This is a genomic window from Bacteroidales bacterium (assembly GCA_031276035.1).
Taxonomy (GTDB): Bacteria; Bacteroidota; Bacteroidia; order Bacteroidales; family BM520; genus RGIG7150.
The window spans coordinates 57,672-115,342 of sequence record JAISNV010000035.1 but is presented as its reverse complement, the minus strand read 5'-3'; the positions used below and the strand labels follow the sequence as shown (position 1 = coordinate 115,342).

At 34.3% G+C, this 57,671-nt stretch carries 47 protein-coding genes, 1 tRNA gene, 1 other RNA gene and 1 pseudogene (2 of these 50 cut by a window edge); 41 read left to right on the top strand and 9 right to left on the bottom strand.

Going from position 1 to position 57,671, the window contains the following annotated elements; all coding sequences use genetic code 11:
* Together holA and LBP67_09855 are read right to left on the bottom strand one after the other, a co-directional pair.
* Positions 1 to 876: the 5' portion of a DNA polymerase III subunit delta gene (gene holA, locus LBP67_09860; protein ID MDR2085283.1), read on the bottom strand. The gene continues 123 nt to the left of window position 1, outside the view; 876 of the gene's 999 nt are visible here — the first part of the coding sequence; it begins with the start codon at positions 874 to 876; its stop codon lies off the left edge, out of view.
* 6 nt (positions 877 to 882) lie between these two features.
* On the bottom strand, positions 883 to 1,683 hold the full coding sequence (locus LBP67_09855) for an AMP nucleosidase (GenBank protein MDR2085282.1): 801 nt from the start codon (positions 1,681 to 1,683) through the stop codon (positions 883 to 885).
* Positions 1,684 to 1,964: 281 nt separating this feature from the next.
* Between LBP67_09855 and LBP67_09850 the strand changes: the two genes are divergently transcribed.
* The 7 genes from LBP67_09850 to LBP67_09820 all read left to right on the top strand — a co-directional run bounded on the left by LBP67_09850 (position 1,965) and on the right by LBP67_09820 (position 9,461).
* Entirely contained in the window at positions 1,965 to 2,573 is a 609-nt protein-coding gene (locus tag LBP67_09850) for a TetR/AcrR family transcriptional regulator (GenBank protein MDR2085281.1), read from the top strand.
* A gap of 10 nt (positions 2,574 to 2,583) precedes the next feature.
* Complete coding sequence (locus LBP67_09845) at positions 2,584 to 3,528, top strand: ketoacyl-ACP synthase III (GenBank protein ID MDR2085280.1); 945 nt, start codon at positions 2,584 to 2,586, stop codon at positions 3,526 to 3,528.
* 310 nt (positions 3,529 to 3,838) lie between these two features.
* Positions 3,839 to 4,933 (top strand): ATP-dependent 6-phosphofructokinase, encoded by a 1,095-nt coding sequence (locus LBP67_09840; protein ID MDR2085279.1) that lies wholly within the window; start codon positions 3,839 to 3,841, stop codon positions 4,931 to 4,933.
* 175 nt (positions 4,934 to 5,108) lie between these two features.
* Positions 5,109 to 6,674: a peptide MFS transporter gene (locus LBP67_09835; GenBank protein ID MDR2085278.1), complete on the top strand. Its 1,566-nt coding sequence runs from the start codon at positions 5,109 to 5,111 to the stop codon at positions 6,672 to 6,674.
* A gap of 69 nt (positions 6,675 to 6,743) precedes the next feature.
* Positions 6,744 to 7,682 (top strand): TIGR01212 family radical SAM protein, encoded by a 939-nt coding sequence (locus LBP67_09830; GenBank protein MDR2085277.1) that lies wholly within the window; start codon positions 6,744 to 6,746, stop codon positions 7,680 to 7,682.
* Entirely contained in the window at positions 7,679 to 8,383 is a 705-nt protein-coding gene (locus LBP67_09825; protein ID MDR2085276.1) for a YjjG family noncanonical pyrimidine nucleotidase, read from the top strand. The genes LBP67_09830 and LBP67_09825 overlap by 4 nt, the downstream gene beginning before the upstream one ends.
* 82 nt (positions 8,384 to 8,465) lie before the next feature.
* Positions 8,466 to 9,461, top strand: a complete 996-nt coding sequence (locus LBP67_09820) for a polyprenyl synthetase family protein (GenBank protein MDR2085275.1) — start codon at positions 8,466 to 8,468, stop codon at positions 9,459 to 9,461.
* Positions 9,462 to 9,645: 184 nt separating this feature from the next.
* Here LBP67_09820 and LBP67_09815 read toward each other — a convergent pair whose 3' ends face one another.
* From LBP67_09815 to LBP67_09805, 3 genes are read right to left on the bottom strand one after another with little or no spacing between them, the layout of a single operon-like run.
* The gene (locus LBP67_09815; protein MDR2085274.1) at positions 9,646 to 11,565 is read right to left on the bottom strand and encodes an ATP-binding cassette domain-containing protein; all 1,920 of its coding nucleotides are present in this window, start codon (positions 11,563 to 11,565) and stop codon (positions 9,646 to 9,648) included.
* Positions 11,566 to 12,861, bottom strand: a complete 1,296-nt coding sequence (locus LBP67_09810; protein ID MDR2085273.1) for an adenylosuccinate synthase — start codon at positions 12,859 to 12,861, stop codon at positions 11,566 to 11,568.
* A 5-nt stretch (positions 12,862 to 12,866) separates the two neighbouring features.
* Positions 12,867 to 13,310, bottom strand: coding sequence for a transcriptional repressor (locus LBP67_09805; protein ID MDR2085272.1), 444 nt, complete (start codon positions 13,308 to 13,310; stop codon positions 12,867 to 12,869).
* A 290-nt stretch (positions 13,311 to 13,600) separates the two neighbouring features.
* Here LBP67_09805 and LBP67_09800 point away from each other — a divergent pair, with 290 nt between their 5' ends.
* The 7 genes and pseudogenes from LBP67_09800 (at position 13,601) to LBP67_09770 (ending at position 23,321) form a co-directional block, all read left to right on the top strand.
* Positions 13,601 to 16,834 (top strand): FAD-dependent oxidoreductase, encoded by a 3,234-nt coding sequence (locus LBP67_09800; GenBank protein ID MDR2085271.1) that lies wholly within the window; start codon positions 13,601 to 13,603, stop codon positions 16,832 to 16,834.
* A 110-nt stretch (positions 16,835 to 16,944) separates the two neighbouring features.
* Complete coding sequence (locus LBP67_09795; GenBank protein MDR2085270.1) at positions 16,945 to 17,832, top strand: DUF3667 domain-containing protein; 888 nt, start codon at positions 16,945 to 16,947, stop codon at positions 17,830 to 17,832.
* Between the two features lie 110 nt (positions 17,833 to 17,942).
* Positions 17,943 to 19,022, top strand: a complete 1,080-nt coding sequence (gene prfA, locus LBP67_09790; GenBank protein ID MDR2085269.1) for a peptide chain release factor 1 — start codon at positions 17,943 to 17,945, stop codon at positions 19,020 to 19,022.
* A gap of 16 nt (positions 19,023 to 19,038) precedes the next feature.
* Positions 19,039 to 19,854, top strand: a complete 816-nt coding sequence (pyrF, locus tag LBP67_09785; protein ID MDR2085268.1) for an orotidine-5'-phosphate decarboxylase — start codon at positions 19,039 to 19,041, stop codon at positions 19,852 to 19,854.
* 85 nt (positions 19,855 to 19,939) lie between these two features.
* Positions 19,940 to 21,178: pseudogene (locus LBP67_09780) on the top strand (NADP-dependent malic enzyme).
* Between the two features lie 45 nt (positions 21,179 to 21,223).
* Positions 21,224 to 22,501 (top strand): L-serine ammonia-lyase, iron-sulfur-dependent, subunit alpha, encoded by a 1,278-nt coding sequence (locus tag LBP67_09775; GenBank protein MDR2085267.1) that lies wholly within the window; start codon positions 21,224 to 21,226, stop codon positions 22,499 to 22,501.
* Between the two features lie 97 nt (positions 22,502 to 22,598).
* Complete coding sequence (locus LBP67_09770) at positions 22,599 to 23,321, top strand: FkbM family methyltransferase (GenBank protein MDR2085266.1); 723 nt, start codon at positions 22,599 to 22,601, stop codon at positions 23,319 to 23,321.
* 229 nt (positions 23,322 to 23,550) lie between these two features.
* Here the strand turns inward: LBP67_09770 and miaB are convergent, their stop codons facing one another.
* On the bottom strand, positions 23,551 to 24,876 hold the full coding sequence (gene miaB, locus LBP67_09765) for a tRNA (N6-isopentenyl adenosine(37)-C2)-methylthiotransferase MiaB (GenBank protein MDR2085265.1): 1,326 nt from the start codon (positions 24,874 to 24,876) through the stop codon (positions 23,551 to 23,553).
* Between the two features lie 82 nt (positions 24,877 to 24,958).
* On the opposite strand from miaB, the gene topA reads away from it, so the two are divergent.
* The 19 genes from topA (at position 24,959) to LBP67_09670 (ending at position 45,768) form a co-directional block, all read left to right on the top strand.
* Positions 24,959 to 27,265: a type I DNA topoisomerase gene (gene topA / locus LBP67_09760; GenBank protein ID MDR2085264.1), complete on the top strand. Its 2,307-nt coding sequence runs from the start codon at positions 24,959 to 24,961 to the stop codon at positions 27,263 to 27,265.
* Positions 27,262 to 28,431, top strand: a complete 1,170-nt coding sequence (locus LBP67_09755) for a formimidoylglutamase (GenBank protein MDR2085263.1) — start codon at positions 27,262 to 27,264, stop codon at positions 28,429 to 28,431. The genes topA and LBP67_09755 overlap by 4 nt, the downstream gene beginning before the upstream one ends.
* 236 nt (positions 28,432 to 28,667) lie before the next feature.
* The gene (locus tag LBP67_09750) at positions 28,668 to 29,312 is read left to right on the top strand and encodes a 3-oxoacid CoA-transferase subunit A (protein MDR2085262.1); all 645 of its coding nucleotides are present in this window, start codon (positions 28,668 to 28,670) and stop codon (positions 29,310 to 29,312) included.
* Positions 29,313 to 29,476: 164 nt separating this feature from the next.
* The gene (locus tag LBP67_09745; GenBank protein ID MDR2085261.1) at positions 29,477 to 29,872 is read left to right on the top strand and encodes a 3-aminobutyryl-CoA ammonia lyase; all 396 of its coding nucleotides are present in this window, start codon (positions 29,477 to 29,479) and stop codon (positions 29,870 to 29,872) included.
* 7 nt (positions 29,873 to 29,879) lie between these two features.
* Positions 29,880 to 30,707 (top strand): 3-keto-5-aminohexanoate cleavage protein, encoded by an 828-nt coding sequence (locus LBP67_09740; GenBank protein MDR2085260.1) that lies wholly within the window; start codon positions 29,880 to 29,882, stop codon positions 30,705 to 30,707.
* Positions 30,708 to 30,863: 156 nt separating this feature from the next.
* On the top strand, positions 30,864 to 31,907 hold the full coding sequence (locus LBP67_09735) for an L-erythro-3,5-diaminohexanoate dehydrogenase (protein MDR2085259.1): 1,044 nt from the start codon (positions 30,864 to 30,866) through the stop codon (positions 31,905 to 31,907).
* A gap of 376 nt (positions 31,908 to 32,283) precedes the next feature.
* Positions 32,284 to 34,713, top strand: a complete 2,430-nt coding sequence (gene lon, locus LBP67_09730; protein ID MDR2085258.1) for an endopeptidase La — start codon at positions 32,284 to 32,286, stop codon at positions 34,711 to 34,713.
* Positions 34,714 to 34,724: 11 nt separating this feature from the next.
* Complete coding sequence (locus tag LBP67_09725) at positions 34,725 to 36,347, top strand: ABC transporter substrate-binding protein (protein ID MDR2085257.1); 1,623 nt, start codon at positions 34,725 to 34,727, stop codon at positions 36,345 to 36,347.
* Positions 36,348 to 36,543: 196 nt separating this feature from the next.
* A complete protein-coding gene (ychF, locus tag LBP67_09720; GenBank protein MDR2085256.1) occupies positions 36,544 to 37,647 on the top strand; it encodes a redox-regulated ATPase YchF in 1,104 nt (367 codons plus the stop codon).
* 14 nt (positions 37,648 to 37,661) lie between these two features.
* Positions 37,662 to 38,264 carry a TetR/AcrR family transcriptional regulator gene (locus LBP67_09715; GenBank protein ID MDR2085255.1) on the top strand — a complete coding sequence of 201 codons (603 nt, stop codon included), beginning with the start codon at positions 37,662 to 37,664 and terminating at the stop codon, positions 38,262 to 38,264.
* Positions 38,265 to 38,270: 6 nt separating this feature from the next.
* Positions 38,271 to 39,749, top strand: a complete 1,479-nt coding sequence (locus tag LBP67_09710) for a hypothetical protein (GenBank protein MDR2085254.1) — start codon at positions 38,271 to 38,273, stop codon at positions 39,747 to 39,749.
* 222 nt (positions 39,750 to 39,971) lie between these two features.
* Positions 39,972 to 40,044, top strand: a tRNA-Lys gene (locus tag LBP67_09705).
* A gap of 3 nt (positions 40,045 to 40,047) precedes the next feature.
* An RNA gene (ffs, locus tag LBP67_09700) (signal recognition particle sRNA small type) lies at positions 40,048 to 40,141 on the top strand.
* A gap of 25 nt (positions 40,142 to 40,166) precedes the next feature.
* Positions 40,167 to 40,781 carry a threonylcarbamoyl-AMP synthase gene (locus tag LBP67_09695; GenBank protein MDR2085253.1) on the top strand — a complete coding sequence of 205 codons (615 nt, stop codon included), beginning with the start codon at positions 40,167 to 40,169 and terminating at the stop codon, positions 40,779 to 40,781.
* Between the two features lie 269 nt (positions 40,782 to 41,050).
* Positions 41,051 to 41,572 carry a DUF4199 domain-containing protein gene (locus tag LBP67_09690; protein ID MDR2085252.1) on the top strand — a complete coding sequence of 174 codons (522 nt, stop codon included), beginning with the start codon at positions 41,051 to 41,053 and terminating at the stop codon, positions 41,570 to 41,572.
* 1 nt (position 41,573) lies between these two features.
* Entirely contained in the window at positions 41,574 to 42,518 is a 945-nt protein-coding gene (locus tag LBP67_09685) for a glycosyltransferase family 2 protein (protein MDR2085251.1), read from the top strand.
* A gap of 2 nt (positions 42,519 to 42,520) precedes the next feature.
* Positions 42,521 to 43,111, top strand: a complete 591-nt coding sequence (locus tag LBP67_09680; GenBank protein ID MDR2085250.1) for an SIS domain-containing protein — start codon at positions 42,521 to 42,523, stop codon at positions 43,109 to 43,111.
* The gene (locus LBP67_09675) at positions 43,098 to 44,327 is read left to right on the top strand and encodes an HAD-IIIA family hydrolase (GenBank protein MDR2085249.1); all 1,230 of its coding nucleotides are present in this window, start codon (positions 43,098 to 43,100) and stop codon (positions 44,325 to 44,327) included. The genes LBP67_09680 and LBP67_09675 overlap by 14 nt, the downstream gene beginning before the upstream one ends.
* A 10-nt stretch (positions 44,328 to 44,337) precedes the next feature.
* Entirely contained in the window at positions 44,338 to 45,768 is a 1,431-nt protein-coding gene (locus LBP67_09670) for a sodium:solute symporter (GenBank protein MDR2085248.1), read from the top strand.
* 125 nt (positions 45,769 to 45,893) lie between these two features.
* Here the strand turns inward: LBP67_09670 and LBP67_09665 are convergent, their stop codons facing one another.
* The 3 genes from LBP67_09665 to LBP67_09655 form a co-directional block, all read right to left on the bottom strand.
* Positions 45,894 to 46,847: a transketolase family protein gene (locus LBP67_09665; GenBank protein ID MDR2085247.1), complete on the bottom strand. Its 954-nt coding sequence runs from the start codon at positions 46,845 to 46,847 to the stop codon at positions 45,894 to 45,896.
* A gap of 159 nt (positions 46,848 to 47,006) precedes the next feature.
* Complete coding sequence (locus LBP67_09660; protein MDR2085246.1) at positions 47,007 to 47,855, bottom strand: transketolase; 849 nt, start codon at positions 47,853 to 47,855, stop codon at positions 47,007 to 47,009.
* Between the two features lie 23 nt (positions 47,856 to 47,878).
* A complete protein-coding gene (locus LBP67_09655; GenBank protein MDR2085245.1) occupies positions 47,879 to 48,556 on the bottom strand; it encodes a protein-L-isoaspartate(D-aspartate) O-methyltransferase in 678 nt (225 codons plus the stop codon).
* Between the two features lie 71 nt (positions 48,557 to 48,627).
* On the opposite strand from LBP67_09655, the gene LBP67_09650 reads away from it, so the two are divergent.
* The 8 genes from LBP67_09650 to LBP67_09615 form a co-directional block, all read left to right on the top strand.
* Entirely contained in the window at positions 48,628 to 49,617 is a 990-nt protein-coding gene (locus tag LBP67_09650) for a Gfo/Idh/MocA family oxidoreductase (protein ID MDR2085244.1), read from the top strand.
* Positions 49,618 to 49,648: 31 nt separating this feature from the next.
* Positions 49,649 to 50,539: a hypothetical protein gene (locus tag LBP67_09645; GenBank protein MDR2085243.1), complete on the top strand. Its 891-nt coding sequence runs from the start codon at positions 49,649 to 49,651 to the stop codon at positions 50,537 to 50,539.
* A gap of 3 nt (positions 50,540 to 50,542) precedes the next feature.
* A complete protein-coding gene (locus LBP67_09640) occupies positions 50,543 to 51,964 on the top strand; it encodes a sugar transferase (GenBank protein ID MDR2085242.1) in 1,422 nt (473 codons plus the stop codon).
* Positions 51,965 to 52,236: 272 nt separating this feature from the next.
* The gene (htpG, locus tag LBP67_09635; GenBank protein MDR2085241.1) at positions 52,237 to 54,138 is read left to right on the top strand and encodes a molecular chaperone HtpG; all 1,902 of its coding nucleotides are present in this window, start codon (positions 52,237 to 52,239) and stop codon (positions 54,136 to 54,138) included.
* Between the two features lie 36 nt (positions 54,139 to 54,174).
* Positions 54,175 to 54,780: a LemA family protein gene (locus LBP67_09630; GenBank protein ID MDR2085240.1), complete on the top strand. Its 606-nt coding sequence runs from the start codon at positions 54,175 to 54,177 to the stop codon at positions 54,778 to 54,780.
* 10 nt (positions 54,781 to 54,790) lie between these two features.
* Positions 54,791 to 55,228 (top strand): TPM domain-containing protein, encoded by a 438-nt coding sequence (locus tag LBP67_09625; GenBank protein MDR2085239.1) that lies wholly within the window; start codon positions 54,791 to 54,793, stop codon positions 55,226 to 55,228.
* A gap of 12 nt (positions 55,229 to 55,240) precedes the next feature.
* Positions 55,241 to 56,035: a TPM domain-containing protein gene (locus LBP67_09620; protein ID MDR2085238.1), complete on the top strand. Its 795-nt coding sequence runs from the start codon at positions 55,241 to 55,243 to the stop codon at positions 56,033 to 56,035.
* Positions 56,036 to 56,303: 268 nt separating this feature from the next.
* Positions 56,304 to 57,671, top strand: the 5' portion of a protein-coding gene (locus tag LBP67_09615) for a hypothetical protein (protein MDR2085237.1). Its footprint extends 57 nt past the window's final position; the window shows 1,368 of its 1,425 coding nt (coding positions 1-1,368); the start codon lies at positions 56,304 to 56,306; its stop codon lies beyond the right edge, outside the window.

Sequence of the window (57,671 nt, the reverse complement as noted above, 5' to 3'; positions counted from 1 at the left end):
TGGAGGATAAACAGATGCTGCTAAAGCGTAATCCTTTACAAAAAACGGATTTACGCCCAAAACCGAAGCCATATTTTGTTTGCTTTTATCATTGACGAAATGGTACTTCATAAGTTTTGTAAAAAACTGATAAAGATTTACAACCAATCCGGGCAACGACATAGCTTTTTCATTTTCCGCAAAATACATAACAATCTGATAAGCTTTATTGATGTTTCTACCACCAACTGCATTCTGCAATTCAAATATATTATACTCTTTACTAACTCCTACATGTTTTTCAACATGATCTTCGTTAATAGTTGACGATTTAGGAATTACGATTGAAAGTTTTTCTAATTCATTGACAATTTTTTGAAGGTCGGAGCCAATATGTTGGGCAATCATTACGGCAGCTTTCGGGGATATTTTATAACCCATCTTTGCACATTGCTGCTCAATCCAAGACGGAACCTCATTATCATAAATCTTCGGAGCCTCAAAAAGAACGGCCTTATTCTTAAGTGTCTTGTAAAAGGAAGTTCTACCGTCAAGTTTTTTGTATTTATAACATAAAACCAGTATTGTTGACGACAAAGGATTACTAACATAACTTTCCAAAGCTTCAATTTTCGAAATATCCTGGGCTTCTTTTACAATAAGAACCTGATAAGTAGCCATCATCGGGTATTGCTTCGCTTGAGCCGCTACATCCTTTGCCGTAACATCCTTGCCGTATAATATAGAAAGATTAAAATCACGTTCATCTTCCGACAAAACATCGTTTTCAAATATTGATGTTAAGGAATCTATATAATAAGTTTGTTCTCCGGTCAGAAAATACACCGGATTATAAATTCTATTTTTAAGATTAAATAATAATTCTTCGTATTTCATAAATTATTAATGGAAGGAATTATCCGGTTCGTTATCTTCGAAGCGAAGATGCTTTACAATTATACCATGACTAATTAGCTGCCGCAATGCATCCGTACCTATATCCACATGTTGTTCGACAAAAGTTTCGGTAACATGTTTATCGCTTTCTTCAGTTTTAACACCTTCGGAAATCATCGGTTTATCTGAAACTAAAAGTAACGCTCCCGTAGGTATAGAATTTTTAAATCCGACCGAAAAAAGAGTTGCGGTTTCCATATCAACTGCAATAACTTTTATTTTCAGCAGATATTCTTTAAACTCCTCATCATGCTCCCAAACACGACGGTTAGTAGTATAAACAGTGCCAGTCCAATAATCCCTACCTGCATCAATTATTGCGGATGAAATAGCTTTTTGTAAATTGAAAGCCGGCAAACTGGGAACTTCGGGAGGAAAATAATCATCGGAAGTACCTTCGCCGCGGATTGCAGCAATAGGTAAAATTAAATCGCCGAGTTTATTCTTAATTTTTGTTCCGCCTGTTTTTCCAAGGAATAATACTGCTTTGGGAATTTTTGCCGAAAGTAAATCCATAATCGTAGCGGCGTTAGGACTACCCATACCGAAATTTATAATAGTTATATTATCGGCGGTTGCATTAGGCATAGCTTTATCTAATCCGACAATAGGAACATTATTCTTTTGAGCGAATATTTCAACATATTTCTGAAAATTCGTCAACAAGATATATTCTCCAATATCTTCAAGCTTGCAACCTGTATATCGAGGAAGCCAATTTTTTACTATTTCTTCTCGTGTTTTCATTATATATGAAATGCAAATATAGTAATTTTTATTTTGTAACGCATGTAAAATAAATAAGAATTGCACATATTAGACAATTATTTATTTATCTGACTTTTAATATCTTGACACAACATCGGAATAAATTCAATTTTGAAATATTAAATTATTTACACTATAATTATAAAAGTTAAGAATACATACATCAAAAAGTATAAGAAAACTCCATTTTTTTTCATACTTTATTAAAAAAAATGTACTTTTGCACGTTTTTTAATAAAATGTGCAAAAACAATGAGAGTATGAAATCAACAAAACAAGACCTGATTGACGCCGCAAGAAATTTATTCAGCATTCACGGCTATACCAACACTACTATGAATGACATAGCAAATGAATCTAAAAAAGGCAGACGAACATTGTACACTTATTTTAAAAATAAAAAAGAAATAATCAATGCCATAATTGATGAAGAGTTAAGTTATGTGGTTTCCTCACTGGAATCTATCGCGGCAATGAATATTGACCCATTAGAAAAATTAACCAAATTTGTTGTAACGCGAATGGAATCCGTTCGTGAAATAGTTATAAGAAACGGATCTTTACACGCAGAATTTTTTAAAAACACGGTTAATGTAGAATTATTCAGAAGGAAATTTGAAAAGAAAGAAATTAACTTATTGGAAAGAATCTTTTCCGAAGGCGTTGAGAAAAAGGTTTTTAATATATCTTCCGATTCTTACCAAGCTGCCGTATTGACACATTTTATAATGCAAGGTTTAGATGTTCCGTATATCAGAGGAATATTAGATGAATCTAATCTTGAAAAGAAGGAAGCATTAAAAAAGAAAATGTTTCTTATAATCAAGGGTTTAATTAATGATGATTTATATAATGAAAATAAAATTTAACAGATAATTTATGTATATTAATGCTACGGGTTATTATATACCTACAAAAAGAATTTATAATGATTATTTTTTAAATGTTAATGGCTTAACCAACGAATGGATACTTCAGCGTACCGGAATTGAAACCCGCTCAAAAGTCGATGAAGGTGAAGATGGAGTTACAATGGGAATCAAAGCCGTCGAGAATGCTTTAAAAACAATTCCTTACAATATAGAAGATATAGATTTAATTATCAGCGCCGGTTACACACCCATTGATACCGTAGGCTCGCTTGCCCATAAAGTTCAGAGAGAGTTCAAAATAAAAAATGCAAAAGCTTTAATGATCTCATCGGCATGTTCTTCTTTAGTAAATGCTTTGGAAATAGTTGAAACTTATTTTTTATCTAATAAAGCATCCAAAGCATTGATAATATGTTCCGAACATAATACATACTATAGTAACGAAGAAGATCCGCAAAGCGGTCATTTATGGGGAGATGCTGCTGTTGCACTTTTACTTTCTAAGTCAAGATATAAAGACGGCGAACCGGAGGTTTTAAACATAACAACGCAAGGATTAGGACATATAGGCAAAGGTCCTGATGGGGTTTATCTGCAACCGAAAGATAAAGGGATAGTTATGCAAGACGGGAGAGATGTTTTTCTCAATGCTACTAAATATATGATTAACTCTTTAAATAAAGTTATTGAGGGACAGGGAATAACTATTAACGATTTATCATACATAATAGCACATCAGGCAAATAAGCGAATAATAAACAGCATGCTGCATTTATTGGAAATTCCGGAAGAAAGAAGTTTGATAAATATCGACAAATACGGGAATACCGGTTCAGCAAGTGCATTTCTTGTAATGCTGGAAAATATAGATAAATTTAAGTCCGGCGATTACATAGGAATAACAGTTTTCGGAGGCGGATACTCAGCCGGAGCCGTGTTGTTAAGGTTTTGAAATTAGAACTCAAAGTTCGAATTCCCGTTCCATCTCAAACAAATCAAGAAATTGCATGATAAATGCGATGATTTTTAGTGATTGATTTTTGGTTCTAACTCGAAATACTATAATTGTTATTTCACTTTTTTTATACAATAATTATCACTCCTAAACCTTAATTCACAATTAAAAGAACTATCTTTGCACCGTAAAAACAGTTTCATCAAATCATTACGCAAACGTGTTATCATAGTAAATAAAACGGGCCTCATGATTAAATATGATCCTATTAATTAATCAACTATCAATAAATTAAACTTATTTTCACATGAAAAGAGTAATGATTGTTACAGGTGGCGGCGATTGTCCCGGTTTGAACGCGGTAATAAGAGCAGTTGTTAACCGTGCTTCTCAAGAAAAGGATTGGGAAGTGGTAGGCTCTATAGAAGCCTTTAACGGAATTTTACGTGAACCTACAGAAATAGTAGTTTTAGATGAAAATGCAGTTAGAGGAATTCATTATCAAGGCGGAACTATTCTTCAAACAACAAACAAGGGAGGTCCTTTCAGTTGGCCGGTAAAAGAGAAAGACGGCACATGGACTACTGTTGACCGTTCCGACGAAATGATTCGTAAAATAGGTTATCTCGGAATTGATGCTGTGATTAATGTAGGTGGCGACGGCTCACAAAGGATATCCCAGGCTCTCTTTGAAAAAGGTTTGAACATTGTCGGAGTTCCAAAAACTATAGATAATGATTTATCGGCAACGGATTCTACATTCGGATTTCAAACTGCTGTAGAAATTGCTACAGATGCAGTTGATAAATTAGTAACAACGGCTGCCAGCCACAATCGTGTACAAATTCTTGAAGTAATGGGCAGAGATGCCGGATGGATAGCATTAAACTCTGCTGTTGCAGGCGGCGCCGAAGTATGTTTATTACCCGAATTTCCATATAACATCAATAAAGTAATGGATAAAATAGGTTCGCGCTTCAACAGAGGTCGCGGATTTATAAATATTGTCATTGCAGAAGGAGCAAGAAACATCAATGGTAATTATGTAGCAAGGGAAAGCAATGAACCGGGTTACAACAACAGAATTCTCGGCGGTGTCGGGTTTCAACTTGAAAATGAATTAAAAGAGGCCGGATGCGAACACAGTATCAGAACAACTGTATTGGGACATCTGCAACGTGGTGGTGTTCCGGTTGCATATGACAGGGTTTTGGCTTCGCAATTCGGAGTTAAAGCTTTTGAATTAGTTATGGAAAGAAAATTCGGCACGATGGTTTCTTACAGACATCCGAGAATTACTTATGTTACATTAAAGGAAGCAATTCAAAAACCCAACCTTGTTACATGGGATACTGCTTTAATGAAAACAGCTCTCGGACTTGGAATCTGCCTTGGGGTTTAAACCATTTCGCTTTTCGGTATATATCAATACTTTAACAAAATAAAATATACACATACTAACATTTTGTTAAAAAAATTCCGTTTGAAAAGTTAAAAAAATTATATAATCTTAACTTTTTAATTATCTTCGCATGCAATTAATTTTGAATCAAATTTATTAATTAAAATTTATATTTATGTTTAAAAATCACCCTAAAGGTTTACTAGGAGCTGCCCTTTCTAACATGGGCGAGCGTTTTGGTTTCTACATCATGATGGCGATCCTTACATTGTTTATCTCGGCTAAGTTTGGTCTTAACGAAAAAACCACCGGATATATTTATTCTGCATTTTATGCATCAATTTATATCTTAGCTTTGGCCGGCGGTTTAATCGCAGACAAAACAAAAAATTACAAAGGAACCATTATGGTCGGTTTAATTCTAATGGCTGTCGGTTATCTAATTATAGCATTTCCAACACCGACCCCAGTACCTAATATGGCATTATATTTACTTTTAACCTGTTTCGGGCTTTTAGTAATTGCTTTCGGAAACGGATTGTTCAAAGGTAACTTACAAGCTCTTGTAGGACAAATGTATGATAATCCAAAATATTCCGACAAAAGAGATGCCGGGTTTCAAATTTTCTACATGTTTATCAACATAGGCGGATTCTTTGCTCCTTTCATTGCTATTGGTGTCAGAAACTGGTGGTTAAAAGTTAATAATTTCGACTATAACGGATCTCTTCCGGAGCTATGTCATCAATACCTCAACGAAGGAAGTGCAATGAACAGCAGTTCTATGGCCCGTTTATCAGAATATGCTAATGATGCCGTTTTAAGCGGCGGACCCGTTACCGACTTTACAGCTTTCTGTAATCAATATCTTGACGTATTCAGCAGAGGTTTTCAATATGCATTCATGGCAGCAATCGTGGCAATGGGTATCTCATTCATAATTTATATTGTCAACAAGAAAAAATTCCCTGATCCTGCAACAAAACTTGCTGCTTCTAAAGATGCAAATGCACCAAAATTATCAAAAGAAGAAATTAAAATGAGTGCACAAGAAATTAAACAACGTATTTATGCTTTATTTGCTGTATTCGGCGTTGTTATTTTCTTCTGGCTTTCATTCCACCAAAATGGTTATTCCTTAACATATTTCGCAAGAGATTATGTAAACTTGGATGCAATAAATATAAATTTAGGATTTACAAGTATCAAGGGAGCTGAGATTTTCCAATCAGTGAATCCGTTCTTTGTAGTACTACTCACACCTGTAATCATGTGGTTGTTCGGAACCTTAAAGAAAAAAGGCAAAGAACCTTCAACACCAATGAAAATTGCTATCGGTATGGGTATTGCAGCTGTTGCGTATTTATTTATCATGTTAGTTTCCCTTGCTTTACCGGCAAAAGACGCTTTAGCAGGAATGACATCAGCCGAATTACAAGCAATGAAAGTAACTCCTTGGGTTATGGTCGGTTTGTATTTCATACTTACAGTTGCAGAGTTATTTATTTCGCCGCTCGGATTATCATTCGTATCAAAAGTTGCTCCTCCGCACCTTCAAGGTTTAATGCAAGGTTGCTGGTTAGCTGCAACTGCAGTAGGTAATGCTTTATTATTCATTGGCGGCATTCTATACACAAGTGTACCTTTGTGGGCTTGCTGGCTTGTATTTGTAGTAGCTTGCGGACTCTCAATGATTGTAATGCTTAGTATGGTAAAATGGCTCGAAAGAGTAGCAAGATAATTCTTTTTTATTTCATAATGTGTTAGTTTTTGTGGGCTGCTTCTTTAGGGAGCAGCCTTTTTTTAATTTATGTTGAAGAGATATAACTCATACCCCGATTATTTCAAATCCGTTTTTGGAGAAAGAGTTCAAAAACTTTCTATAAACGCCGGATTTACTTGTCCGAACCGCGACGGAACCTGCGGTATCGGCGGATGTACTTTTTGTAATGCCCTTGCATTCAATCCGTCATACTGCGATACAAAAAAAACTGTTACGGAACAAATGACGGAAGGACAAATTTTTCACCTCACAAGGTATCGCAGGGCAACTAAGTATCTCGCATATTTTCAAACATTTTCAAACACACATGCGAATATTGACGCTCTTGAAAAACTTTTCAAAGAAGCCCTTGATTTTCCAAATACTATCGGAATTGTAATTGGTACACGTCCTGATTGTATTGATAAAGAAAAACTCGACCTTATAGAATCTATTGCTAAGAAATATTATGTAAAGTTGGAGTTCGGAATTGAATCAACTTATGATTCGACTTTGGAAAGGATTAACCGCGGACATAACTTTAAAACTACTGTTGATGCTATAAATGCAACTTCGGAACGAGAAAACATACATATAGGCGGGCATCTTATTTTCGGCTTACCGGAAGAAAGTATGGAAATGATTTTAAATCAGGCTTCAATCATTTCCGAACTTCCGATAGAAACAATCAAATTTCATCAATTACAAATAATGAAAGAAACATTGATGGCTGTTGATTATTTAAAGAATCCGGATAATTATTATTTTTACGAATTGGATGAATATTTAGATTTGATTGTAAAATTTATTGAGCATCTAAATCCGGAAACAGTTATAGAACGTATTGCCAGTGAAGTTCCTCCGAGATTTTTACTTCTCCCGCCCAAATGGGATATCCGTTACGATGAAGTATTACGCCGTTTTGAAAATAAATTAGTAACTTACAACACTTATCAAGGCAGATTATATAATTCAAACAAAAAATGAAATATACTACTTTATTTTTCGATTTAGACAACACTCTCTGGGATTTCGATAAAAATTATTTTACGGCTTTATCCGACATTTATAAATTATATAAATTAGACCAATATTGTAATCTTGAAGAATTTTTATCGGTTTATCAGATCCACAATCATAAAGCCTGGGATTTATACAAAAAAAATTTAATCTCCTCCGAGGAAGTTAAAATCAATAGATTTATAAATACATTTGAAGAGCTCGGAATTATTATAAATGAAAATGATATTAAATCAATCGGCAATGATTATTTAGATATTCTGTCACAGAAAACAAACATTTTCCCGAATGTAAAAGAAAGTTTAGATCAACTTAGAAAGTATTTTAAACTTCATATTATATCTAACGGGTTCATCGACGTACAAATCAACAAACTCAAAAACTGCGGATTAATTCATTACTTCGATCAAATCATAACATCCGAAGCAGTCGGTTACAAAAAACCGGATGCCCGCATTTTTGAATACGCTTTAAAAATAACTAATACTCCTAAACATGAGGCGATATATATCGGTGATGAATTCGAAACAGATATTATCGGCACGAATAACGCTGATATAGACAGCGTTTGGTTCAATCCGAAAAATTCAGAATCTACCGACGAGAGAGTTAAAGCAACATTTGAAGTGAAGAGTTTTAATGAACTATTGGAAATATTTACTTTTTAAGTCCATCAAATAATTATCCTCACCAAACCCCAAAATTCTCCATTAAAAAAAGCTATCTTTGCACATCAAAACCAATATCAAAATGTTAAGCCATAATCAAATTTTCGACATCTTTAATAAGGAACTTGATAAATTGTACGACAAGTCATCCGATGTTGCAATACAACTGCAATCATCAAATCTATACGAACCTGTGAAATATGCTTTGCAGCAAGGCGGGAAAAGAATTAGACCGATAATGCTTTTGCTTTCCTGCGAAGCCTGCGGCGGAAATATTATTGACGCGATTTATCCGGCAATCGGATTGGAAATATTTCATAATTTCACACTTGTTCACGACGATATAATGGATAATGCGTCGGTGAGAAGAGGCAAACCCACTGTTTGCAATAAATGGAATAATAATATTGCTATTCTATCCGGCGATACTTTATTTGCTCTCGCTATTAAATTTGTTACAATGACTCGCGATGAGCTTATAAAACCTATTTTGGAACAATTTTGCAAAACTTCTATTGAAGTCTGTGAAGGACAACAGTTTGATATGGATTTTGAAACAATGCCGAATATATCAATTTATGAATATATTGAAATGATAAGATTAAAAACCGCAGTAATGTTTGCTTCCGCTTTGAAAATCGGTGCAATGATTGCCGGAAAACCTTTGAAAACACAAGAAGCTCTATATAAATACGGTGAATTTGTCGGTTTGGCGTTTCAAATTATGGATGACTATCTCGACGTTTACGGCGACAGCAATGTGTTTGGGAAAAAAACCGGAGGAGATATTATCTGTTGTAAAAAATCATATTTATATCTTAAGGCTATGGAGGTTGCTGATGATGAAATGAAGCTTCATCTTCGCACAATCTATGAAGATACAAATATAGATCCTGCAAAGAAGGTTAAAACTGTTGTTGATATATTCAATATCCTTAATGTTAAAGAAATTGCTATCGAAGCAATCAGTTGCAATAAAAAACGCGCCCAGGAATGTTTAGACTCCGCAGAATTAGATACGCAAAGTAAAAAAGTAATTGAGGATTACTGCAATGAACTGTTTGTAAGGGAAAGCTAAAAGTTTATATTCGAAATTTGAACTTAATGAATGTTATGTTATTTCGTTAAAAGTTTATTTAGAATTAAGAATATAATTTAAGGATAAAAATTCTATGAATTTACAAATTGTAATTTCATGACTAAAATAAGCTTATTCCAAAAACATCAAAATATATTCTTCTTAAATATATATCATTCGAAACTTATTGATTATTTATTTTCATGTAAATTTCTTCCCATAAAGAAATTACCTCATCAAGTTCCTTTTTTATATCTCCGTATTTCTTAAAGACAGACTCATCGGAAGTACCATTATTCATTTCAATTTCAAGAAGTTTTAACTCTTCTTCTAATTTCACCATTTTTTCTTCATAAACAGCGATCTGTCTTTCTACTTTCTTCTTTTGACGCTCAATTTCCTTGCGTTCCTCATAAGATATTTTGTTTCCGGAAATCTTATTGCCTTTTTTGCTTGCGGATGAAGTTGATCTTCGTAATGATAAATCATCCAAAGAAGTTATTTTGTTTCTTTGAAGATATTCTTCAATACCGCCTGTATATTGTTTAATAGTATGATTGTGAAAATCAAAAACCTTATCTGTTAATCCCGATAAAAAATCCCTATCGTGAGAAACTATAATCATTGTACCGCCGTAATGCAACAAAGCATGTTTAAGAATATCCTTAGAAAGCATATCAAGATGGTTCGTCGGCTCATCCATAATCAAAAGATTGAAAGGATTCAGCAACATACAGGCAATTGCCAACCTTGTCTTTTCTCCACCTGAAAGTACCGAAACCTTTTTATCAATATCTTCACCCTTAAATAAAAATCCGCCCAATATTGATCTAATCTGCTTCCTAACATCTCCTACGGCAATATCATCCATTGTTTGATAAACCGTTTTACTCGGATCCAAGAGCTCAGCTTGATTTTGTGCAAAATAACCGATGTTTACATTATGACCGATAGTCATGTTTCCTTCGAAAGTTTCATTACCGGTAATTATTTTCGCCAAGGTAGATTTTCCTTCACCGTTCTTGCCTATAAATGCTACCGATTCTCCTTTTAAAATTGCAAATTCGAGATCCCTAAAAACAGTCAAATCTCCGTAAGACTTAGAAAGTGAATTTGCTTCAACAACCACTCTTCCGCTTGGCGGAGCCTTCGGAAATGAAAAAGTTATAGAAGTAGTATCTTTATACTCAATCTCAACATTATCAATCTTATCAAGAAGTTTAATTTTAGATTGCACTTGTTTTGCTTTGGAAGATTTATATCTAAACCTTTCGATAAAGTTTTTGATATGCTCAATTTCTCTAGCCTGATTTGATATTGCGGCCATCTGGCTTTCAATCATTTCATCACGCCATTCGGAAAATTTAGAATATGATCCGTTGAAATCAAAAACTTTTTGGGAAGTTACTTCGATTGTTCGCGTACTTGTATTATCAAGAAAAAGTCTATCGTGCGAAACGGTTAGTACAATTCCGCTATATTGCATCAAATAACTTTCAAGCCATCTAATACTTTCAATATCAAGATGATTTGTAGGCTCATCAAGAAGAAGAATTTCCGGCTCCGATATAAGAATCTTTGCAAGCTCAACCCTCATTTTCCAGCCGCCGCTGAATTCATTGATATTGCGATTAAAATCGGTTCGAAAAAAGCCTAATCCGAGCAAAGTTCTTTCAACCAATTCATCATATCGGGCAGCATCAAGCATTTCCAATCGGTGTGAAATTTCCTCCAACCGATTTATATAATTAAAGTATTTTTCGGAATTATAATCGTAAATTTCAGTAATTCTAATATTTATATCATCGAATTCTTTATTCAAATTAATAATTTCCGGAATGGCAAGCTTTGCTTCATTAATCAAAGTATCGTTTTTAAGAGTTTGCATACTTTGTTGTAGAAAGCCGATTTTGTAATCTGAAGGATACGAAATACTACCTTCTTCCGGACTTAGAAAACCGGCTATAATATTGAGTAGCGTTGTTTTACCACAACCGTTTTTACCTACTACTCCTACTCTTTCGCCCTTATGAAAATGCAAAGAAATGCCGGAAAAAAGATCTTCTCCGGTATAATGATGCGATAAGTTATTTATTGCCAACATTTAGCACACAATGGTTTCTTCGCGTCCAGGACCGGTTGAGATTAAGTAAAGATTAGTACCGAGATAATCATTCAAAAATTTAACATAATTCTTAAATTCTTCAGGAAGTTTGTCAAATCCTTTAGAATAATCGAGTTTTGTCATCCATCCTTTAAAATCTTTATAATTCGGTTTTAAAAATTTACTATCAACATCGAATGGGAAATATGTATGTTCCGTATTATTAATATCATAAGAAGTGCACATAAAAACTGTTGAGAAATCGTTCATAACATCAGGCTTTGTGATAACTATGTCTGTAACTCCGTTAATCATAACCGAATATTTCAATTGTACGAGATCTATCCAGCCGCATCTTCTCGGCCTTCCGGTTGTAGAGCCAAATTCGTGACCGTTCACACGAAGCGCATCACCAACTTCATCGAACAATTCCGTAGGAAACGGCCCCGCACCAACTCTTGTGCAATAAGCTTTTGTAATACCGAAAACTCTTCCGACTTTCTGAGGAGAAATTCCCAAGCCGGTACAAACTCCTGCGGAAATTGTATTTGACGAAGTTACAAAAGGATAAGTTCCAAAATCAACATCAAGCATTGCACCTTGCGCACCTTCGGCAAGAATTTTCTTCCCTTCATTCAACAATTCATTAACAAAATGTTCGCATTCAATCAGGTGAAAATTTTTCAATTCTTTGGCAGCTTCGAACCATTGACTTTCATAATCGGTGAAACTAATATTATCCAACATAAAATCATCGGTATGAAATTTATAATTTGATGCGATATTTAAATGATGGAATTTCAATTTATTATATTTATCCATAAAATCATCGGAGAGAATATCGCCCACTCGGAGACCAAGCCTTCCGATTTTATCGGTGTATGTAGGTCCAATTCCTTTCAGCGTACTACCAATTTTTTGCTCTCCTTTGTTTTTTTCATAAACAGCATCAAGCAAACGGTGCGAAGGCAGAATAAGATGCGCTTTCTTTGCAACAAGCAGTCGTTCCTCAACATTGACATTCATTTCTTTGAGTTTATCGCACTCGCGTTTAAAGATAAGCGGATCAATAACAACGCCGTTACCGATGATATTCAGTTTATTTTCATGGAAAATTCCCGAAGGAATCAGATGAAGGACATAAGTTTTTCCATCAATCTTAAGAGTATGACCTGCGTTTGCACCGCCTTGAAAACGAGCAATAACATCATATTTCGGAGCTAGGAAATCTACGATTTTTCCCTTTCCTTCATCACCCCACTGAAGTCCTAATAAAACATCTACTTTGTTTGTCATAAAAATTATTTATTATGTGCGTAAAAAATTAATTGGCAGGAATCTATAACAACTCCGTGTTTCATTTCCAATTCACGTTTGATTCTATCAATTCGTTTATCTTGAAATTCAATAACTTTTTTTGTTTCGGTATTAATTAAATGATGGTGACCTTCTTCTCCTTCTTTAACAAATTCATATTCAAAAGAATCACCTGAAAATTGATGTTTATGAACAATTCCGCAATCCAATAAAATATCCAAAGTATTGTACAAAGTGGCCCTGCTCACCCTGAATTTACTATCGCGCATATAAGAATACAAAGTATCAACATCAAAATGCTCGTCAGTTTTTGCAACGATTTTGAGAATTTTGATACGTTCTTGCGTTACACGCATTTTGTTATCTTCAAGATACTTGAGAAACTTGTTTTGTATGGTTTCAAACTTATCCGGAGTTTTTCGCTTCATCAATTATTTTTAATTCAAAATACTGTTGCAAAGATAATTTATTTAATTGAGAATTGAGAATATTTATATTAAGAAAAGGTTAGCACTTTTTCCATGATAAAACATTGTTACATGGATTAGAGCAAGTATTAACATTCTCAGAGTTAAAGGATGTACGACAATTATAAGTAAATTTGAGTTTGGATATTTACTGTATATCTTTACCCGATTTTTCCATTTTATCCAAAATTTTACTACATTTGCAACCCGTAAAAGCGTTGAAAAATTAATTTAAAATCGACAAAAGAAATATGTATAAAATCGACAAGCATCCGATTCTTGAAATTCCACATACACCGAGAGTTACATTTAAATACAATGATCATAAAATAGAAAGCGAGAAAGGTTTTTCCATTGCGGCGGCTTTGCATCAGGCGGGATTTCCTATTCACAGTCATAGCATTCAGGGAAGAGAAAGAAGTTTAGAATGCGGTATCGGAAAATGTGGGGCATGCGAAATGCTTGTTGACGGGCAGATCAGAAGGATTTGCTGTACTAAAGTTGATAATGTTAAACTTGTTACGGAAATTCCGGATAACTACATTCCTCCTATTCAAAAAACCGATCCTGAGAAAGCTTTTAATGTTTACAAAACAAGTGTTGCTATTGTCGGTGCCGGTCCGGCCGGATTAGCCGCAAGGGAGATTTTAAATAATCATAACATAGGAAATATTGTTGTCGATAATAATGATATGATCGGCGGACAATTCAATATGCAAACCCATCAATTTTTCTTCTTCGAAAAGGAACAAAAATACGGTGGAATGAGAGGTTTCGAAATTGCTTCTACTTTGGCCGGTGAAGATCATAGCGGAATAATTCTCAGTACTGTAGTCTGGGATATTTTGGACGGAAAGCGTTTGGCTCTTAAAAATATTCAAACTAATGAAATATCTTTTTTGGAAGCCGATTATCTGATAATTGCAACCGGAGCGGTTCCTTTTGTTCCTGCTTTTGAAAACGACGATTTGCCTGGAGTATATACCGCCGCGGTAATTCAAAAAATGATGAATACCGAATTTACACTTCTCGGAAAGAATATTCTTACAGTAGGGGCCGGAAATATCGGTTATCTCACTTCATACCAACTGATGCAGGCGGGCGCTACAGTTAAAGCTATAATAGAAGCTCAACCCAACGAGGGAGGTTTTCCGGTACAAGCAAACAGAGTCCGCAGGCTCGGAATTCCGGTACTTACTTCTCACATGCTAATTAAAGCAATTCCAAATGAAAAACACGATGGAGTAACAGGCGCAGTTATTGCCGAAAGTAAAAATTTCAAACCTGTTCCGGGTACTGAAAGAATTATTGACGGAATTGACGCTATTAATATTTGTACCGGATTAATTTCGGACAGTCAACTTGTTACAAAAGGTGAAATTGTATTCGGAAAAGCTTGTGTAGGAGCCGGAGACGCTGTCAGAATAGGTGAAGGTACAAGCGCAGTACTTAGAGGTAAACAAGCCGCTTTCGATGTTATAGAGCAAATAGGAATTCGTAATAATTATGACAATTACTTGGAATTATCCAAAGAATATATTGATTCGCAACAACATCCGGTAAAAGTATTGAACAAAGCTAAAGAACCGGATAAAGAAAGAATGAACGGTAAACCTTTTGTTATCATAGATTGTTTATATGGATTTGCCTGTAATCCGTGTTCTTTTGCATGTCCTCACGGAGCAATCACAAAATCATCAACAAGTACGGTGCCGGTAATTGATTACGAGAAATGCATTGGCTGCATGAAATGTGTTAATCGTTGTCCCGGACTCGCCATTTTCGGTTATAACATTAAGAATGACACTGCTTTCTTCCCTATTGAATATGAAGCAAACGAAGGTGATGAAGTATATTTGATAGATAATCAAGGGAACAAATTAGGAGAAGGAAAAATAAAAAGAATCACAAAGCATAATAATAAAACAAATGTAGCTTTAGTTCAATCTATAAATCTTTTGGGTGAAGACTTAAAAAATGCTCGCGGATTTATCGTTAAAACAAATTATCCTGAACCTATAGATTTAAAGTCAATAACAAAAGACATTCCTGCTGAAACTTATGTTTGTCATTGTGAAGACGTTACTTTAGATGAAGTTCTTCGTATTATCGGCGACAGGAAAGTTGTAAGTGTGGATGAAATTAAGCATACAACAAGAATCGGAATGGGAGTTTGTCGCGGTAAACGTTGTATTCCCCGTTTGAGACAACTTTTAAGAGGTTACAATATCACTGTTTTAAGCGAACCTACACCAAGAGCGCCCTTATCAAATCAAATCAATTTAGGAGATTTATATCCTAAGAGCGTACCGGAAGAATATATTATCAGCAAAAAAGAAATAAAGAAAGAAAATGTAAAAGTTTTGGTTGCGGGAGGCGGTATAGGCGGTAGCGCTTTATTCCGTTATTTTGCCGAAGCCGGACTTAATCCGGTTTTAATTAATAATGAAGCCGGAAGTTCCTGGAGAAATATCGCAGGAGGACGCCCTGCATTTTCCGTTCCTGAATTATCCGACATTGCAAGACATAACAACCAACTTTTCAAGGAATTGCAGAATATAAGCAATATAAATTACAGAGAAATTAAATATGTAACTTTTGCTCATGACCAGGCTACATATAATAATCTTGATTTATCAAGAAGTTGGTCTGATGCATATATGATTGAACCGAAAGATTTTGCAAAGGAAATATCTCCATACATCAGCACAAACCTCAACAAAAAATATATGTCGGCATTGATTTCCAACGAATGCTGGCAGGCTACCCCGGGAATAGTAGTTGATGTTATCAGAAAAATCGGTATTAATCATGGCGGTACTTTAAAAGAAAGTACAAAATTAATTGACGTTCATAAAAATAACACGGACAAGTATATAGTTTTGGTTCAAAATGATGATAGAACTTATACGGAATACACAGCCGAACATTTTGTAAATGCTTTAGGCGGCAATGCAGATAAATTTGCCAAGAAACTCGGAATTATTACCGGAGCTTATCCTGTTAAACATCAGGCTTTCATAACTCGTCGCCTACCCTTCTTGGGCATAAATAATTCTCCGCTCGGGATGTTAATTGACAGGCAAAAATACAAGGGTTACACAGCTATATACGGACAACAATTAGAGGAAACCGGACAAATTATTGCGTGTGCATCTCCAGCATTTGATCCGCAAGAAGCGGGAAAAGATTTAAGAACAAATGATAAAGACTTTCTGGAAATAGCTTCCGAAGTGTTCACCGATTGGATTCCGCAACTATCATCAGTAAGTTTCCAAGCCTGCTGGTCGGGATATTACGTAGAACCCCGCATGATAATTGACCCGTCGCAAGGATTGTTTATAGGACTGAAGGGGCAAGGTTTTATGCTCGGTCAATACTTAGCCAGACTTTATGTCGATAAATATTTAAATAATACTGTTCCTGAGTATTTCGACAGATTAAAAATCGAAGGAGACGGACTATTAGAAGTTGCGTTTAAATAGTGTTCAGGGTTATGAAAGAGCAAAAGCAAAAAGTGTTATTGCAAAAGGCATAATAACGAAACAATAACCTGATATTAAACCACTAACTTTAAACCTTGATTCTAAGCTATATGTCTAAAGAAGAAAATGTCGATATAAACGAAACTATCAACGAAAATAAAACTTATAAATGCAAAAACTGTGGAACCGAATTTACGGGGACATATTGTTACAATTGCGGACAGAAAAATGATACCGAGAGGCTTACAACAAAATTAATCTTTAAGAATTTTTTTAGTAGTTTCACAAATTTAGACAGAGGAGTTCTACTAACCATCAATTTGCTTTTCACTAATCCCGGAAAGTTGATAAAAGATTACATTGAAGGAAAGCGTGTTATTTATGCGAAACCTTTCACAATGTTGATAATACTTTCGAGTATTTACGGGATATTATATTCTTTTCTTGCAATTATCTCAAATAAACCGATTGATGTCGGTTTGCAATTAAATCCAACAGATGGAGATATAAACTGGCTGCATAACTTAATAAATTCAATTTTAAATTGGGCTGAAAAAAGCGTAATAATATGGTCTCTATTGATGATTCCGGCTTATGCCTTATCATCAAAAATAGCATTTAAGAAAATCAACACGAAAGGATACAATTATGCGGAAATTCTGCTGGCTTGTACTTTTATGGCTTGCCAAAGGATGTTTATCGATATAATAATTCTTCCCTTAGATACATTTATATCCGATGAGTCTGTTTTTGATACTTTAGTCACATGCACAAGATATGCCTCATATATTACTTTATCTGCATGGAACTTCAAAGGATTATTCAATATCAAATGGAAAAAATCAATAATAAAAACAATTTATATGTACTTATTATCATTTGTATTTGCAGTAATATTGATAGCAGTAATTTTATTGATTTTCATTTTTATCTTAATATTTGTAGCATGGGTAACCGGACAATTAGGAGATTTAGGTAATATGGATCTGGACTTGTAAAAAGGATAAACATGTTAAATTAGAATTACAATATTACCACACTTTTAAATACCGATTTTAATTATTAATTCTTAATTATTTACTATCTTTGCAACCGCAAAATATTGTTTATGTTACTACTTGAGAGATTAGAAGCGTTGTATAACAAATACAATGAATTACAAGAAGAAATAGCTAATCCGGACGTGGCTTCGGATATGAAAAGATTTATCAAACTTAATAAAGATATTAAAGAACTTGACCCTGTTGTTAATGCTTATAAAGAATATTCCAGCATTGTAGCCAATCTCGAATCCGCCAAAGAACTTCTTCAAACCGAAAAGGATGAAGAAATGAGAGAAATGGCTAAGGAGGAAATTCAAATCCTTACCGAAAGACAAACGGAAATGGAAAGTGAAATTCAAATCCTTCTTTTACCGAATGACCCTCAAGATAAAAAAAATGCTATTGTGGAAATTCGCGCAGGTACCGGCGGCGACGAGGCAAGTATTTTTGCCGGAGATCTTTACAGAATGTATTTGAAATATTGTGAAACAAGAGGTTGGAAAACCGAGCCTGTGAGCGCCACATACGGAACCGTAGGCGGATACAAAGAGGTCATTTTTAATGTCATAGGAGACGGAGTTTACGGTCAGTTGAAATACGAAAGCGGCGTGCATCGCGTACAAAGAGTTCCGGAAACGGAAACTCAAGGAAGAGTACATACTTCTGCTGCTTCTGTAGCCGTTCTTCCCGAAGCCGACGAATTCGATATCGAATTGAAACAAAGTGACATCAGAAAAGATACTTACTGCTCTTCTGGTCCCGGAGGACAATCTGTAAATACTACTTATTCCGCAATCCGCTTAACACACATCCCAACCGGAATAGTTGTCACATGTCAGGATCAGAAATCACAATTGAAAAATCTTGACAAAGCTATGCAGGTGTTACGTACAAGAATCTTTGAACTTGAATATAAAAAGTATCTTGACGAAATTTCAAGCAAAAGAAAAACAATGGTTTCCACCGGTGATCGTTCTGCTAAAATCAGAACTTATAATTATCCGCAAGGACGTGTTACTGATCATAGAATTAATTTATCTTTGTACAATCTTCCGAATATCATGGACGGCGACATTCAAGAGTTTATAGACAAACTGCAAGTTGCCGAAAATGCCGAAAGATTGAAAGAATCTGTTGAAAGTTAATTTCCAACAATATATCATGACAAAACAAGAATTAATAAGCAATATTCGCCGTAAGAAATCTTTTTTGTGTGTTGGTTTAGACAGCGAATATTCTAAATTACCGGATTGTGTTTTAAAATCGGATGATCCCGTTTTCGAATTCAACAAAAGAATCATTGACGCAACCCATATTTACGCAGCAGCCTACAAACCTAACCTGGCTTTCTATGAAAGTTTGGGCAGCAAGGGCTGGATTTCCCTCGAAAAAACTGTTGATTATATTAGAAAAGTCGACAGCAGTATTTTCATAATTGCTGATGCAAAACGCGGCGACATAGGCAACACTTCTAAACAATACGCAAAAGCATTTTTCGAAACAATGGACTTTGATGCCGTTACTGTTGCTCCATATATGGGCAAAGATTCCGTATCTCCATTTCTTTCTTTCAACGGTAAATGGGTAATCCTGCTTGCACTCACTTCAAATGAAGGAGCATACGATTTTCAATTCAATAAAAACGAAAGAAATGAATATCTGTTTGAAACAGTGATAAAAACTTCGGAGCAATGGGGCGGAAATCCTGAAAATATGATGTTTGTTGTTGGGGCAACCAAAGCGGAAATGCTAACAGACATTAGAAAAATTGCTCCTGATCATTTTCTTTTGGTTCCCGGAGTCGGCGCTCAAGGCGGAAGTTTACAAGAAGTTTGTAATTACGGTCTAACTAAAGAAACCGGACTTTTAGTAAATTCTTCGAGAGGAATTATTTTCGCTTCAAAAGGAGATGACTTCGACGAAGTTGCAAATATCGAAGCTAAAAAAATTCAGAACGAAATGAAAATATACTTCTGATGAAGATCAATGATTTTCTGATCATCAAACATAAAAATTAAAAACACAATAAATTGTTTATCAATTAATAATAAAAAAGTAAGACATGGCAGACATAAATAAATTAGCACTTGAATATCACTCCCATGGCAAACCGGGGAAATTGGAAGTTATCCCAACAAAACCGAGTAAAACTCAATTAGACTTAACCTTAGCCTATTCGCCGGGTGTTGCTGCCCCGTGTTTAGAAATTGAAAAAAATCCTGACGATGCATACAAATACACCGGGAAAGGAAATCTTGTAGCTGTTATTTCCAACGGAACCGCAGTTCTCGGACTTGGCGATATAGGTGCATTAGCCGGAAAACCGGTAATGGAAGGAAAAGGTTTACTTTTCAAAGTTTTCGCCGATATTGATGTTTTTGATATTGAAATTGATGAGAAAGATCCGGCGAAAATTATTGAAGTTGTAAAAGCAATAGCTCCGACTTTCGGCGGTATTAATTTGGAAGATATTAAGGCTCCGGAATGTTTTGAAATCGAAGAAAAATTAAAAGAGGAACTTGATATTCCCATTATGCACGACGACCAGCACGGAACGGCAATAATTACAGGTGCCGGTTTGATAAATGCTCTTGAAATAACCGGTAAAAAAGCTTCGGAAATAAAAGTTGTTGTAAACGGTGCCGGCGCATCGGCTTTCGCTTGTTCAAAAATTTATATCAGTCTCGGAGTTAAACCGGAAAATATTATCATGCTCGACAGCAAGGGCGTTATTAATAGCAAACGTACCGATCTAAATAAATACAAGCAACAATTTATTACCGAAAAAGATATTAATACTCTTGAAGAAGCAATGAAAGGTGCCGATATGTTTCTCGGACTTTCCGTTGAAGGTGCTTTGAAACCCGAATATTTACAAAGCATGAACGAGAAACCTATAATTTTTGCTTTGGCAAATCCGGTTCCCGAAATTCTTCCTGAACAGGCTTTTAAAATTCGTCAAGATATTATTATGGCTACAGGTAGATCGGATTATCCGAATCAAGTAAATAATGTTTTAGGATTTCCGTTTATTTTCAGAGGTGCTCTGGATGTAAGAGCAAAAACCATCAATGAAGATATGAAACTTGCGGCATGCAAAGCTTTGGCAGAATTGGCAAAACAACCGGTGCCGCAATCAGTGCTCGATGTTTATAACAAAAAAGAATTATCTTTCGGTAAAAACTATATTATCCCTACTCCATTCGATCCGAGATTAAAAGAATACGTTGCATTTGCAGTTGCAAAAGCCGCCTTTGATTCCGGTGTTTCCCGCTTAAAAAATTTCGACTGGAATGCATATAAAGAATCTTTGAAAAAATAAAACAAAATTTTTCAGCACATATCTATGATTACGGATTCTCAATTAATTCAAATATTAAGACAGGAAGTAGTTCCGGCATTAGGTTGCACAGAACCTATCGCTTGTGCTTACGCTTGTGCCAAATGCACCGAAATACTTGAAGGCATACCCAGCAATATTACCGTTGAAGTTAGTGGCAATATTCTCAAAAACGGAATGGGAGTCGGTATTCCCGGAACAGGAATGACAGGTTTGCCTATAGCTGCAGCTTTGGGCGCTATTTGCGGTAAAACGGAATACGGGCTCGAAGTCTTAAAGGATGTCAACAAGAACGGCAATCTTGAACAGGCAAAGAAAATGCTCGCAAACAATAAAGTTCACATCACACTTAATCCCGATGCACCTGATATTTTGTATGCCAAAGCATCTTGTACTTTAATGGACGATATTGTTATTGTGGAGATTATGGGCACACACACAAATATTGTGAGAATTATTAAAAATGATGAAATAATTCATTCAAAACCGACAGTAAAATCCGAGTCGGCTAATAAAATTCATGATGAGTTGTCTGTTGAACGTATCTGGCAATTTATTAACGATGTTGATGTTGATGAGATTGATTTTGTTCTTTCCGGTGCCGAGATGAACAGGGCAATATCTACTGAAGGATTAAAAAGCGAATACGGCCTGCAGATAGGAAAGACTTTAAAGAAGAATATTGATGAGGGTTTGGTTGATGATTCATTGTTGAATCAAGCTGTAATTATGGCTACTGCTGCTTCGGATGCCAGAATGGACGGTTGCCCTAAACCTGTTATGACAAACTCGGGAAGCGGTAATCAGGGAATTACTGTTTATTTGCCTGTACTTGCAGCTGCCGATAAATTCGGTTCTTCTCAAGAACAACTGGCAAGAGCTTTAGCACTAAGTAATCTTGTGGCCCGTCATATTCATCATTTTGTCGGGCATCTGTCTGCCTTATGTGGTATTTTGATAGCCGGAACAGGTGCTTCCTGTGCAATAACTTATCTTATGGGCGGCGATTATGATAAAATTTTGAATACCATAAAAACTATGGCATCAAATTTAACCGGTATGATGTGTGATGGTGCAAAAAAAGGTTGTGCTCTCAAAGTTTATTCCGGAGTATCTGCAGCAGTGCAAGCCGCGCTGTTATCTATGAATGGGATAATAACTTCAAATGACGGAATCATTGAAGAAGACATAGAGAAAACAATCAGAAATATCGGAATTATCGCTTCAAAAGGTATGGATGAAACCGATAAAACGATTATTGATATTATGAAGAATAAGGATTAACGTTAATTATAAAATATTAATAAAGTGCAATATATTCGCACAATATGATATAAATAATAAAATTGATATAATAATTTCCATATTTAAATATTAAACCATGAATATTAAAGACATACTAAGAGAAATACTAATCACTTTTCATTTAGATTTAACTAAAAATCTCAAATACGACAGACTTACGAGAAAGATAATGAAAAGAGAGATTAAAAATCATTATAATTGTATTGATATCGGATGTCATAAAGGTGAAATATTAAATATAATGATGAAGTATTCGCCTGAAGGTAAACATTATGGCTTCGAACCTATACCAAATCTTTATTTGAATTTGGAAAATAAGTATAAAGGAAAAGCAACTATCTATCCTTATGCTCTATCAGACGAAAACGGCACAACAACATTTCAGTTTGTAAAAAATGCTCCGGCTTACAGCGGTATTAAGCAAAGGCGTTATGATATTGAAAATCCGGACATAGAGGAAATTATTGTAGAAAAAAAGAAATTAGACGATATAATTAATCCTGAAGATAAAATAGATTTTATTAAGATTGATGTTGAAGGCGGTGAATTCGGTGTTATGAAAGGCGGTATGAAACTACTTAAAAACAATAAGCCTATCATTTTGTTTGAATGCGGAAAAGGCGCCAGCGATTATTACGGAACAAATCCTATTGATTTATATAATTTCATCTCCAATGAAATATCTCTGAAAATATTCACCCTTAATGATTTCATTAAAAACAAACCTGCAATGAACGCTGCTGAGTTTGAAAATTATTTTAACACCAACAAGGAATATTATTTTGTAGCGGCAAGATAAATTTTCAACACAAAAATATTAATATTCTAATAAAACTTATTATTGAAAATCCGACGATTAAGCCGGTAAAGTTGTTAAAATAGTATGTTAATTTTGTGAATTTTGTAATTATGTACAAAAAAATATTCCATTTGAAAGAATAATAAATATACATCAAAATTACAACTCATAATAAGATTCTCACTACCATGAGATAACAGCAATATTAACATGTATTTTCACCAAATATTTACTTTACAACCTCTCCAAAAAGCGTTGCAGCAGTACAATCAGTAACTTTCACAATTACATAATCACCTATTTTTTCATCGGTTGATGTGAATATTATTACTTTGTTTTGCGAGTTTCTGCCGAATAATTGTTTCTTCGAACGCTTGGATTGTCCTTCAACTAATATCTCGAATGTTTTACCAATATCTTTTTTATTACTCGCAAGAGATAATTCACTTTGTAGTGCAATAATTTCTTCAAGTCTCCGGCTTTTCACTTCCTCAGGAATATCATTTTCGTAACATTTGGCCGCAGTTGTGCCCGGCCTTTCGGAATATTTAAACATAAACGCGGAATCATATCCCACTTCTCTCATTAAGGAAAGCGTATCTTTATGATCCTCCTCCGTTTCTCCGCAAAATCCGGTAATAATATCGGTGCTTATTCCGCAATCCGGAATAGCAGTCTTTATAGCATTAACTCTTCCTAAATACCACTCGCGAGTGTATTTCCTGTTCATCTTTTTCAACACATTATTGCTTCCAGACTGCAGCGGCAGATGTATTGATTTGCATATATTCGGATACTTTTTAATTGTAGCGATAAGTTCGTCGGAAAGGTCTTTAGGATGTGAAGTTGCAAAACGAACACGCAACAAAGGATTTATTTCGGCAACCATAGCCATTAATTTACTGAAATTAACTGTTTCGCCGGTTTCTTCCCAAAGATATGAATTAACATTTTGCCCTAATAATGTTACTTCTCTAAAACCATTCTCTACTAACGTTTTGGCTTCGTTTATAATTGTTTGCGGATTTCTACTGCGTTCTTTACCTCGCGTGTAGGGCACAACGCAATAAGCACAAAAATTCTGACAACCGCGCATAATTGAAATAAACGCACTTACACCGTTACTGTCGATCCTGACAGGCAAAATATCATCATAAGTTTCATCTTCCGACAAAAGAGTTTGCACGGCTTTATCGCCGAGATCGACTTCTTTGAGTAATTTCGGCAAATCCCTGTAAGCATCCGGACCAACAATTAAATCGACAGCAGGTTCTTTCTTCAGGAGATCTTCTTTCAATCTTTCAGCCATACAACCGATTACACCTATTATTAAGAGCGGATTACTTTTCTTAAGATATCTTAAGTTTCGTAATCTGTTAAAAACTCTTTTTTCGGCATTTTCACGTATCGAACAAGTATTTATAAGGATAATATCCGCAGAATTAACATCATCTTCAAGTACACAATTATTCTCGCTTAATATCGAACCCACAATTTCGCTGTCCGAAAAATTCATTTGACAACCATAAGTTTCGATATATAATTTTCTACTCATTATAAAATTTTTGGCAAAAGTAACTAAATTTGGAAAATTTTGTTTTACTTTGCGGCGTTTTTTAAATATTAAAAAATAAAACATGGCAAAGAATTTAGTAATTGTTGAGTCTCCGGCTAAAGCGAAGACAATTGAAGGCTTTTTAGGTAAGGATTATGTTGTGAAATCAAGTTTCGGACATGTTAGAGATCTGGAAAAGAAAGATTTAGGAATTAACATCGAAGCAGGTTTTATTCCTGTTTACGAAATCAGCAAGGATAAAAAGAAAGTTGTTGAGGAATTAAGCAAATTATCTAAAAAAGCTGATATTATTTGGCTTGCATCCGATGAAGACCGTGAAGGAGAAGCTATTTCGTGGCATCTTGCAGAAGCCTTGCATCTTCCCGAAGATAAAACCAAAAGAATTGTTTTTAATGAAATAACTCAAACAGCAATTCTCAACGCAATAAAAAACCCGCGTAAGATTGATATTGACCTTGTAAATGCTCAGCAAGCAAGAAGAGTTTTAGACAGATTGGTCGGATTTGAACTTTCTCCTATTTTGTGGAAAAAGGTTAAGCCCGCTCTCTCTGCAGGTAGAGTACAATCTGTTGCGGTACGATTAATTGTTGAAAAAGAACAAGCTATCAAAGATTTTATTCCGGAAGTTTACTATCGTGTTGTTGCCGTTTTTATTCCTGAAGGAGGAAAAACATCACAGATTATTAAAGCCGAACTTTCCGAAAGATTGAAAACAAAAGAAGAAGTTATTGATTTTATTAATATAATCAAAGACGGAAATTTCACGGTTTCATCAATTGAAACAAAACCTACCCACAGAACTCCTCCGCCTCCTTTTACAACTTCTACTTTACAACAGGAAGCATCGAGAAAATTAGGTTTCTCCGTTACGAAAACCATGACGGTTGCTCAGCAATTATATGAATCAGGAAAGATTACTTATATGAGAACCGACTCCGTAAATCTTTCTACACTCGCATTAGGAAAAGCTAAGGAAGAAATCGAAAGCAAATACGGAAAAAAATATTCCAAAACTCGTAATTACACAACAAAAACCAAAGGTGCGCAAGAAGCACACGAAGCAATTCGTCCTACATATATAAATCGCCATGCGGTTGACGGCGACATAGCTCAACAAAAATTGTATTCTTTGATTTGGAAAAGAACTATAGCCTCTCAAATGGCTGATGCTCTAATTGAACATACAACTATTCATATTAATTCAAATAAAACCGATAAATATTTTATTGCTACAGGCGAAGTTATAAAATTCGACGGATTTTTAAAGGTTTACGACGAATCTATTGATGATGACACTTCAGAAAAAGTTTCTTCTATTAAAGCTCAAATTTCCGAAGGAGAAAAAATGGACATGCAGTTGTTGGAAGCAACCGAAAAAACTACAAATCCGCCTTTCAGATATTCTGAAGCCAGTTTGGTTAAAAAGTTGGAAGAGTTGGGTATAGGAAGGCCTTCGACTTACGCTCCTACTATCACAACTATTCAAAATCGGGGTTACGTAGAAAAATTGAAAAGTGCCGGAACCACCAGAAAATTTGATATCATTAAATTTAAGGATAATGAAATTACCGAATCAATCGGCACTGAAAAAGAAGGCGTTGTAAACGGCAAACTTGCTCCCACTGATATAGGTACAATTGTCAATAAATTCCTGGTTAATAATTTTAATGATATTTTAGATTATAATTTTACCGCAAGCATTGAAAAACAATTCGATGAAATAGCTCATGGAAAGTTAAAATGGCAAAGTATGTTAACGGATTTCTACGGCCCGTTTCATACGGAAGTTGAGAAAGCCGAACATAATACTGAAAAAATTCGCGGAGAAAGACTTCTTGGAGTTGATCCTGAATCAGGTAAAAATGTTTACGTAAAATTAGGAAGATACGGTTTAATGGCACAAATCGGAGAATCTGAAGATGAGGAAAAACCAAGATTTACCGGACTTAAAAAAGGTCAAACTCTGGAAAACGTTACTTTTGATGACGTAATGGAACTTTTCAAATTTCCGAAAAATGTCGGAAATTTTGAAAATAATGAAATGATAATCGGAATCGGTCGCTTCGGGCCTTATATTCGTCACGACAACAAGTTTTATTCAATTCCTTCTACCGACGAACCTCTGGAAATTTCCGAAGAAAGAGCCATCGAAATAATTACTGAAAAAAGAGATGAAGACAGTAAGAAACTTATCAAGACTTTTACTGAAAATCCTGACATAATGGTACTTAACGGGCGTTTCGGGCCGTATATTTCTTTTGAAAAGAAAAATTATAAAATACCGAAAACTTATAAACCGGAAGATATTTCTTATTCCGATTGTCTGATAATCATTCAGAAAGCAAAAGATAAAAAAGCAAAAAAATGATACACGATTACCAATCTTACTTAAATCCTGTTGATGATACAAATTTTTCATTCAGTAAAAATCAATTAGGATATAATGTAAATATTTACTCCAAGAAGAAATCTTTTCCCGATTTGATAGGTGCCGAAATTGCTATTGTAGGTGTTCCCGAAGAAAGAGGAAGCAAGAACAATCAAGGTTCGTCGATTTCACCGGATATTATTCGTGAACAATTGTATTTCTTATACAATCACCATCAAGAAATTAAAATTGTCGATATAGGAAATATAAAACCGGGGAAAAATCTTACTGACACCTATTTTGTTTTACAAGAAATTGTCAGATATTTTGTTTCGAATAAGATTCTGGTTATTATTCTTGGAGGAAGCAATGACTTGGTTTATGGTAATTACTTGGCATACGAAAAGCTTAACCAGCTTGTAAATATTACTTGTATTGATTCTCGTTTTGATATAGGAGAAAATGAGGAAGAACACACTTCGGATTCTTATATTGGGAAAATAATAATGCACAAACCGAATTATCTTTTTAATTATACAAACATCGGATATCAATCGTATTACAATGATTATAACATTGTTAAATCTATGGATGCTTTATACTTTGATATGTACCGGCTCGGAGTTGCGAGAAGTAATTTGGTTGATATTGAACCTGCAATTAGAAATTCCGATATTGTTAGCTTTGATATTTCATGTATCAAACGTTCCGATGCTCCGGGAAATTTATTAAACGGTCCGAATGGATTTAGCGGTGATGAGTTTTGCACTTTAGCAAACTATGCCGGCAACAGTGAAAAAGTTTCGAGCATAGGATTTTTTGAATACAATTCATTGATGGATATTAACTTTCAAACGGCAGAGTTAATTGCACAAGCGATCTGGTATGTGATAGAAGGCTTTACTAATCGCCTTGAAGAAAATCCGATAAAAAATTCTGATAATTTTGTAAAGTATCATGTACATTCCAATATTTCCGAAAACGGATTAGTTTTTCACAAAAGTAATCTTACAAATCGTTGGTGGATGGAAGTTGAATGTCCGGATGATTTAAAAGAGAAATATGCCACAAGTTATTTAGTTTCTTGTTCTTACAACGACTATCTCGAAGCGTGTAAAGATAAGGTTCCGAATAGATGGATGCAAGTTTTGAAGAAGTTGTTGTAACTTAAAAATGAAAAAGACGCGAATAATAGTGTCATTCTCAGACTAATATCGATACAAACATAATATATCTTCCAATTAGGATATTTCTGTAGACAGAATTACAAAATTTTCATAATTAACATATTTATTTGAATAAATAAATATGTTATGTCAGATTTCCTTGATTAAAAAAATTTGTCTTTTCCCAAATAATGTTTTAACTTTGCCGATTAATATTAATCTGAAAAAATATTGTTATGGCAAAATTTATTTCTCCGGAACAAGCAAGTTCAATGATTAAAGACGGAATGACTATAATGTACGGCGGGTTTTTAGCCTGTGGTTCAGCACATAAAATCATTGATGCAATTGCTAAATCGGGTGTTAAGAATCTTACAGTAATTGGTAACGACACTGCATTTCCAGACAAAGGTATTGGTATTCTTATAACAAATAAGCAAGTAAAAAAAGTTATTACTTCTCATATCGGAACAAACCCGAACACAATAGATCAAATGAACAACAAGGAAATTGAAGTCGAACTCTGTCCTCAAGGCAGCTTAATCGAACGTATTCGTGCTGCAGGCGCTGGCCTTGGCGGAATATTAACTCCTACCGGATTAGGAACTATTGTTGCAGAAGGTAAGGAAGTCATAAAAGTTGACGGTAAAGAATTTTTGTTGGAAAAACCTTTAAAAGCCGACCTAGCTATTGTTTTCGCAAGCAAAGGCGATAAGTCCGGCAATTTATGCTATCGCGGAACAACACAAAATTTCAATCCGATCATAGCTACCGCTGCCGATGTAGTTATCGCAGAAGTCGAAGAACTCGTCGAAACAGGAGATATTGATCCCGAAAATGTAAGAACACAAGGAATTTTTGTGAATTACATTGTAACATAGAGGTTAGAAAGTGGTAAGATTATTTCGAACAAAACGAAAAATCATATACATCAGTGAATTTCTCTGCTCATGAGATATTTCTTTTCGTTAGAAATGATGCCCAAAATTCAGAATTAAAAAATCGAAATTCAAAACTAAAAACAAACAATTAAATAAAAAAAACCATGACAAATAAAGCAATGATAAGAGTTCGTATGAGTTCACACGATGCTCATTACGGAGGAAATTTAGTTGACGGCGCAAAGATGCTCCAATTGTTCGGTGATGTTGCAACCGAACTTTTAATAATAAACGACGGTGATGAAGGTTTATTCGCCGCTTATGACAAAGTAGAATTTTTAGCTCCTGTTTATGCAGGAGATTATATTGAAGCAGTGGGAGAAATTACCAATATCGGCAATTCATCCAGAAAAATGATTTTCGAAGCCAGAAAAGTTATTGTTCCCAGACCCGACATTTCAGATTCTGCTGCCGATGTGCTTGAAGAACCGATAGTTGTTTGTAAAGCAAGCGGCACTTGTGTTGTTCCAAAAAATAGCCAAAGAAAAAATCAAAAATAAATTTATTATGTCAAAACTTATTATCACAGCCGCTATTTGCGGTGCAGAAGTTCTGAAAGAACATAATCCGGCCGTACCTTATACCGTAGAAGAAATGGTACGCGAAGCAAAATCCGCATATGAAGCCGGAGCAAGTATTATACACCTTCATGTTCGTTATGATGACGGAACCCCTACGCAAGACAAGGAAAGATTTAAAGCAATAATAGACGCTATAAGGAAAGAAATTCCGGATGTTATACTTCAACCTTCTACAGGCGGTGCGGTAGGTATGACCAACGATGAAAGACTTCAACCTACGGAATTGAATCCTGAAATGGCAACTTTGGATTGCGGAACTTTGAATTTCGGAGGAGATGAAATTTTCGAAAACACCGAAAATACCATCAAATATTTCGGGCAACGCATGATTGAACGCGGAATTAAACCGGAACTGGAAGTTTTTGACAAGAGTATGATTGACATGGCACTTCGTCTTCACAAAAAAGGTTTCATTAATAAACCTATGCATTTTGACTTTGTTATGGGTGTAAACGGTGGAATTAGCGGCGAATTGAGAGATTTCGTATTCTTACGCGGAAGCATTCCTGCCGATGCTACATATACAGTTGCAGGTATCGGTCGCTATGAATTTCCGTTAGCGATGGCTGCAATTATAGACGGCGGTCATGTACGAGTAGGCTTCGAAGACAACGTTTATCTTTCAAAAGGAGTATTGGCAAAATCTAATGGTGAATTAGTTGCCAAAGTAGTTAGAATGGCTAAAGAGCTCGGAAGAGAAATTGCAACTCCGGCCGAAGCAAGAGAGATATTGGGATTAAAGCCGTTGAAATAGTTAAGAATTTTAATTAATATAATTGCAACGAAGCAATCGGAAAAAATAATAATTAAAAAGTAAATAATATTAGATAAAAAAATAACATTGCAACAAAGATGTTATTTTTCAAATCTTTAAACCAAATAAATATTAACCAATAAAAATTATAATTCTATGCAGAAAAAGGGTAATAAATACGGCACCCACCGTGTAATTGAGCCTAAAGGCGTTTTGCCGCAACCGGCAAATAAAATAGACAACAACATGGATGAAATCTGGGATAACGAGATTTTGATTGATGTAAAAACTTTAAACATTGACTCTGCTTCTTTTACGGATATTAAACAAAGAGCCGGAGGTGACAAGGAAAAGATTAAAGAAATAATGTTCGATATTGTTGCAAAACAAGGCAAACATCGTAATCCATGGACAGGTTCAGGCGGTATGCTTCTCGGAACTGTTGAGAAAATTGGTGACGCTTTAATCGGCAATATAGATCTTAAAGTAGGTGATAAAATAGCTACTTTGGTTTCTCTTTCTCTTACTCCGCTAAGAATAGATAAAATTAAGGAAATCCGCCCCGAAGTTGATCAAGTTGATATTGACGGCAAGGCTATTCTTTTCGAAAGCGGTATCTACGCTAAAATTCCCGATGATATGCCGGAAAAATTAGCTCTTTCTGCTCTCGATGTTGCCGGTGCTCCTGCTCAAACTGCAAAACTTTGCAAACCCGGAGATATTGTGTTGATAATTGGCGCAGGCGGAAAATCCGGAATGCTCTGCTGCTACGAAGCAAAAAAACGTGTTGGCATTACAGGTAAAGTAATAGGAATGACTCATAGTTCGAAATCAACCGAAAGGTTGAAAAAGCTCGGTTTCTGTGATTACGTTTTTGCCGGCGATGCTACTAATCCAGTTGAAACAATGGAACAACTCAGTAAATTCACAGGAGGAGAAATGGCAGATGTTACAATTAATAATGTAAACATTACTGATACGGAAATGACAAGTATTTTATGTACAAAAGATACCGGTGTTGTTTACTTCTTCTCAATGGCCACAAGTTTCACAAAAGCTGCTCTCGGCGCAGAAGGTGTCGGTAGCGATGTTACCATGATTGTAGGAAACGGCTACACAAAAGGACATGCTGATATTACATTGCAGCTATTAAGAGAAAGTCCGGAACTTAGAGCAATCTTTGAAGAACTATATGCTTAATTAATTGACAATTAATAATTAATTCCAGACAAAAACGCAGTAAATTTTTCTGATTTACTGCGTTTTTTATTTATTCCCCGAAATTACATAATTATAGTGTCAACATATTTCTATTATCTATTACATATTATAAGTTTTCACGATATAAAATCTCCATAACATTATATATTCAGGATTTTCTCACCCCTCCCCCTTTTCTCTCTCAAAAAACAAATTGTGTAATTTAATTTTTCATATTTTCCAAATTTAGCTATCTCTAAAATTTATCCATTCTACATTAAATTTCGATGGCACGGTTTTTGTCACAGAGGCAAAACAAATTAATTTTAATTCATTTTGACAAAATGTCAGATATTAAATCTAAAAACAATTAAATATGAAAAAATTTGATGAAATTGACAAAAATGTTATAATCTCTACATCGCCTGCCGGAGATCAGTCAAGTGATTTTATTAATATACTTGATATGATGGAAGATGTTGATGAAGTAGATTCTAATCAAGATACGATTCCTATTTTACCTTTAAGAAATACAGTTTTATTTCCACATGTAATAATACCTATATCGGTGGGACGGGAAAAGTCTTTAAAGCTTATTCAGGATGCTTACAAAACGAAAAATAAAACCATCGGCGTTGTGGCTCAAATAAATAGCGAAGATGTTTCTCCCGCTTTTATCGACCTATACAGAGTAGGTACTGTAGCTAAGATTATTAAAATTTTAAACATGCCCGACGGAAGTATTACCGCTATTATTCAGGGAAGAAGAAGGTTTCAGTTAGATAGTTTAGTGCAATTAGAACCATACTTCATTGCAAAAATATCACCGTTCAATTCCAAGAAAAAATATAACGAAAACAAGCTAACGGCACTTATGCCTACGATAAAAAGTCTTGCTACTCAGGTTATTGAAAAATCCCCAAATATACCTAACGAAGTTTCAATGGCTTTACATAATGTTGGCAATAACAACTTTATTGTAAATTATGTTTCCAATTATTTAGACTTAAGTGTATCTGAAAAACAACAACTTCTTGAGACAAAAGATCTTACCGATCAGGCTCATAAAATAATCGAATATCTCAGCGAAGAAATTCGAATGCTGGAAGTTAAAAATCAAATCGAAAATAAAGTTAAGGTTGACATAGATAAACAACAAAGAGAATTTATTCTTAATCAACAACTTAAAACTATTCAAGAAGAACTTGGCGGAGCTTCTAATGTTCAAGATATTGACGAACTGAAGGAAAAAGCCAAAACAAAGAAATGGAATGATAAAGTTAAGGAAACTTTTGAAAAAGAATTATTGAAATTACAGAGGATGAATCCGATGGCGATGGAATATTCTATTCAAAAAAATTATCTTGACACTATCATCGGTTTGCCTTGGAACGAATATACCGAAGATGATTTCAACCAAAAGAAAGCTAAAAAAGTTCTCGACAAAGATCATTACGGGCTTGATACTGTTAAAGACAGGATTTTAGAATATCTTGCCGTACTTCAACTTAAGAATGACATGCGTTCTCCTATTTTGTGTTTAGTTGGTCCTCCGGGAGTTGGTAAAACTTCTTTAGGTAAATCAATTGCAGACGCAATTTCGAGAAAATACATCAGAATGTCTTTGGGAGGTTTGCGTGATGAAGCCGAAATCAGAGGCCATAGAAAAACATATATCGGCGCTATGCCCGGACGAGTTATTCAAAGTATCTTAAAAGCAAAATCTTCTAATCCTGTTTTCATTCTTGACGAAATTGATAAAGTAGGCGGAATGAGCGTTAACGGCGATCCTTCATCGGCATTGCTGGAATTATTGGATCCGGAACAAAACAGTACATTCTATGATAATTACGTAGAAATGGAATACGATTTATCAAGAGTAATGTTTATAGCTACAGCAAATACTTTGAATACAATACATCCTGCTCTTCGAGACAGAATGGAAATTATTGATATCAGCGGATATTTACATGATGAGAAAAGGGAAATTGCTATACGCCACTTAATTCCAAAGCAACTTGAAGAACACGGCGTTAAGAAAACTCAAATCGAATTTCCAAACGAAGTTATAGATATAATTATTAATAATTATACGCGTGAATCCGGTGTTCGTTTACTTGAGAAACAAATAACCAAGGTAATCAGGCACAGAGCTAAACAAATTGTTTCAGGCGATAAATTCAAGAAAAAATTAAGTGAAAAAGATATTACGGAGATATTAGGTCATCCTAAATTTTCTCGCGAAGATGCGTTGACAGAACCAACTACCGGAGTAGTTACCGGATTAGCATGGACAGCTGTAGGCGGTGAAATATTATTTATTGAAGCAAGTGCTTATCCGGGCGAAGGTAAATTATCCATAACGGGTAATCTAGGCGATGTGATGAAAGAATCGGCATCGGTTGCTTTTGAGTATATCAAATCCAATGCATTAAAGTTAGGCTTGGATTATAATGAAATCAAAAACAAAAATTTACACTTGCACGTTCCGGAAGGTGCAACACCTAAAGACGGTCCATCGGCCGGTATTACAATGTTTACCGCATTATATTCCATCCTTTCCGGAAAAAAAGTTAGAAATGATCTTGCAATGACAGGTGAGATAACTCTCCGTGGAACAGTTCTTCCCGTGGGTGGCATTAAAGAAAAAATACTAGCTGCCAAAAGGGCACATATTAAGACAATAATTCTTTCAGAAGAAAATAGAGGGGATATTGAAGAAATCAAAAAAGATTATCTCGAAGGATTAAAATTCATTTACGTTAAAAATATGAATGATATTTTGAATATTGCTATAATGAAGTAATAATTCACAACATGAATTTTAAGTTAAACAAGTCTCTTTTAATTCTTGCAGCCACTGTAGTTCTTACATGTAGCTGCAAGAATTCTTCTTTTGAAGACAAGACTGTTTTCAGATATAATGAAGTTGATGCAATAACTTCCCTTGATCCCGCATATACAAGAAATCTTTCAAATATAAATGCTTGTCACCAATTATTTAACGGATTAGTACAACTTGATGACAGGCTTAATGTTAAAGCCTGTTGTGCAAAAGATTGGAATATTTCTGAGGATGGAAAAACTTATACTTTCATTTTAAGAGATGATATTTATTTTCACAAACATTATTTATTTGGAAATGATTCGACTCGAAAATTGGTTGCATCCGATTTTGTTTACAGTTTCAATAGAATTATCGACCCCGCATGGGCATCGCCGGGCGCTTGGGTTTTAAGCAATGTTAATAGGCTTGATAACGGAAATTTAGATGTTTCAGCACCTAACGATACTATATTAATCATAAATCTTTCGCAAGCATTCTCACCTTTCCTGGGTATTTTGAGCATGAAATATTGTTCTGTTGTTCCAAAGGAAATTATTGACTATTATGGAAAAGATTTTCGGAATAATCCGATAGGAACCGGCCCGTTTAAATTTAAATATTGGAAAGAGGATGAAAAACTTATCCTTGTCAAAAATGAAAGCTATTTTGAATTTGACGAAGATAAACAACTTCCGTATTTGGATGCGATATCCATTTCATTCATAAAAGACAAACAGACAGTCTTTCTCGAATTCGTAAAAGATAATTTCGAATATATGTCGGGAATTGACCCGGCTTTTATGAATGAATTTCTAACATCCGAAGGAGAATTAAATCCTAAATATTCGGAAAAATACTATTTGCTTTCGGAACCTTATTTAAACACGGAATACATTGGTTTTAATTTAGCCGACAGTACTAATCCCCTATCCGATCCTATTGTGCGCAAAGCTGTTAATTATGCTCTCGACAAAGATAAAATGCTGAGGCATTTACGTGCAAACATAGGAACTCCCGGCTATTACGGATTTATCCCGGATGGTTTGCCCGGTCATTTAACCGAAAACATTTATGAGTATAATCCGAATAAAGCTATAGAACTATTAAAGCAATCGAAGTTTTATAATGATGGGAAATTCCTTGAGATAAGTATTGCAACCACCATAGAATACTCCGACTTAGTAGGTTATATTCAAAACAGATTTAACATCATAGGTATTCCCGTAAAAATAGATATATATCCTCCGGCAGTTATTAAGGAAATGCGGGCATCAAATAAATTGCAGTGCTTCAGAGGTTCCTGGGTTGCCGACTATCCCGACGCTGAAAATTATCTTTCAGTATTTTACAGTAAAAATTTCTCCCCAAACGGCCCTAATTATTGTCATTTCAGCAATCCCGATTTCGATATGCTATATGAACAATCCTTAAAAGAATCTGATGTTGAACGACGAAATATTTTATATCAGGAAATGGATAGAATATTAATGGAAGAACCTCCTGTAATTATACTTTATTACGACAGAGTTTTACGTTTTGTAAACAAAAAAGTTGAAGGGCTGGGAAGTAATCCTATTAATTTACTTGAATTGAAAAGAGTAGAAATCAGGTAAAAGATTGATGTAATAACTACTTTGAATAATAATATTTAAATTACAAATTCCATTCACAAGAATATTTTTATTGAAAAATAAATTTATTTAGAGTTGTAATTATAAAATATTTATTCTTATTTCGGATTTTACAAACAATCAGCTTCCCATTACATTATCTCATCAAATTTTTTATCTTTGCAAAAAATATATATCTATGGGTTTAAAATGCGGTATAATTGGCCTTACAAATACAGGCAAGACTACTATTTTTAATTGTATATCAAAGAACAAAGGAGAAATTACCAACTTTGCTTTCAGTGCTACAAAATCTAATATCGGAATGATTGATGTTCCGGATCCCCGACTTTATGAAATAGACCAATATATTCATTCTGTTAAGATTATTCCGGCTGTTGTTGAAATTGTTGATGTTCCGGGACTTGCTAAAGGCGCAAGCAAAGGCGAAGGCGTCGGAAATAAATTCCTTGCAGATATCCAACAAACCGATGCGCTTATACATGTTCTCCGCTGCTTCGATGATGACAATCTTTCACATGTTGAAGGCTCAATTGATCCTGTCAGAGATATTGAGCTTGTTGATTTTGAGCTTCAAATCCGTGATCTTGAACTTGTTGAAAGAAAGATACAAAGACTTGAGAAAGCAGCTAAATCTGCCGGAGATAAGGATGCAAAACAAGGTGTGGAAATCCTTAATAAATACAAAGACGCATTAAGCAATTTCGGTAATGCCCGCGACATCGAAATAGACGAAGATTTACATTCTAAATTCGTAAAAGATATGCTCCTCTTAACTGAGAAACCGGTTCTTTATGTTTGTAATGTTGATGACGAATCTGCAATTTCGGGAAATAAATATTCAGAAGCTGTTATCAAATCTTTCGAAGGAAAAGATATTGAAGTTATTATTGTTGCGGGAAAACTCGAAGCCGAGATTGCGGATTTCGATAATAATGAAGACAGACAAATGTTTCTTGAAGATGCCGGACTTACAGAACCCGGTGTTAACAGAATGATTCGTACCGCATATAAAATGCTCAACTTGCAATCTTTTTTCACCGCCGGCCCGAAGGAAGTGAGGGCATGGACTATAAAAAAAGGGATGACTGCGCCGCAGGCTGCAGGTGTTATCCACAGCGATCTCGAAAGAGGTTTTATCAGAGCAGAAGTTATGCATTATGACGATTTCATAACTCTAAAAAGCGAACAAGCTTGCAAAGAAAAAGGAAAACTATTTGTCGAAGGGAAAAATTACATTCTACAAGATGGTGATATTATTCATGTTCGATTTAACGTTTAAAAACAACCCACAATATGAGTAAAGTAGATATTACAAGAAATCAGATAAAAGAAGCTGCGAGTGCTCTCTTTCAACATTATGGTTATGAGAAAACTTCAATGGACGATATTGCCAAAGCTTGCCATAAAGCAAAGGGCTCTATCTATTATCATTTCGCAAGTAAAGAAGAATTATATTCTGCAATTGTCGATGATGAGATTGAAAGGTTGAAAGATACGCTCCTACCTATTTTAACAAACAAAGAAGATACTGCGCCCGTCAGATTTGCACAATATCTTTACGCTAAAATGGAATTTATAAATAAATCATACAATTACAGGCAAGCCCTGAGAATTGATTTTTTAAGTCAATCCAATATCGGAGACCACAATAAACTGGTTCAAGAAGCAATAGCAAATCTCGAAAAATGGGAAAGAGAACAGCTTATGACTCTTGTGATTACCGGTAAAAACGACGGGCATATTTCGGAAAATATTGATGCGACGGCTTTTATAGACATTGTTTTTATGATTTTGAAAAGTCTTGAAGTTCAATTCTATGTAAAAAACAAATATGAATATTATGCTCCTGCATTCAATGCCTTGCTTATCAACGTAGAACAAGCTTTATCATCATAAAGTAAAATGAAGAAAATTCCTTTATTAATAATCTTGCTTTCGTTCTCTCTTATTCTCTTCGCTCAAAGAGAAAAAGAAAGCAATCCTTTAAGATTTGAGATTAATATCGGAAACAACAGCACCGAACCAAGTCCGTGTATAGCAATAAATTGCGGAGAATACGGTGTAGTCGTAAGTTATATTATATCCACAGCATCTTCAGGAGATTCCTTAGCCTTTGTTATAAAGCTTTTAGATGTAAACTTAGAAACTTTTAAAGAAACGTCTTTCGTTCTTCCGTCGGATTATTATATAAGAGCCCACACAAGACATAAAAGCAATGTTTTCGTTGCTTTGTCAACATCTTCGACACGAAAGAATGCAACAGATATATTATTGGTAAAATTTAACTTGGAAAGCGGTGAAATTTCGACATTAGAAACAAGCTACGATTCACCGGTAAATATAAATGTAATCACAGCATCAAATAATATCGTCCTAATTTCATTAATCGATAAAAAAGATAGATATCATTTGCTTTCAATGAACTTCGCTAACAAACAAAATTCATTTATATATACTTCTTCGGAAAATTCTACATACAATATTTTATCTCTTATCAGATATACCGATGAGGATAACATATACATAAGTATGACTAAAAGAACAGATTTATCCTATGTTTTTAATTTATTTGAATTTAACGACGGTATTTCAAGATTAAAATTCGACAAAGTTCTTGGCGACAGCACCTTGCTGACGTATGCTGCTCCCTTAAAAGATATCAATGGAAATATCAACTCAATTGTCGGAGCATATTTTTCGGGGAATTTAAAAAATTTAATTTCATCAAGCGGTTTTGGATATTCATCATCCGGAATATTCAATATCGATATAAATTCTTCTTCATTTAATCTATTTCAACACAGACAATTAGCTAAAGACATCTATTATACTTGGCAGCAACCCCTGAAATATTTGGATATTGATAGTATTAATACATCATATATTTTTACTACAGAAGCTTATTCGCCGAAATACAAAGTAACTCCGCAAACCGATTATGATTTTTACGGACGGCCTTACACACGGTATTATCAAGAATTTATAGGTTTTACCACCGTACAAGCGGTGAATTATATTTTCGAAAGCAGCGGAAAGTTATTATGGATAGGAAATACGGAAGTTGAAAACACTGAACATACATTTATTCCGCATTCGAAAGTTATGGTTAATATTATTGAAGACGAAATTTTAAATGCATACTTTGCTAAAGATTGTATTACATACAAATTTATGAACTTTCAATATCGTTCCGAACCTGTTGAAAAATTTTATACAACAAAAAAATACAATAAAGATATCGTTGAAAATGAATATGACAGCATGATAGAACACTGGTATGAAAACAATTATCTTTTATACGGATATCAGACTATAAGAAACAATTCTATAAGCAAGAATAACAGAAGAACCGTTTTTTACATACAAAAAGTAGCTCTTTAGTTTCCAAATCCTCTTTTTTTAATTCAGAAAATCATATTTCAAACTCCATATTATAAAATTCGGCAACAAATTTTTAATAATTCAAAGATTCCTTAATTCAATAATTATCAGCTAATCATTATTAATTATTAAACTTTAATCGTTAATTGTTAATTTATTTTTTCATTTTTTCTTTGTTATTTAAAAAATTATTGTACTTTTGCACTCGCTTTTACGGCTACAGACTGAGTAGCTCAGCAGGTAGAGCATATGCCTTTTAAGCATAGGGTCCCGGGTTCGAATCCCGGCTCAGTCACTTGGGTAAGTCTTATACGACCAGCTCCCACTGAACTCCCCCAGGTTCGGAAGAAAGCAAGGGTAGGTGGTCGTAGCGGTGCGATATAATGCGCTTACCCTTTTTTTGTAAACCACAGTGATATGCTTGTAAAACTATATCCCGAAAATCCTAATTCACGTTACATAAATATAATTTGCGATACGCTCAAAAACGGTGGTATTATTATATATCCTACCGATACCGTTTATGCTATGGGTTGTGATATAAACAATATCAAAGCGGTTAACAAGATTGCAAGAATTAAAGGAGTTGCATTGGAAAAAGCAGATTTTTCTCTAATTTGTTATGATTTGAGTAATATTTCGGATTTTACCTGCCCTTTCCCAAATCATATCTTTAAACTAATGAAGGCTAATTTGCCCGGACCGTTCACATTTATATTAAATGCCAATAATAGTGTTCCTGCAATTTTCAAATCCAAAAAGAAGACTGTAGGCATAAGAGTTCCCGATAATAATATTATCAGAGAAATTGTTAAGGAATTGGGAAATCCGATTGTTACCACATCTTTAAGAGAAGACGATGATATCGTTGAGTACTTAACAGATCCGGAATTGATTTACGAAAAATACGAAGATATTGTAGATATTGTAATTGATGGCGGTTATGGCGGATTGGAACCATCTACAATTGTTGATTGTACTGAAGAGGAACCTATGATTGTAAGAGTAGGAAAAGGTGAGTTATTAATGTAATTGATTGGCTAATTGTCAATTAATGTGTCGATTAGAACATCACCACTATAATTTTATAATATTAGTTATCCAATAAATAATTATTGGCGTTAAGATAATTAGAAGATAAAATCAATAAAATAATTCCTGAATTTTTAAATTCGAAATCCTGATATATATTATTTGCCAAGAACACAATATGTCTTTTGAAAACAGAGACAACAACTGTTAATTGTTTGTTGTTAATTTTTCATTATCTTTGTACGTTTTTAATTTTAAAGCTTAAAATAATGAATGTTTGGAAAAACAGATTGTTATACGGTGCCAGTGCCGGTTTAATATTATTGGTTTATCATATTATTTTACAAGTTGCCGGAATTAGTTTCTCTGGTGGAATAATGGGATTCCTTAATTTTGCTATAGTCACGTCTTTATACATTATAGCTATGGCTAAGGGTATCAGAAGATACAGTAACGACCATCTTGAGGGATACGTTTCTTTTAACCAGGCTTTCTCACACGGATTCTTTATATATTTCATTGCGGCTTTTATTGATAAATTGAGAGATTGGGTTAATGTTTCTTTTTTGGGCGGAAAACAGGAGATGATTGCTCAAATGGAGAGCACAGATATAATGGAAAATTTTTATGACAAATTCGGCGCAGAATCTTATGATGCAATATTAAGCATGGCAGAAAAAATGTACGCTCCTATTCCATATTTATTTATAACAATATTTAATGTCGCAATAAGTGCACTTATCATTGCTCTTATTGTAGCTGCATTTACTAAAAAAGAAAGACCGTTCTAATATGCAAATATCTCTTGTAATACCCTTACTAAATGAAGAAGAATCGCTTCCGGAACTATTTAAATGGATAAGTAAAGTAATGAATGAAAATTGTTTCTCATGGGAAGCTATATTCATAGACGACGGGAGCAACGATTCTTCATGGAAAATAATCTCTGAAATCTGTATGCTTCATGCAAATGTTATCGGAATTAAGTTTAAAAGAAATTACGGTAAATCTGCGGCTCTTAACGAAGGTTTTAGAATTGCCTCCGGTGATGTTGTAATTACTATGGATGCCGATATGCAAGATAGTCCTGATGAAATTCCGGGACTTTATAACATGATAATCAATGAAGATTACGATATTGTTTCCGGATGGAAGAAAAAAAGATACGACCCTTTTATTAAACGAATTTCATCAAAATTCTACAATTGGGTTACACGTAAAGTTTCTAAAATTAATTTACATGATTTTAACTGCGGACTAAAGGCATACAAAAACGAAGTTGTTAAAAACATCGAGGTTTACGGCGAAATGCACAGATATGTTCCGCTTATTGCCAAAAAAGCCGGTTACAATAGAATAGGTGAAAAAGTTGTTCAACATCGTGCCAGAAAATACGGCAAAACCAAATTCGGAATGAGCCGGTTTATAAACGGATTTCTGGATTTAATGACTATCACATTTATCAACAGATACGGCAAAAACCCGATGCATCTTTTCGGTGCACTCGGCGCTCTCATATTCTTTATCGGTTTTGTTATATTTATTTGGCTTGTCATTCAGAGGTTTTTCTTTGCAGGCTACGGTATGACCGACAGACCATTGTTCTTTGTCGGACTGCTATGTATGGTGCTCGGATTCCAATCATTTTCAGTCGGTTTTACCGGAGAATTGATAACAAGAAATTCGCCGAATCAAAACGATTACAATGTTTCTAAAAGATTAAATCACAAAGATTAATTATGAATAAAAATAGAGTTGTCGAAGTATTAAAGCAATCTATTGAGGTTAAGGATAAAATTCTCAATGATTCGAAATTTATTGATGAAATTGCAGAAATTGCTCAAGTTATTGTAGATACTTATAAATTAGGCGGAAAAGTTTTAATTGCCGGAAATGGCGGCTCTGCTGCTGATGCTCAACACATTGCAGCTGAATTATCCGGAAAATTTTATTTCGATAGAGAACCGCTTGATGCTGAAGCTTTACATGTGAATACTTCATACCTTACCGCTGTCGCTAATGATTATTGCTACAATGATATCTACTCGCGGGCAGTAAAAGCTAAAGCTAAAAATGGTGATGTATTTATTGCAATCTCAACCTCAGGCAATTCACAAAACCTTATCAACGCTCTGGAATACTGCAATAAAAACGAAATTATTACCATTGGATTTACAGGTGAAAACGGCGGCAAAATGAAAGAATTATGCAAATACATTTTACGTGTTCCTTCAAATGATACTCCACGTATTCAAGAAGCTCATATTACTTTGGGACATATTTTGTGCGAACTCATCGAAACTGCCCTATTCGGAAATGAAAACAAATAGCGCTGTAATTCTCGCAGGCGGTTTCGGTTCCCGTCTTCAAACCGTTATAAGCGATATTCCAAAACCGATGGCACCTGTCAAGGATAAACCTTTCTTAGAATATCTTCTGATTCATTTATTGAAAAATGATATTACCGACGTTGTGCTTTCCGTAGGATATCTTCACGAAAGCATAATTTCATATTTCGGCAATAAATACGGTAAACATATTGAAATTGAAAATCGTATTGAATATAGGGAAATTAATATTTCGTACGCTATTGAGGAAAATCCTTTAGGAACTGGCGGCGCTATTAAATATGCACTTTCTAAGTCTAAAGGAAATGATATTTTCGTGCTTAACGGCGATTCATTCTTCGATATAAATTTACAGTCATTATCTGATTTTTATTTCGAAAAGAAAACTGATATTGCCATTGCTCTTAGAAAAGTCGATGATGTCGGCAGGTACGGTTGTGTGGAAATTTCAGAAAACAATACGATTAAATCTTTCCTCGAAAAAGGCCAGAAAGCCGGACAAGGATTGATTAATGCCGGAATTTACCTTTTGAATAAAAATCTTTTAAACGATTGTCCTGAAAAATTTTCTTTTGAAAAAGATTTTTTGGAAAAACAAACTTGTCAAATCTACGGATTAAGTTTCGAAAAAGATTTTATCGATATAGGTATTCCCGAAGATTATTATCGTGCGGATAAAATACTCGCCCCCTATTCTTCAGCGCTTTTTCTGGATCGCGATGGAGTAATAAATAAAAGAATTATTGACGGTTACGTTACCAAACCCGAAGAATTTATCTTCCTCGACGGCGTGATTAATGCAATTCAAACTTTTTCGTCAAAGTTTGAAAGAATATTTGTAGTTACAAACCAGCAAGGTGTCGGAAAAAAAATTATGACTTGCAAAGATGTTGAGAAGGTTAATAATTTCATGATTAAAGAAATTACTGCAAATGGAGGAAAAATCGACAAAGTTTATTTTTGTCCGCATTTGCAATCAGAAAATCATTTATGGCGAAAGCCTAATGTCGGAATGGCCTTACAGGCAAAAGAAGATTTCCCGGAAATCGATTTCGAGAGAAGTGTTATGATTGGGGATTCGGACAGCGACATTCTTTTCGGAAAAAATCTGAATATGAAAACCGTTTTTATCGGTAAAAATAATTCTTCGGCAGATGTTTGTTGTAACAATCTTGTCGAATTTGCATCAACCCTCTAAAACTAATTTAATGAGTTCAGGACTGATTTTAATTTGTTTTCTCGCATACACGCTAATAATTTTTATTATTTCATTTTTTACTTCGCGAAAAGCTAAGAATGAAAGTTACTTCATAGGAGAAAGGAAATCCTCATGGCCCATTGTTGCTTACGGAATGATAGGTGCGTCACTATCTGGCGTTACATTCATCTCCATTCCGGGCGATGTTTATCATTCGGGATTTTCCTATATGATGGTTGTTTTCGGATATTTACTCGGCTACGCAATAATTGCAACAGTTTTATTGCCTGTTTATTACAAGTTAAAACTTACGACAATTTATACATATTTGCAACAAAGATTCGGAAATATATCATATAGAACAGGTTCTACTTTCTTCATTATTTCGAAATTACTTGGTGCTGCCGGCCGATTGTTCCTTGTTGCCTATGTTTTACAGAAATTCGTATTTGATGCATGGAATATACCATTTGCAGTAACAACAACAATATTTGTAGGATTAATCATGCTGTACACATTCAAAGGAGGTATCAAAACAATTATATGGACAGATACTCTGCAAACAACCTTTATGATTGTATCCTTGATTGTGTGCTTCATTATGATAGTAAAAACACTTAATATCAGCATGCCTGAGATGTTTACAAAAATCTTCCAACACGATTACTCAAAAATGATTGTAACCGATTGGAACAGCAGACTTCATTATTTGAAACAATTTTTCGGGGGAGCTTTTATTGCGGTAACTATGACCGGATTAGACCAGGATATGATGCAGAAAAATCTGAGTTGTAAAAACTTAAAAAGTGCACAAAAGAACATGTTTATGATGAGTTCTTGTTTGATTCCCGTTAATTTTTTGTTTTTGGTTTTAGGAATAGCTCTTTATATTTTTGCAGATGCACAAGGAATTCCAATTCCGGCACAAACCGATAAATTATTTCCTCTTATTATGTTGAAATACCTTGGTCCTGCAGCCGGAATCGTTTTTATGATAGGATTGATCTCCGCAGCATATTCGAGCGGCGACGGAGCACTAACCGCTTTAACAACAAGTTTTTGTATAGATTTTCTTGGTTTTGAAGGAAAACGCAAGGATCTTTCCGAAGAAAAGAAAAAAAGTATTCGTATAAAAGTGCATTTCACCTTCGCAATATTGATGATTTTTCTAATTCTGGCCTTCAATAAACTCAACGACAACTCCGTAATTACTACAATATTTATGATTGCCGGATACACCTACGGTCCGCTACTAGGATTATTTGCTTTAGGATTATTCACAAAATTGAATCTAAAAGACAAATACGTTCCAATTATAGCCATAGCCGCACCTATACTATGCTATTACCTCAACACTATATTTCCATTCGGGTTTGCATTGATAATAGTAAACGGCGCAATAACGTTTATAGGATTATTACTAATTAGTAAGAAGAAATAGAAACTAAAAGTTTATCGTAATTTTTAGTTTCTGAAAATTTTCAATCGAAATAAATTCGATAGATATAATTTCAGAATCTATATATAATTTTCAATTATTTGCTGGCTAAGCTTTAGGAATTTCGGCTATTTGCGTTCAATAGCTCTCATTGTTGCTTCTATAATTGCCGAAGCATCAAGTCTATATTCCTTCAAAAGTTTTTCCGGAGTTCCGCTTTGTCCCCATACATCAAAAACCGCTACCGGTTCAACAGGAACAGGATATTCTCGCGCAAGTAATTGGGAAATAGAATCACAGAGTCCTCCGTTCAATTGATGTTCTTCTGCAGTAACAACGCAACCCGTTTTCTTAACAGAATTTATAATCGCTTGATTATCCAAAGGTTTTATCGTATGAATATTTATCACTTCAGCGCTAATACCTCTATCTTCCAAAAAATTACATGCTAGTATTGCTTCCCACACCATTATTCCCGTCGCAAAAATCGAAACCTCGGTTCCGGGATTAATCATTTGAGCTTTACCGATTACAAATTCTTCTCTTGCGGCAGTAAAAACCGGTTGTTTTGGTCTTCCGAATCTTAGATAAACAGGCCCTTGATGTTCCGCAACAGCTATAGTAGCCTGTCGGGTTTGTTCGTAATCGCAAGGAACAATAACAGTCATTCCCGGCAACATTTTCATCATCCCGATATCTTCTAAAGTTTGATGAGTTGCGCCATCTTCACCAAGAGTAATTCCCGCATGTGAAGCACATATTTTAACATTCTTATTCGAGTAAGCAATAGATTGTCTGACCTGATCATAAACTCTTGCTGTCGAGAAATTAGCAAATGTTCCTGTAAAAGGTATTTTGCCCGCTGTTGCCAAACCGGCAGCAATTCCCATCATGTTGGCCTCTGCAATTCCTACTTGGTAAAACCTTTCAGGAAAATCTTTGGCAAAAGCATCCATTTTCAAAGAACCGGTTAGATCAGCGCACAAGGCAACAACATTTGGGTTTAGACTTCCTAATTCATGTAAACCTTGACCAAATCCGGAGCGAGTATCTTTATTATCTAGTATTTTATATTCTTTCATACGTAATTTTTTGTTTGTTTATTTTTGATTAAAAGTAATATGAGCCAAGTATAATGAGCAATTTAAATATCATCTAAAAACGACACTATGAAATTATACGGATTATTTTTATTTGATTTATAAATTTTGTTTATCTCGGCAATTTAATGTTAACCGCTTTTAATAATCAGATAACGAATCCGCATCTAATTTCTCCAAAGCTTTTGCAAGTTGCTCATCATTAGGCGCAACTCCGTGCCACTTATGATCATTCTCCATAAAGTCAACACCAGAACTCATTACAGTATGTAACAACAGCATAACAGGTTTTGTTTTATGTAAATCTTTCTTAGCATCATGTAATGCTTTTAAAATATCATCAACATCATTTCCATGTTTAACACTAATAACATGCCAGCCGAAAGCCTCCCATTTGGCTTTTAAGTCGCCTAAAGAAATAACGTCATCAACTTTGCCGTCAATTTGTTGACCATTATAATCGACTGCGGCAATAATATTATTTATATGTTTTGAACCGGCATACATAGCGGCTTCCCAGACTTGACCTTCTTGCAATTCTCCGTCACCAAGCAGAGCATAAACCAAGGAATCATCGTTGTTAGCTTTTTTTGCCAAGGCATGACCTATAGCCACAGACAACCCTTGGCCGAGCGAACCTGAAGCCGAGCGTATTCCCGGAAGATTGTGCGACATTGAAGGATGCCCCTGTAATCTCGAATCAAATTGCCTTAAAGTTGAAAGTTCTTCTATAGGAAAATAACCTCTACGAGCGAGTGTGCTGTACCAAGCCGGACAAATATGTCCGTTTGAAAGATAAAACACGTCTTCTCCATTAGCTTCCAAAGTGAATTTTTCAGGATTAATATTCATTTCAAAGAAATAAAGACAAACAAGGTATTCGGCACAGCTCAATGAACCGCCGGGATGGCCGGATTTAGCAGTATGTATCATCCGCAGGGAATCTCTTTTTACCTGCATTGCCATACTTTTCAACATTTGAGAATTCATATAAATAATCGGTTTTTAAGATTTTATTTCGATTTAAATTTTGTTATATCGGAAAGCATCGGGACAAAATTAAAATATCCGTGTTCGCTTACTTCAAATTCATCCTCTGCAATTTTAACAAATAATTTCATCAGTTGTATTTTATTTCTGTTTTGATCTATAATATCAATCGGAATTATCAATTTTCCGCCAACTACAAGCTGTTGCTTAAGTTCTTCCGGAACATACGGAGCAGCAGCCGTAACAATTATTCTATCAAATGGTTGATAAGAAGTTAAACCCTTATAACCGTCGGCTAAAAAACATTTTATTTTAGGATAATATTTTTTAAGAAAAGGTTGAGTTTTATCGAACAATTCCCTTTGACGTTCAATAGTAAATACTTTCGCACCCAAGGCATTAAGAACAGCCGCCTGATATCCCGAACCAGTACCTATTTCAAGCACTTTCTGCCCCGGAACAATATCAAGCAAATGAGTTTGAATAGCAACAGTTGAAGGTTGAGAAATTGTTTGATCATGACCGATAGAGAACGGCTTATCTTCATATGCAAATTCCAAAAAACTTGAATCTATAAACACATGTCGCGGGACATGATTTATTGCATTCAAAACTTTTTCATCTATCTTATTGTCTGATTTTTCTCTAATTATATCAACTAATTTTTGTCTTAATCCTTGATGTCTGAAATTATCATTCATAATATAAAAAGAAACTGCGAAAGTAACACTAAGTTTCTATAAATTTACTACATTTGCAAAAAAAATTTTTTATGCTGAAAATTGGTGTTCTTGGAGCCGGTCATCTCGGCAAAATTCATATAAAATGTATTAAAGAAATTCCCGAACTTAATTTAATTGGTTTTTACGACATAAATAAAGACGTAGCAAAAATTGTTGCGAAAGAATATAATATAACCGCTTTCGATAATCTTGAAGAATTAATTTCCGAAGTTGACATTGTGGATATTGTTACCCCGACAATCAAACACTTTGAGTGTGCATCTCTGGCATTAAAAATGGGAAAACATGTCTTTCTGGAAAAACCAATTGTAGCCACAACAGAAGAAGCCATAGAGTTGGCAAAAATTGCTTCTGAGGTTAATGTAAAAGTACAGGTAGGGCATGTTGAGAGATTTAACCCTGCTTATCTTTCAGTTAAAGATAGAATAAAAGATCCTATGTTTATTGAAATACACAGGCTATCGGATTATAATCCGCGCGGTACCGACGTACCTGTTATCTTAGACCTGATGATTCATGATATCGATATTTTGCTTCATATCGTAAAATCGCCGATCAAGAACATTCAGGCCAGCGGTGTTCCGGTAATCAGTAAAACCGCCGATATAGCAAATACTCGCATAGAATTTGAAAACGGCTCTGTGGCAAACCTCACTGCCAGTAGAATCTCCATGAAGAAAATGAGAAAATTCAGAATCTTCCAGCATAATTCATATATTGTTATTGATTTCTTAAAGAAAACTTCGGAAATTATTAATGTATCCGATAATCCCGATTATTCCGATCCTTTTGCCCTTATTGTTGAAGATGCTGATGGAGAAAATGTACGTCAACTTGTTTTCGAGAATCCTCCTATCAAAGACATAAACGCCATAAAAACCGAATTAGAAAGTTTTTATGACGCAATCATAAATGATGCCGATCCTATTGTTACAATGCAAGACGGAATAGATGCCTTAACCATTTCCAACAAAATCAACGATATGGTCAACGAGTCATTAAAAAAGGTCATAAATTAAAATAATCTATACTTAAGTTCGTTTATTAATTATGAGAAAATTTTACAATAAAGCAATAATATTAGCCTTTACATTATTTGTTTGTTTATTAACTTCATGCGGATATAATAATCCGGAAGGAATCCCGTCATACATTCAAATCGACACGGCATACTTCAATGCAAAATATCCTAACATACAAGGTTCATCATCAAGTGCTATTGTAGATGTTTGGGTATATGTTGATAATCAGATTCAGGGAATTTATGAACTTCCTGTTGTATTTCCGATATTAAGAGGCGGCTCAACAAACATTTTTTTACGTGCCGGTATTATGGACAACGGAAGTATTGATTCCAGAGTATATTATCCTTTCTATGATAAATATGATTTAGGCTCTGTTAATCTTATTCGTGGAGAAATTACCAAGATTGAATCCCCTACTTTCAACTACATCAGCCCTGATAATATGACTTTCAAATGGATAGAAGATTTTGAAAATTATTCTTCATCGCTTATCGCTAATCAAAATAGCGAAGCTGATATGCAAATCGCAACAGGTGGTGAAGTATTCGAAGGTAAATTCTCCGGGAAAATAGTTCTTGAAAATGAAAATACATATTTCGAAGTTGAAACTTCTAAATCATATAGCGATTTACCAACTAACGGGAGCGCAATATATTTAGAATTGGATTATAAAGTCGGCAGCACAATTGAGGTAGGTATTAAAGCAACTTATGAAGGAAGTGCTATAATTAAATATCCGGCAATTTATATTGTTTCGCGGGATAATTGGCGAAAGATATATGTCAACTTAACTCAACTGATTTTAGAATGTTACAATGCCAGTTATTTCAATATTTATATTTCGGGCGGAAATGCCGATGAAGACACTATTGAAAAAACAGAGTTCTATTTTGACAATATAAAACTAGTTTATTAATAAATGACTAAAAATATACAATTACAAACTGCTAAATGTGTAATAACAGACTACATTGCGGCAGTACTTGCATGGGTAGCATTTTTTTTCATCAGAAAAACATTTGAAATCTGGGATTTGGATTTGTTATACAGATCTATTATTGTAGATAAAAATTTTTGGTTCGGATTGGTACTAATTCCTTTATGTTGGTTAATACTTTATGTTCTTGTTGGTACTTATCGCAAAGTGTTTAACAAATCTCGTTTGACAGAACTGGGTAGAACATTCTTAATATGTCTGATCGGCAGCATTATACTTTTCTTTGCAATTATTTTAGATGATAACGTTGAATCTTATAAGGGATATTACAAATATTTTTTACTCTTATTCTCCACTCATTTCATCATCACATCTATTTTCAGACTAATTATCACAACAAATTCAATTCGAAAAATTGATAAAAAGATAATCGGATTCAATACTATAATAATCGGCAGCAACGGAAATGCTTTAGAAATTTACGAAGAATTAACCGCAAAACAGAATTATTCCGGCAATTTCTTTGTAGGCTTCGTAAATGCTGTTGAATATCCCGAATACAAATTAGAAAAGTTTATTCCCCATTTAGGAAATTATTCCGATTTATCAACAATTATCTCTAAATATGATGTTGAAGAAGTAATTATAGCAATTGAACGAACCGAATTTAAAGTTGTTGAATCTATTATAAACATTCTTGAAAATCATGATGTTATATTAAAAATAAAGCCTATCTTACAAGATATTTTGATGGGTGCGGTGCGAACAACCGGAATTTTCAATGTTCCATTAATAGAAATAAATCCCGAACCCTTACCAATATGGCAGAAGGTTATCAAAAGAGGTTTTGATATTGTTGCTTCATCTTTAGTTTTGATTATTGCCTCCCCTATTTACTTAATTACTGCTATTGGGGTTAAGCGCTCTTCTCCCGGACCTATTTTTTACGGACAAGAGAGAATAGGAAAAGGCGGCAAACCTTTTATGATGTACAAATTCAGATCAATGTATGTTAATGCCGAAGATGCCGGGCCACAACTTTCGTCTAAAGACGACACCAGAATTACTCCCTTCGGTAAGTTTATCAGAAAATACAGACTGGATGAATTGCCTCAATTTTATACTGTATTGATAGGGCAAATGAGTATTGTAGGCCCCAGGCCGGAAAGAGAATATTACATTAATAAAATTACCGAAAGAGCTCCGTATTACAGACTTTTGCTAAAGATAAAACCGGGAATAACAAGCTGGGGGCAGGTTAAATACGGTTATGCGGAAAATATTGATCAAATGATCGAACGCTTACCTTATGATTTACTGTACATTGAAAATATGTCTTTAGCCATGGATTTTAAAATCTTAATCTTTACGGTTAAGATAGTATTTCAGGGTCGCGGTGTATAACAAGAATAAGCTTCAATATAAAAATGGTTTATTAATATAAATAATAATTAAGAATTAATCTTCTGATTTTTTAGTTCAAAACAAAAACTTATTCTTTTTTAATATTAAAACCATTTTTCATTACTTTGGATTGCTTAATGCTTAAACCTTTTATTAATTAATGACATTAATATTTCATATACTTCATGTCATTTTGACACGGCTAGTTATGAAATTTAATCAAAGGCATAAATTTTGATATGCCTCACAATTGTTAAATTGAAATTGAAATTATGGAAAAAGGAAAAATTAATGTTAAAACAGAAAACATATTTCCAATAATAAAGAAATTTTTATATACTGATCAGGAAATATTTTTAAGAGAATTAGTTTCTAACGCCGTTGATGCTACTCAAAAATTAAAAACGCTTTCGGGACTGGGAAAATTTACCGGTGAAATGGGTGATTTGAGTATTAATATTACAATCGACAAAAAGAAAAAAACTTTAACAATATCAGACAGCGGTATCGGAATGACACATGATGAGGTAATAAAGTACATCACTGAAATAGCTTTTTCCGGCGCAGAAGACTTTGTTGCAAAGTTTAAAAACAAATCCGAAAGTGAAGTAAATGCTATAATCGGTCATTTCGGAATGGGATTCTATTCGGCATTTATGGTTTCCGACAAAGTAGAAATACTGACAAAAACTTACAAACAAGGCGGCCAAACTAAAGCTGTTCATTGGGAATGCGATGGTAGTATCGATTATTCGATTTCGGAAGGAAAAAAAGAAACCAGGGGAACCGATGTAATTCTTCATATAAGTAAAGATGCCGAAGAATATTTAGACGAAAATAAAATTTATTCTTTACTAAAGAAATATTGTAAATTTTTACCAGTTCCTATCATTTTCGGAACGGAAACCGTTTATGAACCTATTGAAGGCGAAACCGACAAAGACGGCAAACAAAAAACCAAAGAAGTTAAAATACCGAGAGTAATAAACAATACCAATCCTCTTTGGAAACAGAAGCCGAATGATTTAACAGATGAAGATTACATAAAGTTTTATCATGAATTATATCCTGCAACCTATGACGATCCTCTGTTTTATGTACACCTGAATGTTGATTATCCATTCAATCTGACCGGAATTTTATATTTTCCTAAAATAAAAAGAAATGTGGAAATTCAGAAAGAAAAGATACAGTTATATTCTAATCAGGTTTTTGTAACCGATAATGTAGAAGGAATCGTTCCTGATTTTCTTACACTTTTACATGGAATTTTAGACTCTCCGGATATCCCACTCAATGTTTCTCGAAGTTCACTTCAAAGTGATTCGAATGTTAAGAAAATTTCAAACCATATTCTTAAAAAAGTATCCGATAAATTAGAAGAATTATTTAAAAATAATCGTGAGGATTTTGAAAAGAAATGGGATGATATTAAAGTATTTATTGAATACGGAATTATTTCGGAAGAAAAATTTTATGATAAAGCAAAGAATTTTGCTTTACTGAAAAACATCAAAAATCAATATTTCACTATTGATGAATATAAAAATGAAATAAAAGCCAATCAAACCGATAAAGACAATAAAATTATTGCAATTTATACCTCCAACGAGGAAGATCAATACAGTTTTATAGAAGCTGCAAAAAACACAGGATACGATGTATTGATTTTAAATGAATTAATTGATGGGTATTTTATAAATACTTTAGAAAGCAAGAACGAGGATTTATCATTTGTTCGCGTAGATTCTGATGTTTCATCTAAATTAATTAATAAAAATGATGAAGCTCCTTCAAAACTCAATGATGATGAGAAGAAAAAAATCAAAGATCTGTTTGAGAACATTGTCGATAAAGCACAATTTACCGTTGAAACAGAAAATATGAGCGAGAATGATATGCCTATTGTTATCACACGTACTGAATTTATGAGAAGAATGAAAGATATGTCAAAATTCGGCGGCGGTTACTACGGAATGGACTTTCCGGACTCATTCAATTTGAAAGTTAATGTTAATCATCCTCTAATAACAAAACTTGCCGAAAGCAATAATGAAGATGAAAACAATCAGTTAGCCGAACAATTAATAGATTTGGCGATGCTTCAGCAAGATATTTTAAAAGGCAAAAGGTTATCAAACTTTTTAAAACGCAGTATAAGTTTGATTCAGTAATTTGAAATAAAAATAATTAATAAAAATTCTTTTATAATGAAAACAAAAACATCAACCGTTGTATTGACTGTGGTTATAATTATTGCAGCAATAGCACTTATTATTATTTTGTGGGCTGTTAGTGCTCGTAATAGTCTTGTCCGCGCAGAAGAAAACGTTGAAAAACAGTGGGCACAAGTTGAAAATGTTTACCAACGTCGTGCCGATCTTATTCCTAATCTTGTCAGCACCGTAAAAGGTTATGCTAATCATGAACAAGAAACTCTTACACAAGTTATTGAAGCTCGTTCAAAAGCAAGTTCAGTACATATTGATCCTTCGAACATGAATGAAAACTCTCTATCGACTTTTGAAGCTGCTCAAGGAGAATTATCAAATGCTTTATCACGTTTGATGGTTGTTATTGAAAGATACCCCGATTTAAAAGCCAATCAAAACTTTCTGATGCTTCAATCCGAACTCGAAGGTACCGAAAACAGAATTTCAGTTGAAAGAAAGAAATTTAATGAAGTAACTCAAGAATACAACACCGCAATCAGATCTTTTCCTAAAAATATCATTGCAAGAAATATGGGTTTAGAAAAGAAACCTTATTTCACCGCGCAAGCAGGTGCAAATGTAGCTCCGGTTGTTGAATTTTAAAAAATTGAAGATGAAGTTACCGAAGAATTTCAGTAAAGAAGATATAGAAGACATAAAACAGGCTGTATTGAATGCCGAATTAGACACATCCGGAGAAATAAGAGTTCATATAGAAAATATTTGTCCCGATGACAATGTGATGGATCGAGCTACACATATCTTTGATAAATTGAAAATATACAAAACAGTTGACCGTAATGGTATATTATTTTATTTTGCTGTTGAAAGTAAACAATTTGCAATCCTTGGTGATTCCGGTATCAATTCGGTTATTGATACCGGCTATTGGGATGAGTTGAAAGATTTGGCTGTCGAATATTTTAAAAAAGGCGAGTACGCCGACGGATTAATCAATATTATTGGAAAAACAGGCTTAGAGCTTAAAAAGAATTTCCCTTATAAGGTTAAAGATGTCAATGAATTACCTGATGACGTTTCTTTAGGTTAAAATTTTAAATAAATGAAAAAACTTTTTATTAGTTTAGTAATATCAATATCAATACTTTCTTGTTTTGCTGCAAGCGATGATATTCCAAACAGGCCCATTCCTCCTAAATTGGTGAATGATATGGCAAATATTCTTTCAAGTAAAGAAGAAAATGCTTTAGAAAATAAGTTAGTAGGATTTGCAAATTCATCTTCTTGTCAAATTGTTGTATTGACTATCCCTGATTTAGGCGATTATCAAATATCTGACTTTGCTTTTTCTTTGGGCGAAAAATGGGGAGTCGGACAAAAAGGTGAGGATAATGGTATTATCGTTGTTGTTAAACCTAAGATTGGTAATTCTTATGGGGAAACTTTTATTGCAGTAGGTTATGGATTAGAAGAAATTGTTACTGATGCCGCATCAAAAATTATCATTGAGAATGAAATGATTCCTTATTTCAAGGACAATGATTACTACAAAGGCATCGAAAATGGAACAAACATTCTGATGGATCTCAGTTCTCAGAAATATTCTCCTCAGGAATATGTTAAATCGGCGGAAGAAATTTCACCTATGGCTATAATATTCGGTTTATTACCTGTTATTTTTTTCATAATTATCATAATAATAGTTTCAAGAAAAGGCGGCGGCGGTTCCGGCTCCGGACATGTTACCACAGGCGGATTGCCTTGGATATTCTTTGGAGGCGGTCACAGTAGCGGCGGTTCATCACGAGGCGGTTTCGGTGGTGGAGGCAGCAGCGGAGGCTTTGGCGGTTTCGGCGGCGGTTCTTTCGGCGGTGGCGGTGCCGGCGGAAGATGGTAATAAAACTCTTAAAAATTAAGTAGAATCGAATATTATTTATACTGAATTCATCGTATTATTCATATTATATAATATTTATCAATAAAGTTTTTTATGGTTTTTAATTATTTAAATTCCTGATTAGCGTTCATAAATTAAGGAGTTGAATACACTAAACAATAAAAGAAAACAAATATTACAACACAGAAATAATAAAATAATTATTATTCTTTTATTATTGGTTAATTGACGTTAGTTTTGTATTTTTGCAGCCGTAAGTTTTTATCTTATGGTATTTAGCAGTAATATATTCTTATTATATTTCTTACCGATATTTTTACTTCTGTATTTTTTAACTCCAAGAAAGTACAGAAACTACACATTACTGTTCTTTTCATTAATTTTTTATGCTTACGGCGCGCCGGAATTCTTTTTCTTATTAATTATTTCTACAGTTTCGAATTTCTTCATTGTTAAGGCAATGTATAATTCACAAACTAAATTAAAGAAAAAAATATTCTGCGGTTTTTCTATAGTATTAAATCTGTCATTATTACTATATTTCAAATACGGTAATTTCTTCATGGAGAATCTCAACACAATATTGGGATTCATTCATCAACCGGAAATATCGTGGGTAAGAATTGCTCTGCCGATCGGCATTTCTTTTTTCACATTTCAATCAATAACATACACATTAGATACATATAGAAACGTAAACGAGCCGATGAACAAATTGACCGATTACGTATTGTATATAACCATGTTCCCTCAGTTAATAGCAGGTCCTATAATTAGATATTGCGACATTGCCGATCAGATCAGATGCCGATATTCAAACATGACCGACAGATTACACGGTTTCTACCGTTTTGTATTAGGATTGAGTAAAAAGGTTTTGATTGCAGATGTAATTGGTTATTATGTTGATAATGCTCTTGCGATTTCCGATTATAGTATGATGGATTCTTCAACGGCATGGATAACAATATTTGCATATACGTTCCAACTTTACTTTGATTTTGCCGGATATTCCGATATGGCAATAGGGTTAGGAAGAATGATGGGATTTAAATTCCCTGAAAACTTCGACAACCCGTATGTTTCTACCAGTATCTCCGAATTCTGGCGCCGTTGGCACATGACATTTAGTATTTTCATGAAAAATTATCTTTATTTCCCATTGGGCGGAAGTAGAGTTAAAACCAAAAGAAGATTATATTTCAACTTATGGTTTGTATTTTTGCTATCGGGGTTATGGCACGGAGCGTCTTGGAATTTTGTAGTTTACGGAATAATACAAGGTGTATTTATTGTAATGGACAGGCTTTTTCTAGTAAAATTCATGTCTAAACTGGGAAGAATACCTTCTGTAATTGTTACTTTTATAATTATTGTTTTAGCGAGAGTATTTTTCAGAATTGAAGATATTGGGATGGCATGGACATTCATGCAAAGACTATTTGCTTTTGACTTTGTTCGTATAAATATTTCACAAGATTTGCAATATTATGTAACAATAATCATTGCCGCATTCTTTTCATTTATTACGCTTACAAAATTCGGTCTAAAATTACAAGACAAAGTTTATTTTACAGAATTAAAACCCAAAGGTCATATTTTATTCTGGATTATTTCAATCATAGCTTTTATATTC

Excerpts from the sequence above, each read along its gene's own strand:
- LBP67_09650 (MDR2085244.1), top strand. The coding sequence starts at position 48,628 with ATGCTGAAAATTGGTGTTCTTGGAGCCGGTCATCTCGGCAAAATTCAT.
- LBP67_09850 (MDR2085281.1), top strand. The coding sequence starts at position 1,965 with ATGAAATCAACAAAACAAGACCTGATTGACGCCGCAAGAAATTTATTC.
- LBP67_09660 (MDR2085246.1), bottom strand. The coding sequence starts at position 47,855 with ATGAATTCTCAAATGTTGAAAAGTATGGCAATGCAGGTAAAAAGAGAT.
- LBP67_09845 (MDR2085280.1), top strand. The coding sequence starts at position 2,584 with ATGTATATTAATGCTACGGGTTATTATATACCTACAAAAAGAATTTAT.
- LBP67_09685 (MDR2085251.1), top strand. The coding sequence starts at position 41,574 with ATGCAAATATCTCTTGTAATACCCTTACTAAATGAAGAAGAATCGCTT.
- miaB (MDR2085265.1), bottom strand. The coding sequence starts at position 24,876 with ATGAGTAGAAAATTATATATCGAAACTTATGGTTGTCAAATGAATTTT.
- LBP67_09835 (MDR2085278.1), top strand. The coding sequence starts at position 5,109 with ATGTTTAAAAATCACCCTAAAGGTTTACTAGGAGCTGCCCTTTCTAAC.
- LBP67_09755 (MDR2085263.1), top strand. The coding sequence starts at position 27,262 with ATGATACACGATTACCAATCTTACTTAAATCCTGTTGATGATACAAAT.
- LBP67_09810 (MDR2085273.1), bottom strand. The coding sequence starts at position 12,861 with ATGACAAACAAAGTAGATGTTTTATTAGGACTTCAGTGGGGTGATGAA.
- LBP67_09680 (MDR2085250.1), top strand. The coding sequence starts at position 42,521 with ATGAATAAAAATAGAGTTGTCGAAGTATTAAAGCAATCTATTGAGGTT.
- LBP67_09825 (MDR2085276.1), top strand. The coding sequence starts at position 7,679 with ATGAAATATACTACTTTATTTTTCGATTTAGACAACACTCTCTGGGAT.
- LBP67_09745 (MDR2085261.1), top strand. The coding sequence starts at position 29,477 with ATGACAAATAAAGCAATGATAAGAGTTCGTATGAGTTCACACGATGCT.
- LBP67_09800 (MDR2085271.1), top strand. The coding sequence starts at position 13,601 with ATGTATAAAATCGACAAGCATCCGATTCTTGAAATTCCACATACACCG.
- LBP67_09820 (MDR2085275.1), top strand. The coding sequence starts at position 8,466 with ATGTTAAGCCATAATCAAATTTTCGACATCTTTAATAAGGAACTTGAT.
- LBP67_09695 (MDR2085253.1), top strand. The coding sequence starts at position 40,167 with ATGCTTGTAAAACTATATCCCGAAAATCCTAATTCACGTTACATAAAT.
- LBP67_09840 (MDR2085279.1), top strand. The coding sequence starts at position 3,839 with ATGAAAAGAGTAATGATTGTTACAGGTGGCGGCGATTGTCCCGGTTTG.
- pyrF (MDR2085268.1), top strand. The coding sequence starts at position 19,039 with ATGACAAAACAAGAATTAATAAGCAATATTCGCCGTAAGAAATCTTTT.
- LBP67_09805 (MDR2085272.1), bottom strand. The coding sequence starts at position 13,310 with ATGAAGCGAAAAACTCCGGATAAGTTTGAAACCATACAAAACAAGTTT.
- LBP67_09655 (MDR2085245.1), bottom strand. The coding sequence starts at position 48,556 with ATGAATGATAATTTCAGACATCAAGGATTAAGACAAAAATTAGTTGAT.
- LBP67_09795 (MDR2085270.1), top strand. The coding sequence starts at position 16,945 with ATGTCTAAAGAAGAAAATGTCGATATAAACGAAACTATCAACGAAAAT.
- LBP67_09770 (MDR2085266.1), top strand. The coding sequence starts at position 22,599 with ATGAATATTAAAGACATACTAAGAGAAATACTAATCACTTTTCATTTA.
- LBP67_09625 (MDR2085239.1), top strand. The coding sequence starts at position 54,791 with ATGAAGTTACCGAAGAATTTCAGTAAAGAAGATATAGAAGACATAAAA.
- LBP67_09750 (MDR2085262.1), top strand. The coding sequence starts at position 28,668 with ATGGCAAAATTTATTTCTCCGGAACAAGCAAGTTCAATGATTAAAGAC.
- LBP67_09815 (MDR2085274.1), bottom strand. The coding sequence starts at position 11,565 with ATGTTGGCAATAAATAACTTATCGCATCATTATACCGGAGAAGATCTT.
- LBP67_09620 (MDR2085238.1), top strand. The coding sequence starts at position 55,241 with ATGAAAAAACTTTTTATTAGTTTAGTAATATCAATATCAATACTTTCT.
- LBP67_09715 (MDR2085255.1), top strand. The coding sequence starts at position 37,662 with ATGAGTAAAGTAGATATTACAAGAAATCAGATAAAAGAAGCTGCGAGT.
- LBP67_09725 (MDR2085257.1), top strand. The coding sequence starts at position 34,725 with ATGAATTTTAAGTTAAACAAGTCTCTTTTAATTCTTGCAGCCACTGTA.
- LBP67_09675 (MDR2085249.1), top strand. The coding sequence starts at position 43,098 with ATGAAAACAAATAGCGCTGTAATTCTCGCAGGCGGTTTCGGTTCCCGT.
- LBP67_09830 (MDR2085277.1), top strand. The coding sequence starts at position 6,744 with ATGTTGAAGAGATATAACTCATACCCCGATTATTTCAAATCCGTTTTT.
- ychF (MDR2085256.1), top strand. The coding sequence starts at position 36,544 with ATGGGTTTAAAATGCGGTATAATTGGCCTTACAAATACAGGCAAGACT.
- LBP67_09740 (MDR2085260.1), top strand. The coding sequence starts at position 29,880 with ATGTCAAAACTTATTATCACAGCCGCTATTTGCGGTGCAGAAGTTCTG.
- LBP67_09640 (MDR2085242.1), top strand. The coding sequence starts at position 50,543 with ATGACTAAAAATATACAATTACAAACTGCTAAATGTGTAATAACAGAC.
- htpG (MDR2085241.1), top strand. The coding sequence starts at position 52,237 with ATGGAAAAAGGAAAAATTAATGTTAAAACAGAAAACATATTTCCAATA.
- LBP67_09630 (MDR2085240.1), top strand. The coding sequence starts at position 54,175 with ATGAAAACAAAAACATCAACCGTTGTATTGACTGTGGTTATAATTATT.
- LBP67_09665 (MDR2085247.1), bottom strand. The coding sequence starts at position 46,847 with ATGAAAGAATATAAAATACTAGATAATAAAGATACTCGCTCCGGATTT.
- LBP67_09775 (MDR2085267.1), top strand. The coding sequence starts at position 21,224 with ATGATTACGGATTCTCAATTAATTCAAATATTAAGACAGGAAGTAGTT.
- prfA (MDR2085269.1), top strand. The coding sequence starts at position 17,943 with ATGTTACTACTTGAGAGATTAGAAGCGTTGTATAACAAATACAATGAA.
- LBP67_09690 (MDR2085252.1), top strand. The coding sequence starts at position 41,051 with ATGAATGTTTGGAAAAACAGATTGTTATACGGTGCCAGTGCCGGTTTA.
- LBP67_09855 (MDR2085282.1), bottom strand. The coding sequence starts at position 1,683 with ATGAAAACACGAGAAGAAATAGTAAAAAATTGGCTTCCTCGATATACA.
- LBP67_09645 (MDR2085243.1), top strand. The coding sequence starts at position 49,649 with ATGAGAAAATTTTACAATAAAGCAATAATATTAGCCTTTACATTATTT.
- topA (MDR2085264.1), top strand. The coding sequence starts at position 24,959 with ATGGCAAAGAATTTAGTAATTGTTGAGTCTCCGGCTAAAGCGAAGACA.
- lon (MDR2085258.1), top strand. The coding sequence starts at position 32,284 with ATGAAAAAATTTGATGAAATTGACAAAAATGTTATAATCTCTACATCG.
- LBP67_09670 (MDR2085248.1), top strand. The coding sequence starts at position 44,338 with ATGAGTTCAGGACTGATTTTAATTTGTTTTCTCGCATACACGCTAATA.
- LBP67_09735 (MDR2085259.1), top strand. The coding sequence starts at position 30,864 with ATGCAGAAAAAGGGTAATAAATACGGCACCCACCGTGTAATTGAGCCT.
- LBP67_09710 (MDR2085254.1), top strand. The coding sequence starts at position 38,271 with ATGAAGAAAATTCCTTTATTAATAATCTTGCTTTCGTTCTCTCTTATT.